The following is a 57,671-nucleotide window of genomic DNA, read 5'->3' on the forward strand; positions in this document are numbered from 1 at the left end:
CATTTCGTTTCTTGCGCTGCCAGCAAGCAGGCGAAATGCTGGACAACTCAGAAAAATTTCGAATTGGTTTGTTCATCATCGCGTCCAAAGAAAAATGAGATTTCACGATCGGTTCGGAAATTGGGGCCTTGATTCATGAGGGCGACTATGAATCAATGGTATTTCTGAAGAACATTTCAAACTTGCCTCTGGCGATCTCGCCAGTCATTGGGTCATTGCCTGGTCAAGTGATTGGTGTTGACGGCTGAAAACATTCCTGAGAAAGTTCGCACCAAAACAGTGCCAATATCGTCTGAGCGAATTTCCGCTGGAACTCAGCCTTGCTCGCAGTCGATACAAACACTGGCCCTCCTTCCGAGGGATGCCATTTTTTAAAATCGTGACCAACCGAGTTGGATCGTCTTCGCATGACATCGTTTTGCAGCCTCGCCATCCGCAATCTGATTTGGCTGGCCGCCTTGGCCATGCCGCTTCAGCAATTGCCGGCGGCGGCGTGCGGATGCGGTGGTGCGAGTGGCGTTCCAATGGTTTCGGGATGCGACTGCTCACAAGTGCAAGTGGAACAGGGAACCTGTTGTTGTGCCCGTTCGCGGAGCAAAACGCCCCACGCATGCTGTTCGGCTTCCCCTGCGGATATCCAGACTGATTCGTCCTGCTGTCAGCCGAATCATCACCTCCATACCGGTGACTCCTGCGGAGCTCAGTGCCGCTGTGGTGACGCAACCTCTTCTCCGCCGTTTCCGCCGATCACGGAAAATGAAACCGTCCAGCGGCTGCTTGAAGGATTATTCGCTGGCATTTCCGACGCACTCGTCGAACCGGTGAGCATACCCGGTCGATTCGATACTGCTCGACTGTCCTCGCCTCACGCAACCGGGGCGTGCTGCGTCTCTCTCTGCCGGCTGCTGCTATAGGCCGGCCCCACTCCTTCTCATCAGCCGTTCCAAGACCTGCGACGCGGCGTGGTTCAGGTCGTCTGTGCCGCTGACGGTGCGTCACGGATGATCTCAGTTGAAGAGCATGTTTGGCTTCTTCTCACGACGTATCATCTTGGCGATTGGATCTCTGTTGCTGCTGAGCTGAGCCTGCGGGAAATCGCTGGGACGGGATCGAAAACGCATCCGAGTTCCCCTGCGTCTTCGCACAAGTCTCCGTCTGGATGGCGAGTTCGCGCGCTGACCTTGATCGGTCTGTGCTCAAGACTTCTGCATTCGTTTCCATTCCTCCGATTTGGTGAGGTTGTCATGACTCCTGTTGAAAAGTCTGCTACGCCGCACAGCGAGACAAGAACGCCCCATACTGCCGCTGATCGGCGATCCCGTGACAGCCGGCGATGGTGGGTTCAATTGTTCGTGCAGCCGCTGTTGATGCTTGTTGTCGGAGGGCTCCTGTTCGCCGGGTTGGGCGTTGCCCAGCGGATGGGCTGGATCTCTGGCGGTGGCGGCCACGATCACCAGCACGTCGCGAACACGAATCAGGCCGTCAGTTACATCTGTCCGATGATGTGTACGCCGCCTCAATCGGAACCGGGACGCTGCCCCGTGTGTGCCATGGAGCTTGTTCCGGCGGCAGCCGGCAGCGGGTCCGGCGGTTCCACGTCCATCGAGATCGATCCGGTGGCTCGCCGGATTGCCAACATTCAAACGGTCGCAGTCAAGTCGGCTCCACTGACGCGAACCATTCGGGCGGTCGGCGAACTGACCTACAACGAAGGCTCGCTCAAAACGATCTCGGCCTATGTCGATGGACGCCTCGACAAACTGTATGCCGACTACACGGGCGTTGTAGTCAACAAGGATGATCAACTGGCGTTGGTCTATTCGCCCAAGTTGTACTCTGGGCAAATCGAGTTACTGCTAGCCAAGAAAGCCACGCAGGAGAACCGGGCGATTTCCTCGTCTCGTTTTCAGTTGTCCGACGACAGTCTCTACGACACCGCTCGAGAACGGCTGATCGAACTCGGGATGACGAAGAACCAGATCGAGCAGCTCGAACGAAGCGGTGAAGCCAATAGCCGAATGCGCCTGCTGGCTTCAATCAGTGGCACGGTGATCGAGAAATTGGCGGTGGAGGGGCAATATGTCAAAGAAGGCCAAGCGATTTATCAATTGGCCGATTTGTCGACGGTCTGGCTGATGCTCGAACTGTTCCCCGAGGATGCGGCGGTTGTTCGCCATGGTCAGTTGGTGCAGACCGTCGTGCAATCGCTGCCGAACCGTACATTCACCGGCGAAGTGGCATTTATCGATCCGCAAGTCGATCCCAAAACTCGTACCGTCAGCGTTCGAGTCGTGATCGAGAACGACAAAGGGCTGCTTCGCGTGGGTGATTTTGCGAAGGCCACGATCAACGTGCCGATGGGGAGTGGGACAGGCGAACGGATCGCTTCCGACGATGCCTTGGTCGTCCCTCGCAGTGCGGTGCTGATGGCCGGGGCGAACAGTGTCGTCTATGTGGAAACCGAAGCCGGCCGATTCGAGATTCGCCGCGTCACGCTCGGTCCGCAAAGTGAGGATCAAATTGTGATTCTTCAGGGCGTAAGCGCGGGCGAGAAAATCGCCACTCGGGGCAATTTTCTGATCGACTCACAAATGCAACTCGCTGGCAATCCGTCACTGATCGATCCCACCAAAGCGGTGCCGAGCGTGATTCCTTCAGCCGTAGATTCTGAGACAGTCATCGCCGCTTTGAAGAAGCTCTCGGCGGATGATCGGCGGTTGGCCGAAGACCAGCGAATCTGCCCGGTCACCAAGCAACGTCTGGGTGCAATGGGCACTCCTCAGAAGGTGAATGTTGCTGGCCAGCCGGTGTGGATTTGCTGTGAAGGGTGTCGTCAGCCGTTGCTTGATGAACCGGAAGAACACCTGCAAAAACTGAATGAACCCTCTCCGCTCGACGAGGAACAAGACCTCGATTTCCCTGCGGTCCCACCCATTGAAGCCATTCAACTGATCGAACCCGTTCTGGTCGAACCCCGCGTGGCGAACGGTCGGAAGGAGTCAGCAAAATGATCCATAAGTTTCTCGAATTCTGCATTCGTGAACGGCTGCTGGTGCTGTTGGCATCGGTCGGCTTGATCGGCTACGGCTGGTACTCGACCCAAGAAGTGCCGCTGGATGCCATTCCCAATGTCGGCGAGAACCAAGTCATCGTGCTCACCGAATGGATGGGCCGTTCGCCGAAGGACATGGAAGACCAAGTGACCTATCCGCTCTCGATCGCGTTGCAAGCGGTGCCGGGGTCGAAGAACGTGCGTGGCAAAAGCATGTTCGGTTTTAGTTTTGTGCAGGTGACTTTCGACGACGATGTGGATTTCTACTGGGCGCGGTCGCGGGTGGCCGAACAACTCACGACTGTGGCGGGTTCGCTGCCTGAAGGGGTCACGCCGACGCTCGCTCCCGATGCCACCGCACTGGGGCAGATTTACTATTACGTGCTGAAACCGCCGGACGGCATGGACCTTGCCGAGTTGCGGTCGAAGCAGGACTTTTTCATCAAGTACGCCCTGCAATCCGTCGACGGCGTGGCGGAAGTGGCCTCGATCGGCGGTTATATTCGGCAATATCAGATCGAGATCGATCCCGACAAACTCCGCTACCACAACATTCCGCTCAATACCGTGGTCGCCGCGGTGAAGGCTTCGAATATCGACGTGGGTGCCAAGACCGTCGAGAGCGGTGGGATGGAATACATCGTCCGTGGCAAAGGTTTCATCGGGGCCGGTCAAACCGAAGCGGAAACGATCGATCAAATCCGCGAGACCGTCGTACTCACACGGGACGGCGTGCCGATTCGCATTCGGGATCTCGCCCAGGTGCAGACCGGCCCGGCCTTCCGGCGTGGAGCACTCGACCACAACGGTTCCGAAGCGGTGGGCGGCGTGGTCGTAATGCGCTACGGCGAAAACCCGCGTGATGTGATCGAACGTGTCAAAGCCAAGATCGCGGCCCTTGAATCGGAACTGGGCGGCATCGAGATCCACGGCGTCTACGACCGCACGATTCTCATTGATGAAACCGTGGCCACACTGACCGATGCGTTATTTCACGAAACGCTGATCACGATTGCCGTGATGGTGCTGTTTTTGCTGCACGTCCGCGCCAGCTTGGTGATTGCGATCACGCTGCCGATGGCCGTGTTGATGTCGTTCATTGCCATGAACGTCTTCGGGGTGGATGCGAACATTATGTCGCTGGCGGGGATTGCGATTGCGATTGGCACAATGGTCGATATGGGCATCATCGTGCTAGAAAACGTCTACGGCAGCCTCGCCGAATGGGAAGCAGCCGGTGCTCCCAGAGGAGCGGAGCGGCGGTTACAAGTCATTCGGAATTCGGCGGCGGAGGTGGTGCCGGCGGTGATGACAGCCGTGACGACCACGATCGTCAGCTTTCTCCCCGTGTTCTTTCTGACCGGTCGCGATCACCGATTGTTCGCACCGCTGGCGTGGACCAAGACATTCGCGTTGGCCTCGAGTTTGATCGTTGCCGTAGTCGTGGTGCCGATGCTTTGCCGGGTGTTCTTGAAGACGTCGACACGGCGGTGGTGGACGAGTCTCACAGCGGGATTCGGGTTCGCCACCCTCAGTGGCTGCCTGTGTTATTTTGTGTGGGGTTCGCACCTCGAACATTGGCTGCCGCTGAGTTTGCCGCTCACGACGGCCATTGCGGGGCTGATCGGTTTCGCGGTCGGTTGGTGGATGAGTCGCGAACGCATTCTGCCGATGGAGAACAACCCCGTCAGCCGCTTTGTCCTTTGGCTGTACGCCGGACGGTTGCGATTGGCTCTGCGGCGGAAGGTGCTAATGCTTTCGTTTCCAGCGATGATTTTGGTGATCGGACTCGGGGCGTGGATCGGTCTGCCGACGGTCCTGAAGCCTGTGGAAAAAGTCGCCAGCATTTTCGGAGCCGATCTGAACGAAGTCCCCGGCTACGTCGATCTCAAGCACACCTTCACCGGACTGAAAACGGATGACTGGATCGCCCTCGATGAAGGCAGTTGGTTCTATATGCCGAGCTTATACCCGGCGGCGAGTTTCTCGCAGGCGATGCAGGTCCTGCAAACACAAGACGCGATGATCAAGGAGATTCCCGAAGTTCAAGACGTGCTCGGCAAAATCGGCCGCGTGGAATCGGCTCTCGATCCGGCACCGGCAGCGATGATTGAAACGTACGTGATGCTCAAACCTCGCGACCAATGGCGAGACGGTATAACCGAACGCAAAATCTGGGACGAAATCAATGCCGTCGCCACCCTGCCCGGCGTCACGCCAGCTTCGCCACTGCAACCGATTGAAGGCCGCGTGGTCATGCTGCAAGCGGGCATCAAAGCTTCGATGGCGGTTCGAATTTATGGCGATGACTTGGCCGGGCTGGCCAAAGCCTCGCTCGCGGTCGCCGAGCACCTCAAAGGCTTGCATCACGTCAACGCCGGGACCGTCAATCCCGATATCGTGATGGGCAAGCCGTATTACGAATTCGAAGTCGATCGCCAGGAAGCCGCCCGCTACGGAATGACGACGATGATGGTCAACGAGATCGTCTCGGCAGGTCTCGGGGGCGTGGATGTCACAACGACCGTGGAAGGTCGAGAGCGGTATCCCATCCAGATTCGCTACGAACGTAGCGTCCGCGAGAAAGTCGACGAACTCGGCCAGGTGTCCGTGGTCACTCACTCCGGGGACGTGGTGCCGTTGGAGCGACTGGCGAAAGTCACCACCACCTGGGGACCGGGAGCCATCAACAGTGAAGACGCCCGGCTGGTGGCCCATGTCGCGTTCTCACCATCCGGGGCGGCGGGCGACTTGGAAACCGTCGAGGCGGTGATGGCTTCGCTGCGGTCGGCTCGCGAAACCGGTTCCCTGCAATTTCCCGAAGGCAATTTCGAACTCCAGCCGGTCGGATCGTTTCAGAATCAGATCGAAGCCAATCAGCGGCTGATGTGGATCGTACCGATGGTGATCCTGATCAACCTCCTGTTGCACTATTTGCACTTCCGCAACCTGCCGATTTCCCTAGTCGTGTTTTCGGGCATTCCTGTTGCGGCTGCGGGGGGGATGATCGCGGTTGCGGTCATGGGCGTGGAGATGAATACCGCGATGTGGGTTGGCTTCATTGCGTTGTTCGGGTTGGCTGCCGACGACGGTATCGTCATGGCGACGTACATGCGGGAAACGCTTAGTCGGCACACGATTCGCAGTGTCGAAGACATCCGCCAAGCCATTTACGAAGCCGGATTGAAACGCATCCGTCCCTGCACCATGACGACCATCACCACACTCGTAGCGTTGTTGCCCGTGTTGACTTCAGTCGGTCGCGGTTCGGATGTCGCGCGGGCGATGGCGTTGCCGGTCTTCGGCGGAATGCTGATCGAGCCCTTCACCACGTTCATCGTGCCGACCCTCTACTGCGCTTACGTCGAATTCAAAATGCGAGCCGGCTTGCAGGATGACTATTGGAATGAAACGGATGAAGCCGAACCAGTTCAGCCAGAGAGACCGCTGGCGGTTTCGCCGAGTTGATCGAGATTCCTACGAAATACAATTCGACCACACACGGCGGGCATCGCGGAGTGCGATGTCCTATTTTGAAGCTGTCCAAAAACCAAAGGAGTTGGACAATGAAGAACGCATGGATGACAGGACTGATTGTTTTAGTGGCCGCCACCGGTTCCTTCGCCCACGCGGAAGATGCCACCGAACGGGAACAAGTCCGCCGTGATCGGCTACATGCCGCCGTGCAAGACATTTGCCCGGTCACCGGTCAGAAGTTAGGGACGCATGGCGAGCCGATCAAAGTCAAAATCGGCAAGGAAGAGATCTTTTTGTGCTGCCGGGGCTGCCTCAAGAAGCAGGTTGACCGCAAGCATTGGGCCACAATCCACGCCAACTTCGCCAAAGCTCAAGGCATTTGCCCGATCATGAAGAAGGAACTGCCCAAGCAGCCGAAGTGGACCGTTGTGGACGGACAAATCGTCTACGTCTGCTGCCCACCGTGCACCCAGAAAATCGAAGCCGATTCGGAAACCTATCTGAAAAAAATCGACGAACTCTATACGGCTTCACTGCGAGCGAAATCGAACCGCCGTTAGTTTCCCTTTACACCAGCATGGTTCTCATGGCCCGGTCTCTTTTAGAGAGGCTGGGCTTTCGTATGGTGAGACTGCGTTCTCGCCGTTTCGACGCTGCGAAGCCGGAGGGCGTTGGTGATCACCGAGACGGAACTCAGGCTCATGGCGGCGGCGGCGAGCATCGGGCTGAGCAACCAACCGCCCAGCGGGTACAACACGCCGGCGGCAATCGGGACGCCGAGGGCGTTGTAGACGAAGGCGAAAAACAGATTCTGTTTGATGTTCCGCATCACGGCTTGGCTGAGGTGAATCGACCGGACAATGCCACCTAGATCCCCTTTGACCAATGTGACCCCCGCACTCTCCATCGCCACATCCGTCCCGGTGCCCATCGCGATGCCGATATCCACGGCGGCGAGAGCGGGAGCATCGTTGATGCCGTCGCCAGCCATCGCCACGATCCGGCCCTGTTGTTTTAATTGTTCGACGCGGGCATGTTTGTCCTCGGGACTGACTCCAGCTTCGAATTCGTCGATGCCCAATTCCTGGGCGACGGTGCGAGCGGTCGCTTCGTGATCGCCGGTGAGCATCAGGATCTTGAGGCCCAGGGCATGCAGGTCGCGAACGGCAGCGGGCGTGCTCTCTTTGATCGGATCGGCCACAGCCAGCAGCCCCAAGACCTTCCCATCGGCGGCAGCGAACAGAACCGTCTTCCCGGCCGTTCGCCAATGGTTTGCTTGCTCGGTGAGTTCATCGATTCCCGAAATCTTGTGCTCACGGAGCAAGTCGGATTTGCCGATCAGGATTTTTCGGCCATCCACCACGCCTTGAACTCCGCCGCCGGTGATCGACTGAAATTCCTGGACCTCGCTCCCGGTGAGGTCCCGACTTTTTGCCGCTTCGACCACAGCACGGGCGAGCGGATGTTCGCTTTGACTTTCCACGGCGGCGGTGAGTCGCAGGAGATCGTCTTCAGAAACTCCGCCAGCCGGTTGGAGATCGGTCAGTTTCGGACGGCCTTCGGTGAGGGTGCCGGTTTTGTCGACGATCAGCGTATCGGCTTTCCGCAGTGTCTCCAAAGCGGCGGCGTCCTTGAAGAGCACTCCTTCCCGAGCGGCTCGCCCGACGCCGACCATAATCGACATCGGCGTGGCGAGTCCCAACGCACACGGACAGGCCACAATCAGCACCGCCACGGAATTGACCAAGGCGAAGGTGAACGCCGGAGCGGGACCGACAGCCCACCAGACAATGAACGTCACGATCGCCACGCCAACGACGAACGGCACGAAGTACGCCGCCGCCGTGTCGGCTACGCGTTGGATCGGGGCCCGGCTGCGTTGAGCGTCGGCCACCATTTGAATGATCCGCGAGAGCACCGTTTCGCCGCCGACTTGTTCGGCTCGCATGAGGAAAGAACCAGTCTGATTCACCGTTCCCCCGATCACCCGCTCGCCGCTGGATTTTTCAACCGGCATCGGTTCGCCGGTGATCATCGATTCGTCGACACAGCTGTTGCCGTCCGTAATCACGCCGTCTACCGGGACTTTTTCACCCGGACGAACCCGCAGCAGGGCACCAGACGGCACATCGTCAAGCGGCACTTCCTTTTCCTCGCCGTCAGTGACAACGCGTGCGACCGGGGGAGCGAGATTCATCAATTCCCGCAGCGCTCCGCCGGTGCGTTGGCGGGCACGCAGTTCCATCACTTGTCCCAACAGGACGAGCACGACGATCATCGCCGCCGCTTCGAAATAAATGCCGATGAGGCCGGTGTGCTCTTCCTGAAACGACGCGGGAAACAAGTGCGGAAAAACAACCGCTACCACGCTGTAGACATACGCCGCCGCCACACCGAGCGCGATCAGCGTAAACATATTCAGATGCCGATTGAGAATGGATTTCCAACCGCGTACAAAAAACGGCCAACCGCACCACCAAACGACTGGCGTCGCCAAGCCGAGTTGCAGCCATTGCGAGAGCCGCGGAGAAATCACGTCATCCAACGGCACGTCGAGCATCGGCAGCATCGCCAATAAGACGATTGGCACCCCCAACACCAAACCGATCCAGAACCGCCGCGTCATGCTGCGTAGTTCGGGATCGTCTTCATCTTCCGCCCCTCGCACGGATACCGTTTTCGGTTCCAAAGCCATCCCGCAGATTGGGCAGTCGCCTGGTTTGTCACGTTCGATTTCCGGGTGCATCGGACATGTGAAAATCGTTTGCGATGACGCCGCCGGTGGGCCACTCCGCTCCAAAGCCATACCGCACTTCGGACAATCACCGGGGTGATTCTGCTCGACATCGGGATGCATCGGGCAGGTGTATTGACCGGACGCAGAGGGTTTCCGAGGCTGATCTAGTTGGACAATGGGTTCCGTCGGATGGTGGCAGCAAGCGTGAGTCTCTTGCGGACGATTCGCTGCCGAAAAAGCTTCGGGATCTTGCGAGAATTTCGTCCGACAGTGTTCCGAACAGAAATAAACGGGATGCCCATCGTGCCTCGTCGACAGCGCCGTTCGCGGGTCCACGGTCATGCTGCAGACCGGATCGATCGCGGTGGCCGCCTCGGTGGGAAGATTGGTGTTCGTCATCATGCACCGCCGTTTTCTGAAAGTCATTCAAACAACCGAGCCGAACTGTCAGAGCCCAGTCCGACTCGGTTTCATTCTCAACAGTTCCTTGGAACGCACTGAGTTCTCAAGCGGCCATTTGGCCACACGATTCACTGCATTTCCGGCAAATCGAAACGCATTCGTCCATGCCGCCGACCTTTTCGCAACTCTCGGCACACGCCCGACAGATTTCGGAGCAGGCACGGCAGACGGATTGATGCAATTGTGAGCCACGAGTCATGAAGTCGGCACTGGCCTGGCAGATTTGCACGCAATCGAGCATCCGTCGGACATGCTCGGCCGCCACATGCTCGCCGCCTTGCTCCAAACAGTGCCGGGAGAGCATTTCTAGGCAAACCCCGTGACACTCCCGGCAGGTGTCCACGCACTGTTTCATTTCGGTTGTCATCATCGCCATCAGTCGTCCTCCATCAGTTCCTGTGGTTGTGGAAAGTCCGGGGGATCCAGCAAGAGGCTTCGGATTCAGCGGCCGCGAATGCCCGCGTATTTCGAGAAGACTTTCATGATCTCCGCAATCTTCTCTCGGCGAACCGAATCGTCTTCCGCGCGAAAAGCGTCGGTGACGCAGGTGTCGATGTGGCTTTCCAGCACGATATGCCCCACTTTGCCGAGGGCAGCCATCACGGCGGAAATCTGCATCAACACATCGACGCAGTAGGCATCGTTTTCGATCATGCGGCCGACCCCGGCCACCTGACCTTCCGCCCGCCGCAATCGCTTGGCCAAGTCATCTTTGGCAGCTTCACTGAGCATCTTACACCCCTCTCATGATACCCAACACGGGGTATCGTATACAACTCACCGAACTCATTTTATGGGAAGATTCCGGAAGACGCTTTCCGGGTTATTCGGTTTTATCCATGGGGAAAAACATTGGCAAGCGTGTGCGGTTATGACACACCCTGAGACATCGAGCCAGAAGATGAACTAAGACGAGAAAATTGAGTTGCCATACCAGGTAGGGGTCTCTAGGCTATACCGCAGTCGCCACACGTCTCACGCAATGGAAAACGGGGAGCGAAGCCTATGTTGACTGCCCAGGATTGGAAAACTCTGCCGATTCGTTGTTGCGGCCTGATGTCTGTGTTCATATTCGCGATGATGGCCACCGCGGGCGAGCCGGTCACATTACCCCAGCCGGAGCCTGGGGAGGCACCGCAGCAACCGCAAGTGGCGGTGGCCGGACCGCAGGACATTTACATCGCTTTTGGAGCGGGAAAGTGCGTGTACTGCGTCGCTTCGCAAGACGGCGGGAAACGGTTTGGCAAGCCGGTGCGGGTCGCCACGTTATCTTCATTGATGCTCGGCAGCCGACGAGGCCCGCGGGTTGCCGTCGCTGGAGAATCTGTCGCGATCACGGCCATCGGAGAGCGTGGGGAACTGTTGGCATGGCGATCGAATGATCACGGCCAGACATGGCACGGACCGGTGACGATCAATGATGTCCCGAAGGCGGCGCGGGAAGGTCTGCATGCTTTGGCCGCCGGTCCCAATGGCGAACTGTATTGCGTGTGGTTGGATCTGCGAAACGACTCGTCCGAGGTGTTCGGATCCCGCTCTGACGATGGCGGTCGGACCTGGAGCAAAAACCAATTGATTTACCGTTCTCCGGACGGCAACGTCTGCGAATGCTGCCATCCCAGCGTGACCTTCGATGCCCAGGGGAATCTCTATGTGATGTGGCGGAACTGGCTCGACGGCAATCGCGATCTGTTCCTGAGCACCTCGAAAGATGACGGCCGCACCTTCTCCGAACCGCGGCGATTGGGGCAAGGACATTGGAAGATCGATCATTGCCCGATGGACGGCGGCGCGGTGGCCGTCGGGAAGCGGGGAGAGGTGGCCACCGTTTGCCGACGAGAGAAAGACATCGTCGCCACGTTACCCGACCAAAAAAAGGAAGTCCGATTAGGCCGCGGCGAACAACCTTGGATTGCTGCCAACGCACAAGGAGCCTGGATCACTTGGATTTCCCGCGACGGCGGTGACTTGTCTCTCCAACGACCGAATCAAAAGCGGCCTGAAATCATCGCTCGACATGCCAACGATCCTGTGGTGAGCGCTCCACTCAAGGGGCATGGCCCCGTCGTGCTGGTGTGGGAAGAAGGCCAACGACAGCAGAAACGGATTCGGGTTCAGGTCGTTTCCGCGAAATGAATTTTAGAGGTTTCTGTTTGCTCAAACCCCGGCCGTGCTAACCGAAAATTGTGAGATTTTTCGCGTGCGTCCTGAAAGCTCTATCGCAGGTTATGCCATCATTGGTAACGGTCAGACGGCGGCCCTGGTGGATCGCCGGGGATCGATCGATTGGTGTTGCTGGCCTCGATTCGACAGCCCCGCCGTTTTTTGCCGACTGCTCGATGCCGAACGCGGCAGCTTCTTTCAAATTGCACCGCCTCAGCCGTTCGAAGTCACACGCACATACGTGGGTGAGACGAATATCCTGATGACGACGTTTTCCACCGCCACCGGTCAGGTGCGGAACCAGGATTTCATGCCAGCCCCCGATGACGAGGATAGACAGTCCATTCCGCATCGGATTTTGCGAAAAATTCAAGGTCTGCGGGGATCGGTCGAGTTGGAAGTGACCTTCCGCCCGAGCTTCAATTTTGCCCAAGCGAACGCTGAATTCTTCTGTGATTCCCGAGGGGCCAGAGCCATCTCCGAGCAGGGAGCGTTGAGCCTTGTTTGCCCGATTCCACTGCAGAAACAGGCGGAGGCTCTGGTCGGTCGCAGGGTCATTGAGGCTGGCGACGAACTTTGGATCGCCCTTACGCATTGTCCCCCGAACGACGCCGAAGCTCATCTCGATTTCACCGTTGACGAGGCCGAGTCCGAATACCATCGAACCCAAGACTATTGGCAGCGTTGGCTGTCGAAATGTATTTACGATGGACCGGATCAGCAACTTGTACGACGGAGTTTGTTAGCGCTCAAACTGTTGTTCTTTCATCCCTCTGGGGGATTGGTGGCCGCTCCGACGACGTCGTTGCCGGAGGACATTGGCGGGGTTCGCAACTGGGATTACCGCTACACCTGGCTGCGGGATTCTGGTTTGATGCTCGATGTGTTGCAACAACTTGGCTACCACGACGAATCTCTGCAATTCATTGACTGGTTAGAGCGGCTGCACACAAATGAGCAGACAAATCTGAAGATCATGTACACAGTCGATGGAACCGCGGCCCCTTCGGAGCGGGAACTCGATCACCTGGCTGGCTATCGGGGTTCACGTCCGGTGCGGGTGGGGAATGCCGCTACCGATCAGATCCAACTTGATGTATATGGGCATGTGATCGATGCGGTCGTGTTGTGCATCGAGCGGATGCCGCGTCCGGTGCGGCCGGAACTTTGGGAATTACTCTCCGCTTGGGCCGATCAGGCGGCAACGCATTGGCTGCAACCCGATCGAGGACCATGGGAAGTGCGGGGGGAGCCGCAACATTTCCTCTATTCCAAGTTGTACTGTTGGGTCGCGTTGGATCGTGCTGTTCGGTTGGCGGAGGACAACGAGCTAGCCGGGCCATTGGATCGGTGGCGAAACGAACGCGACGCGATTCGGCAAGCCATCCTCGCTCAGGGTTATCACAAAGAACTTCAAACCTTCACCCAAACGCTGGATGGTGCGACAGTGGACTCCAGTGTGCTGACATTACCCTTGAACAATTTCTTGTCGGCGAGCGATCCGCGGATGCTCTCGACCATCCAGTGCGTGCAGTCGCGGCTGATGGATGGCGGATTGCTGTCTCGCTATTCCGAAGATAGCTTGCCGGGTACGGAAGGAGCCTTCGTCCTGTGCTGTTTTTGGCTGGTCAGCAATCTGGCCTTGGCCGATTGCGTCGAAGGTGCCCGGCAATTGTTCGACCATGTGTGTGGGTTTGCCAACGATGTCGGTTTGTTGGCAGAAGAAATCGATCCCGCCACCGGGGAGTTGCTTGGCAACTTTCCGCAGGGCTTTGCCCACCTCGGTCTGATTCGCGCCGCCTTGCATTTAGCTGAGGCTGAACGGAGAAACTCAATCTGATTCATCATTTCGTTCAGGAAGAGATTACACGATGTCTGATTCTCACGAACACGAAAACCATGATCTTGGTATGGGGGGACGCGGTGTGACTCGTCCCATGGCGGAACAGCAGGCCAAGCAGCATCATGAGGAAATGCACTCGGATGGCGGTCATGAGATGAGTCACGAAGATCGTTTGATGATGCTCAACATGCATCACAAGCAAACTCTGTGGATCTATTGGACGCTGCCGCTGATCGGCATTTGGACGGCGTTGGCCCCGTTCACCTTTGGCTATCTCAACGAGAGTCTGTGGGTCGATCCCAGCGGCGGTCGTGGCGTGTGGTTCTCCGATGCCACCCACACAGAGCTCAGAGCCCAATTGATGACCTGGAGCGATGTCGTCACCGGTTTGCTGCTAGTCGTCTTTGGTTGGCGATCCCTGACACCCAACCGGCCCAAAAGTTTGTGGACGTGTTGTTTTCTTGGCATCTGGCTAACATTCGCCCCGATTCTGCTTTGGGCACCGACGGCCGCCTCCTATCTCAACGACACCATCATTGGCATGCTATTGATCGCCTTGACGATCCTGATTCCCGGCATGCCGAATATGATCATGTATATGCAAATGGGACCGCCCACACCGCCGGGGTGGAGTTACAACCCCTCTAGTTGGCCGCAGCGGTGGATCATGATTGTGGCGGGCTTTGTGGGCTTCGTGGTCTCGCGTTACTTGGCGATGTTTCAGTTGGGCTATATGGATTGGATCTGGGATCCTTTCTTTGGATTCGAAGCCGGCACGAAGCAGGTGCTCAATTCGAAAATGAGTCATAGTTTACCGATCAGCGACGCCGGTCTAGGTGCTGTCTCCTACACCTTCGAATTTTTGATGGGCTATATGGGCAGTCCGGCGCGGTGGCGAACGATGCCCTGGATGGTGGCGTTCTTTGGGATCCTCGTCATTCCGTTGGGGCTGACACACATTGTACTAGTGGTCTCGCAACCAATGGTTGTGCACGATTGGTGTTTCTTTTGCCTGATGGCCGCATTGATCATGTTGCCGATGATTCCCTTGGAAGTCGATGAAGTCGTGGCGATGGGTCAGCATATGATCGAAGCCAAACGCCGTGGCGATCGTGGTGGTTCGCTGTGGGAGATTTTCTGGAAAGGTGGCTCGGCGGAAGGCTGCACCGCTGATGAACGCTCCCCGGAATTGATGGCTCTCCCCGAAAAACCTGGGGCAGTCTTCCTGTCGTCCATTTGGGGCATGAGTTTCCCGTGGACACTCACTGCTGCTAGCCTCATCGGTGTGGGACTGATGTTCTTGCCGACGCTCTTTGGTGTGGACATCAAAACTGGAGATGCTGATGTCGGTCACTTCGGCGGAGCGTTGATCGTCACCGTCTCGGTGGTCTGTATGGGCGAGGTGCTGCGACTCGGGCGATATCTGAATGTGCTATTGGCGTTGGTGGTCGGTGGGTTACCCTGGATCCTCGACGGCGGCTCCACCGGTTACGCCATTGCCGCGACCGTTGCGGCGGCGTTGGTACTCGTCCTGTCCTTACCCCGTGGCCCGAAAACCGAACAATACGGCTTGTGGGACAAGTATGTTCGCTGACGGTCAACACAACTCGTCTCACGAAATTTGTGGCCGCACACGTTGGTAATGTTCGACGATCTGGAGAACCTCTTCCAGATCGTGCGCACCAACAACTGTGACAAACCGCTTGCCCAAAGGGACAGTGAATGCCAAATGAGAATCGAACTGTACGATGCGGCACGTCATACCGGCACATTCGGCGGATAAAGCCGGCCGATTTCCGAACCAAATCGGCTGGTCCGCTTCGTGTTCGAAGAGTGCCAATTGGCGGCCGTCTGAGTCGGTATAGGTTGCCTGGAGACATTCGCAACAGGGCATGTCCAGCAGATATGCGGCATCCAGTTCATAGCCCGGCGGCGGACCCGCAGCGGCAATGGGCCGGTAAGGCAACCGTGTGGCAGCCTGTTCCATCGTCACAGCCTCGCCCCGGTAATGCGTTACCAGAACCTGCTGTGCCTCCCGGGGCTGCTCGGCAAAAAGCGTGAGGTACCGATCGAAATTGACAGCCAAGTGCTTGCTATGGTCGTGAGTTTCTTCCGGACTGAAAAACCAAATGACAGTCACGACAACAATCGCCACCAAACTTCCGGCGATGGCGAGCAAGCGGCGGCGGCGAGAAACTCCCGCAGGTTTGACGACTTGGTGAGCCACGGGTTGTGGTGGCTGGCTCGTCAATTTGTCTTCGATGGCCGACCACGATGGCGGGGGGCCGGGATCTGAGAGTGAACCCGCCAAGTCGGAGAGTGTTTGATAGCCCGCCAATTCCTCTCGGCAGACGCTGCAATCGACCAGATGTTGTCGGAGCCGTTCGGCGGTCTCCGTGGAGAGTTCGCGGTCGTGATAGGCGGAAAGTCGGTCGCGAGCCGTTTCGCAGTTCATATCAAGGCTCCCATCCGAGTACGATGAGACTGGTCTTCAACTGCGTCCGTGCACGATTGAGCCGCGAGGCGACGGTGCCTTCGGGGATTTCGAGTGTTTCCGCCAGTTCGGTATAGCTCAACTGTTCAACTTCCTTGAGCAGGAAAATCGTCCGCAGCTCAGGCTCCAGTTGACTCAACGCATGCTCCAGCAATTCATGCTGCTCTCCCCGAACGGCTTCGTTGATTGAGGAATCCGCCGGTTCCTCGATGAGCTTGCCATCCACTTTCCGTTTGCGGCGGCGGAGATGTTGCAGACATTCGTTGACAGCCAAACGATACAGCCAAGTCCGAAATCGCGACCGGCCCGCGAATTGATCGATTTTTTGAAAAAGTCTGAGAAAAATCTGCTGGGTCAGATCATCGGCCTCTTGGGCACCGACCAGTCGATAAGCTAGCCGATACACGGGTTTCTGATAAAACTCATAAAGTTGCCGCAATGATTCTCGATCGCCATTCCCGCAGGCAGCCAGCAACTCGGCGGCTGGCTCGACCGGCTTTTCGTCTTCACAAGATTGGATGCCGCGGGAGGGCGATTTCTTCACGTTTTTCATGGTTCTGAGCGGAAGATTAGCAAACTTTCGAGAATTTCGCGAAGAACTCGGCCGCTGCCCGCATCTAATGGGCAGGAGAAAATCATGTTCCGCTGCCTGTTGACTATTATCGTACTCATTGTGAGCACGCCGCAGCCGTGTTGCGGAGGGTGTTCGCAGTCGGTGTCAACAACTGCCAGCTCGCAAATTACGACCGACACTCGGGCGTGTCCCTACTGCAGCGGTTCCCGGAAATCCGGCGGTGACTCGCAAAAATCTGGACCCTGCTCCTGCGCACGTTCCGATATTCGTGATCTCTTCTCCAATTCGAGTGGCGGCGAACTTCTCCCGGCTGTGCCCACGGCGATCATGAACTCCAATTCGCCCGGCTTGGTCTCGTTGCGATCACAGTTCACGCTTGTCCGCAGCCGTCAGTGGACGGATTTTGGGCCACCGCTGCGAGTGATTCTGCAGCGTTTTTTGCTGTAGACAACTCCCTCTCTACGATGATGTCCATCTGTCGGCGACTCTCTGGATGGACTCGCCCGGCATTTTCCTAGATGTGATTCCGCTGCGCACGCGTATGCGCGGACTGCTCGTTCGTTTTCTTTTCCAAGGATAACTCTGATGTTGCGTCTATCGGTTTTGTTGTCTGCTGTCGTCCTCTCCCTTCTACTCTTCGCGGCCCTCGGATGTGGACCGTCATCTGAGAACCCCGAATCCCAACCGGCCAACGCCAATTCTCAATCTGATGACGATCACGCCAAGCATGGTGATCAGCATGAGAAGATCACAGCCAATCTCGCCAAGCTCTCACCGGAAGAGCAAAAGTCCGCCGAAGCTCAAAAACTCTGTCCGGTGACTGAGGAACCGCTGGGTTCGATGGGCACGCCGATCAAGGTCGAAGTGAAAGATCAAACCGTCTGGGTCTGTTGTTCCGCATGCGTCGATCAAGTCAAGGAGAATCCCGAGAAGTTCCTCGCCAAGTTGGAGAAGTGATTCCCTCACTCGGTGATCCCTCACTCGGTGAACCGCCGGAAATCGGGCTTCCGGCGGCGTTTTGTTTCTCTTGCGAAAATGGGACGCATGCGATTGTTGATCGTCCATCCCGAGCAGGCGACGGCTGTGACTTTGGCGGAACGTTTGGCGGCCTTGCAACACACGGTGCAAAGCGTGGCTACGCCGGAAGTCGCCTTGGACGTGGCCGCTCGCAGGGAATTCGACGTGATTCTGCTGTCACTCGATTTACCGAGTGGAGCCGTGGAGTTGCTACAAATGCTACGCGACATCCATCCCACCTGCGAAGTGGTTGTGCTGACCCGTCAAACGTCATCTCAATCGGCCATTGCCGTTTTGCATCGGGGAGCCTTCGGGGTGGTGCGGGAACCGTATCATTGGGAAGAACTCGAAGCGGTTCTGATGAAGGCCGCCGCGTTCGCTCGGCTGTCTCGCGAAAATGCCGATCTGCGAGCCCAACTGGGTCACAATCCCCCCACGGACAACTTGGCCGAACGAGAGCGGCGCCATGTGGCGGCGGTGCTTCGACGGGAGCAAGGCAGCAAAGTTCGGGCAGCGGAGGCGTTGGGAATCAGCCGACGTAGTCTGTACCGTTTGATTGACAAACATGGATTGAGGCAACCCCACGACACTTCGGAAGCGGAATCCTGATGTCAGGACGATTGGCCTTCACCCGGAAAGAAGTCGATCAAATCGACGTCCGGCTGTGGCTTCTTTGGCAAATCCTTGTCGTCAGCAGATCCGTCTTTCGGTTCGGGAGCGGGAGCGGGTGCCGCTTCGATGGGAGGTCCCGTCGTGAACTCCGGCAGGGTCGCCAATTGACAACCCACAGCTCGCTCTATCGAGGCGAACGTCTGACCAAGATTGGCGCGCAGGCGGGCGAGTTGAATTTGGAACCGCAGTAGTTCGTTGTAGTTGTCGATGATCTGCAGGAAATCGACTTTGCCGACCCGGTAATCTGCCACCGACACTCGCAATGTTTGCTCAGCTCGGGGAATGATGCTTTCGCTGAACAATTCGATTTGCTGCTGGTGAGCGTCGGCTTGGGCAATCAGGCGGCGAATTTGCCGAAACGTTTCATCGCGTTCAGCATCGTAACGACGAGCGTCTTCCAAAACCCGATATTCCGCCTCCCGAACGCCGGCCCGAAGTTTATCTTGCCAAATCGGCAGGGACAGCCCGACCGTGACTTGGTAGTTGTCGTTTCCGTTCGCGTTCCGAGCGATGGCATTGTCGGTGGTAACCGCTTGCCACCCCAGGCCGACGTTGAAGTCAGGATAATATTGCAAGCAGGCTAATTCTCGTTTTCGCTGGTCACGCACGATTGCATGTAATCGTGCCTGCAATTCCGGGCGACATTGCACAGCGGCCTCATACAGAGAGTCGATCTGCTTGGGCACATCGTCTAATGCGATTTCCTTTTCCGCCATCGGTTCGGCATCTGGCGAGGTGTGCAGCAGTTCCGCCAAGTCGGCCTGCGAGACGTCCAAGGCCCGGTTCAGTTGAATCAACTGGTCTTGAATGCGATCCAACTCCAACTGAGCGCGCAACACATCCTGCTGGCTGCCCCCGGTGCGGTAACGAGCTTCGGCAAATTGGAGCAGATCCTCTAGCAGTTCTCGACTGGACTCGGTAATCTCAATCGCCTGCTGATTGGCGAACAATTCGTAATACGTCAATTTTACCTGCTCAATGACACGGAGTTGCGTTTGAGCGACTTGCGTCAGAGCAATTTTGGTTTCCTGTTCCTCAACCTCGCCACGAACTCGGAGCTTGCTTAACCAGGGAAACTTTTGACTCAGCGAGAGTGTGTTCGGCAACCGCCCGCCTGCGGTTTGCAAGGAATGGTCTTCCAGCGGATAAAAGGTATCGGAGAGCATCGGATCATCAAGAGCGGTCACCTGAGGAATCCGCTCGGACTGGGCCGCCACGCGATGTGTCGCGGCCAGCAACTCGGGGTTCCGTTCCAGAGCGGTCAGCACGTAGAAGTCGACCGGATGGCTTCCATTCAAATCGTCCTCAACGGGCAACGTCACGGGACCATCGAGTTGAGGAAAACACGCCGCTAATCCCGCTTGGTAGGCCACTTGGGAATAGTCGGCCGATGGTGGAGGTGCGGTGGCACAGCCGGTGCCCAGACTCATGAGGAAAAGTCCCAACGGCAGATGGTGTTTTCGAGTCCAAGTTCGCATTCTTCCGAGTTCCCTTTCCGGCTGATTCTCCACGCTCCAGCATTGGAGATTGCGGAAATCGCGGCCTCTGCCAATGGAATCGGATGTAACGATTCGAGGGCTTGAGACGAATTGGCGATCGACTATGAAGCCACGGCAGGAAGTCTCTTCCGCGTCCTATTCCTTGCCAGAATTCGACTTAAAGAACTCAGAGTGTGCGGATTCGGCACACGAAAGAGGAAAAGGAAGAAGAACCCAGGGGACCTGATTGGATTCAGACGCTCGACTCACTGAGCTTTGAACAGCCGATCTCGGATTCCGGCGCGAATTTTGATTTCCTTGACCAAGCAATACAGCACGGGGACGACGAACATTGTCAAGATCGCAATCAACATACCGCCAAAGCTGGGAATGGCCATCGGCACCATGATGTCCGAGCCGCGTCCGGTGGAGGTCAGCACCGGAATCAAAGCGAGGATTGTGGTCGCCGTGGTCATCAAACACGGCCGCACCCTTCGTAAACCGGCTTCAACTGTTGCGGCCCGTGCGTCCTCGATCGTATCGATTTGAGCCGATCGAAAACTCTGATCTAAATAAGTGGCAATCACCACGCCGTCGTCGGAGGCAATGCCAAACAACGCCAAAAATCCCACCCAGACCGCCACACTGAGATTGATGGGATGAATCTGAAATAGACTTCGCATGCTGGTTCCGAGAACCTCGAAATCCAGAAACCATGGCTGTCCATACAACCATAGCATCAAGAATCCACCGGCCCAAGCAACGACGATCCCACTGAAGACCAGCGAGGTCGTGATTGTGTCTTTGAACTGAAAATAAAGAATCAAAAAAATCAAAAACAACGCCAACGGCAACACCACCATCAGTGTTCTTTGGGAACGGACTTGGTTCTGATAATTACCGGCAAATTCATAACTGACACCCGGTGGCAACACCAATGTCCCGGCTTCGATCTGTTCCTGCAGGTACGCCTGTGCCTGTTCCACGACATCGACTTCGGCGTTGCCCGGCTTCATATCAAAGAGCACATAGGCGACCAGGAACGTATCTTCACTTTTGATCGCCTGGGGTCCACGAACGTAGCGGATTTCGGCAAGTTGCTCCAACGGAATTTGTGCCCCATCAGGCGCGGCGACCAAGATGCGGCCCAGGTTTTCGATGTCGTCCCGCAGTTCCCGAAGGTAACGCACGCGCACTGGATACCGCTCCCGGCCTTCGACAGTGGTTGTGATTCGGCGGCCGCCGATGGCCACTTCAATCACATCCTGCACTTGCCCGATCTGCAACCCGTAGCGAGCAATCGCGGGACGGTCGATTTCGATTTCGATGTACGGTTTCCCCACCACCCGGTCGGCAATTACCGCGGAAGCTTCCACACTGGGCACGTTTTTGAGTAGCCGCTCGAAATCCAAAGCGACTTTTTCGATCGTTTTCAGATCCGGTCCCTTGATTTTGATGCCCATCGGAGCCCGCATGCCACTCTGAAGCATCACCAGCCGTGCGGCAATTGGCTGCAATCGCGGAGCCGAAGTCGTTCCGGGAATCTCTGCGGCTTGTGTGATTTCCCTCCAGATATCGTCAGGAGTGCGGATGTGCTCCCGCCATTGCCGAAACGGTCGGCCGGATTCATCGGCAATCAGTTCTCCCTGCTCATCCCGCAGAAAGGTCGCCGTTTCTTCGTCAAAACGGAACTTGAGCCGATGGCCGTCCGCATCGGTTTTGTATTCCGGTTGGTAACTGACAATCGTTTCGATCATCGAGACCGGAGCGGGATCCAACGGCGTATCCGCCCGGCCGATTTTCCCCACCACCGACTCCACTTCGGGAATGGCGGCAATCCGCTGGTCTTGAATCGAGATCACCTCCTGGGCTTCGCCGATGGAGGCATGCGGCATGGTGGTGGGCATGTACAGAAACGAGCCTTCATCCAGCGGCGGCATGAACTCTTCACCCAGACCGGGAAACAATTCCCCACCCCGCTGAAACAGCGAGGCGTTGCGAATTTGTTCCCGATCCATCCCCAGTCGATCGCTGACCGCAAGGACCGGCCCCACAACTTTCTCAAAGCCCAACCAGACCATGCCCCCGGCAACGACAATCGAAAACGGCAGCATCAGAAACAGAAACTTGTGATCCAACGCCCACCGCAGAATCGGCCGGTACAGGAAACGCTGAAAGATCAGAAAGAAACCGAGCAGCCCCCCGATCAGCGTGCCCACGAACAGCAGGTTGTTGAGCAAACCTGACTGTGGGCCGAGCGGCAACCAATGCGTCGCCAGAGTATAACCGACCAACAACAAAGCCACGCCATTGGTCAGCCAGGGGCCGATCCGTCGGATGCCATCCGGCAAACGGCTTTCGAGCAGTTGCCAATTGCCGATGAGAATCAGAATCGCCCCCGCCCACCACGGCAGCCAAAACAGAGCCGCGATGCCGATGAGAATCAGGGCTCCCAAACCGATCTGTTTCAACCGGCTGGCGGTGCCGGTTCGACCGAAGAGGATATGGGCCGCCGGCGGAATGATGGTCAACGCCACCAACACCGAAGCTAAAAGTGCGAAGGTTTTCGTGAATGCCAATGGGCGGAACAGTTTGCCTTCGGCGGCGGACATCGTGAACACTGGCAGGAAGCTAATGACCGTGGTCGCCACCGCCGTCAACACCGCACCGGCGACTTCGCTCGAAGCCCGAAAGACGATTTCCAGGCGACTTTCCTTCGGATCGGCTTCGTCGAGATGTTTGAGGATGTTCTCGTTGAGAATGATCCCCATATCCACCATCGTGCCGATCGCGATGGCAATCCCCGATAAGGCCACCACGTTGGCATCCACACCGAAAGTTCGCATGGCGATAAAGCACATCAAGACCGCCAACGGCAGCAGCGTACTGATCAAGACCGAGCTGCGGAGATTCAACAGCATCACAATGACGACGATGATCGTGACCAGGATTTCCTCGGTCAGAGCCGTATTGAGCGTGCCCAATGTTTCGTAGATCAACCCGGTACGGTCGTAAAACGGGACCACTGTGACTTGGCTGGTCGTGATACCCGGCGGCCATTCGTCCGGATGAGTTCGCATCCACGACACCCACGCATCTTGGCTGAGTTCACCGTCATGATAAGCGGCGAACCCCTGACGCTCGGCAAACGCTTCGAGTTTTTCACGAGTCGTCTTCTGGTAGTCGGCAATGGCTTTCGTCGGCAAACCCGGTTCGAGTCGTTTGAGCGCGGATTTCACATTCTCGATGGCCGCCAACGGGTTGTAACCGTAGCGAGCCACCACGACGCCGCCGACGGCTTCAGCTCCTTCCTTGTCCAGCAAACCACGCCGCAACGCTGGGCCCAATGTCACCGTGCCGATATTGCGGAGATAGATCGGCACATTGTCATTGACCTTGACGACGGTCTGCTCCAAATCCTCCACTGTTTCAATGAATCCCAAGCCGCGAATGACGTACTCGGTTTTGTTGAGCTCGATCGTCCTGGCCCCGACATCCAAGTTCGACTGCCGGACGGCGTTGTAGACATCCGACAGACTCACATTCGCCGCCCGCATGGCATCGGGATCGACATCGATTTGGTACTCTTGCACAAACCCGCCGACCGACGCGACTTCGGCCACCCCTTCCGCCGCCTGCAATGCGTAGCGAACATACCAGTCTTGAATGGTTCGCAATTCATGGAGATCCCAACCGCCGACGGGTTCACCATGAGGGTCACGGCCCTCCAATGTATACCAGTAGACCTGTCCCAGAGCCGTGGCATCGGGGCCCAAGGCGGGCTGCACATCGGTTGGCAGTGTTCCCGCCGGCAAGCTGGCCAGTTTCTCCAGCACACGGCTGCGGGACCAATAGAATTCGATGTCCTCATCGAAGATGATGTAGATCGAGGAGAAACCGAAGAACGAATAGGTGCGGATCGTCTTGACGCCGGGGATTCCTAGCAGTGAGACCGTCAGTGGATAGCTGATCTGGTCTTCCACATCCTGCGGACTTCGCCCCATCCATTCGGTAAATACAATCTGCTGATTCTCGCCGATATCGGGAATCGCATCGGTTGGCACTGGCGACCGCGGCAGCGAACCGACATCCCAGTTGAACGGTGCCACCAACACGCCCCACCCGATGATTGCCAGCACGACCAGCACGACCACCAGCTTGTTTTCCAGACAAAAGCGAATCAATCGGTCCAGCATTGAGCTTCCCAAGTCGAGCGGCGAAAGGTTTGAGCCAGCGAGTTTAAGCAGAAAGAGAACGCGATGTTGCCGACCTACTGACTGGCATTCTCCTCACCGCTGGCGATCTTTTGGATTTTGTCATGGCATTTGAGCATCGTGGCACCAAAGTACGGGTTGAGCGGTTGCTGATCGGCTTGCAACCAACTCGCGCCGGTGTTGCCGAAGGCCATCGGGCAATGGAGCTTGTAAACGGGGCCGGACTCACCCAATCCAAAGCGGTTTACAAGTAACTCCATTTCGGAAGTCAGTGGTTGAAACTGGCCCCGCAACGCTCTCAAATTGTCGACCGACTGCATCTCAGCGAGAATCTTCTGAAGGTTGGATTCTTCGTGAGCCCAAACCGACTTGGGCTTTTCCGCTAAGTCACTTGAGCCGGTTGTTTTTACCGCTGCGGCCAATCGATCCACAGCCGCTTCGGCTTGCGAGAGATCATCACCAGCCAAGGATTTTTGGACAGCAAGATAAGCACTCCAAATATTGCGAAGATCGACGAGGAACGGCTCGGGCACATCCAGTCGGTAAGGCTCTTCCCCCTCGTGACCGAAAGGCCATTGCGATCGGACACGGTTCATCGTCTGCCTCAGACTCTGTGCGATTCGCCGCGCTTCATCCAGTTGTTTGACGCTCTGGCCTTCGACCACATCATTCCGCAAAAGCATCTGAAGTTCGTTCCATTGCAGCGGCGGTTGATCCGGCAACAGTTCACCGTCCACCTGGTCGAGGGCTTGCTGCATTTCCTCGAAGGCGGTTTGGATTTGCTGCAAGTTCTGAGCATCCAGGGCCTGCGTGACTTCTCGCGCGGCCGCATCGAGTTTCCGCAACCGCGCGTGAAAAGCCGGTGGGATGGACGCCGCCATTTCGCCCTCAGCCTGTTCCATGCTTCCGCCGCCGGTGGGCGTCATCATGCTAGGTTTGGCTTGAATTTGCAGAGCCGAATCGATCTTGAAGGTGCCGTTCGTGACCACCAAATCGCCCTCCTGCAATCCCGTAGCGACTTGGTAAAAATTGCCCGCTCGTGGCCCGAGTACAATCTCGCGACCCACATACGTCGGCTTTTTCTCTTTGGGCATTTCGACATACACGACCGCCCGCGTTCCCGTCCGCAGCACCGCCGACTTGGGAACTATCAATGGGGCGTTCCGCGAAAGTTCATCGTCGGGCACATAACCCAGCGACTCGGCCCGCACCAGCGGCATGCCGCAGATGTCGCAGGTGCCCGGTTCGTCTTTGACAATCTCCGGGTGCATGGGGCTGATCCACTTGCCCGCCAAATCGTCATCAATGACCCGCCCGCCCGCGGCGACTTGCGCTTTTACCGTGGCTTGCACGAACATATCCGGCTTAAGTTGGCCGGTGAGATTCGGCACATTCACGCGGACTTTGACCGTACGGGTTTTATCGTTGAGCACGGGATCGATGAAGGCAATCCGACCGGTGAACTCTTCGCCGGGATACGCTTCCGTCTGGAACGCGACCTCCTGCCCGTACCGCAGCCAGGGCAGATCAGACTCATACGCATCTAATAAAACCCAGACCTGCGAGAGATCGGCGACGGCGTAAATCCGCTCACCGACCTGCACATAGTCGCCCTCGTTGCGGTTCTTGTGGATCACGATCCCGCTCAATGGCGAGTAAATCGTCAAGTGATCGCTCGGCTTTTCGCTCTTTTGGATGCTGCCGATTTGCTCTTTCGTCAAGCCCCACAAACGCAGCTTTTCACGCGCCGATTCGACCAAGTCCACCCCGCCGAGATCCGAAAAGAATTTGCTGCCGGTCTCGCCCCGTTCACGTCGCGACTTCGCCGCCTCGATCAGTTCTTGCTGGGCTTGATACAATTCCGGACTGTAGATCGAAGCCAGATGATCGCCTTCCTGAACTTGCACGCCTGTGTAGTCGACGAACAGCCGATCCAACCGTCCCGGTACGCGGGCGGCGATGTACTTCATGCGGGTTTCGTCATAAGCGACTTTGCCAACCATCCGCACGCGGGCCGTCACATATCGTCGCTCGACCAGCGTCGTCTGAATGTTCATCAACGCTTTGGCGGCCGGGCTGAATGAGATCTGGCGAAGGCTCAGCGTCGCGCCTTCGGAGGTGACGGGAATGAGGTCCATCGCACAAATCGGGCACTTCCCCGGTTTGGGGGAGCGAATCTGCGGATGCATCGAACACGTCCACGTCGTCGCCGCCGATGCGTCAGTTCCCGCACCGACCGCATGGTCATGAGTCGCGGAATCCGGGCCGGACGGCGAATCGAAGAACGTCTTCGTCACAATGATTCCCACGACGAACGCTCCGAGCATCGCCAGGACCCTCAACCACCCTTCACGAGAGGTCAACCGCTCGCGAAAGTGTCTCCATTTTGATTGGGCCGGGGTCACTTCAGCACCTCGTAATTGGGAACAGTCAACGAAAGGAGAAGCCGCTGAGGGGCTCGCTATCCAGTTTACGAGGGTCGGACAGAGAATGTTGGCTGATTTTCGAGAACCAAGTGCCCCGCCCAGGTCGGTGATTCCTCGTTCTTTGAAAACCCTATTGTCTCAGGTATCGTCGACTTTCGGTACACTCTGCGAATGCCATGATGAGCGGGGAGTTCGAAAATTTAGGGCTCGTGTGCGAATTCGCCCGAGATGTGCGGCTTAGCCGATTTTTTGACTCGATAGCACGACGCTCGCATATTGCGAATCCGGAATCAATACAGCTCATCACACTCAGTTGGTCGTAATCCGTTACAAACCCAAAGCTGGGCGATTATGGCATCTAACGAGCGAATCCGCCCTTGATTTGGGATGTGGCTGTTGCCCCAACTTGTCTTCTCGGTTCTTAGAGGACCAACGTGGCTCCGCGTCTACCAGCTCCTTCATGTCTCTGCCACGTTTGAGAATCAGATATCGGTTTTCGACGAGTAGCCGTAGGCCATGACAAGAAAGGTAACCAGCTGCATATTCACCGATCCAAGGAACTCCCTTGAAGGCAATTGGAATCCGATTTGCACAGCTTGCGAAAGCTGGAGTCAGTAAACTCCCCCAGCCAGCACAGAATTGAGCAGCACCAACAGTCAAACGTCTTGTACACCATGACACAAAAAGTTAACTTTCGTGATGGGCGGCTGCTTGTTCAAGGCATCACTTCAACACAACTACATGTTTCGTCTAGCTTGACTTGCCAAAGGATTTTCCCATGAAATCGCAACCTCGATTCTTCGTTGGCCTATCCGGAACTCTTTTTGCCCTGGCACTTTTGTTGGCTCCGCAGTCTACGAATGCAGGCTTCGGATTATACATCGGTGGTGGCCACGGTGGCTATTACTCCGGCTATAGCGGATCCTACCCGAGTTATGGATATCGAGGACGAAGTTACTATTCCTACCCCTCCTATGGCCGAAGCTACTATGGTGGGCATGGCTATGGACATGGCAGTTACTACCGGGGTGGCCACAATTATTCAGGCTACTACGGCGGGCACGGTTATGGGCATGGCGGATATTCCGGTCACGGCTATGGCGGTCATGGCTATTACGGGGGACATGGCTATGGCAGTCACCATTATGGCCACGGCGGTCACCACTCAAACCATGGACATCATTAGACCCAGCACTCAAAGCAGGAAGCGGGACACTAGTCACCGCTACGCTGCCTGGACGGCAGTGGCGGACTTTTCTCGTTCAATTCCCTCAGTCGTCGTTGTTTTCACCACGCACGTTCCATCCCGACGTGTAGAGAGAATGATATGACGCAGCAGCGACCTTCCAGGCCGATTACAAAGCAGATCGTGGCATTACTTTTCCACAATAATATTCGCCAAGATTCTCGCTATTGCGAGTCCTGAGTTGGAGCGTCTTTGTCTTCCTTGCCGGATGGGTCGGCTGTCGACTTATTCGAATCCGTCGATGTGGGGTACGTTGCCAAATAGGGCCGCCCGCATTGCGGCTGCACGCAGTGGCAAGGATAAAGTTCCAACATCGAACCGCCCCGGAAATGAGCCCGCAGCCAAGTTCGCCACCAATGCTTCCGATAGGAACCGCACTCGCAGTGATACCTTGCCGGATGAAAACACCCGTCGCTGCCGCAAGGACACACATCAAATCCTGGGTATCCGTAAGGAACGTATCCGATTCCAAAACAGGGTTGAGTCGGCTGGACTGTCACAGGCGGTGATTTCTGCTCGGCAGTGAAGGCGGTGCTCGACGTGGCCATGCCCAGGATGAAGATGATCGGGATGCGGCTGAGTTTCATTCGAGTGTTTCCTTCCGGAGATTGATCTGCGTCGCTGAACCAGCAAAGCCCAGTCGCTGGACATTGCCTTTTGTATCGGTTCGACGAAGTCCGTCGCTCCGCCGCACTTGGAATGATGTCAGACGGCCATCAGGAGAAATTTCGGAATAATCGGTACAGCTTCTCCGTTATGGCTAAGTTCGCGCCCATAGCCGCGATACCGCAACCGAGTCGTTTGTTGGAACAAGAATATTGCTCTGGCCTCTGGCCACCATGCTGACTAGACTCCGTTCGCCGTTTCGGCTTGGATGCTATCGGCGAGTTTCAGAGATTTTCACTTCATCTGCAGAAGTCGTCTCGACTAGATTCAGATCTCGTCCGGTTTCCAACCGATCAGAAAACAAGACTCCGCCTTAATCTTCCTCGCTGGCTCCGTTTCATGCTTCCTTCCTCGACAGCCTCCCGAATTACCTCCGCTGGGCTGGTCATCGTGTTGCTGTTCAACGCGTTGTCCGTCTCGGGACGGACGGTGTGTGGCTGTCGTCAGAGGGCTGCCGTCTCGAATGACTGCGGTCGATCTCTGTGGTCTAGCAAGCAGTCAGACTTTGGTTGGCGAGGCTTGCATAATGGGGCCTGCTGTGGCTGTCACGAAATCCCTCAGGCTGTCCAAGAGAGGGGCCAGGAGTGGGCAACGCTATGGGTGCCCTGCTCATGCCGATGCGACCAGCCCTTTCCGGCCATGCCGACAGCCGTGGTCCAACGCGTCGTCACGACAGAGGATTCGTTAGGCTGGACTCAAACCCTCCCTCTGGTCCAAGGGCTGCTAGATCCGGCTCCCTCGACGAACACTCTGCCGGGTGAATTTTCCGCCCGTGGATTTCAGCTTCCGATTCGAATTCGGTGCTGCGTTTGGCTGACATAAACCTATTCTCCGCACCTGAACGTGTGCGTTGAGAAATAAATGGTTTCAGGTCATTGCGTGGCGATTTCCACGTTTGCCTGGCCACCAGTTGGGTTTCTTATTTCTTAAGATCTGGGATCGGGCATCCGAACGAGACGGATACCGATTCTGCCAGGTCCCAAGACTTGCAGTCAATCGAGGAGTCTCATTGTGCGTCTAGTCCATGTTAGTACCGACTCGGAAATTTCCTGTCCATCCCAAACTCTATCTGGTTGGCGATCTCTGTTCACCATCCCTCCACGACGAATACTGCTTGTCGATTCGTCCGACTTGCTAGTGGACTCAGAGCCATCAGATTGTGCCGAGCGTGGTTGGCAACTCGTGCGCGCCGTTAATGCGTTGGAAGCTTACCAAGAAGCTACCCGGCAGCCGATTGATTTGGCGATCATTGCCATTGATCTGCCGGATGAAAGCGGTTGGCTTGTCGCCGCTAAACTGAAACTTCGAACTCATCCGCCGCAAATTTGGTTGGTTGGAAACGAGTTCGACCGGCAAGCCGCCGAACTTGCTAGCGAAATTGGAGCCGATCAGTATCGGACTCGGCAAGAACTGCCAGTCTGTCTGGCAGAGGTTTTCTCAAAGCGACAATAAGATCTTATCTCCTATACATTTGCGGCATCGTCCCACTGCGATCTCGACACAGTCATAAGAACTGTTGGGGATGACAGTTCCGGCTGTCCATGTCAATTGCATAGTCCCATCTTTCAAGAACATGTCGCTGATCCTTAAGAACCAAACAAAAAACCGTTCGGCACAAGATTTGCGCCATAACATTTTCCACCTCTAACAATAGGAAATGTCATGGCTGATTCCACAATGCCACCTGAATTCTATGAAGCAATCAAGCCGTATCTGCCGCCCGAAAAACCGGTGGGGCCACAAGGCGGTGCTCCGATGACACCCAACGAAACGGTCATGAATGTGATCTATTTCGTGCTCACAACCGGCATCTCCTGGTGCCACGTGCCCCCGCAGATGGGATGCTGCGGCGAGACCGCCCGCACGCGGCTGAAGCTGTGGCAGAAACTCAATGTCTGGCCGAAGATTCATCAGCATTTCGTGGGCGAACTGGAGCGACTCGGGCGGTTGGACGCCGAGGCCATCATCATTGATTCCAGCCACGTTCCCGCGCCCGGCGGAGGCGAATCGACCGGCCCCAGTCCGGTCAATCGTGGCAAGAAAGGCACGAAATACTCGGTATTGACGGACAAAAACGGGGCTCCGTTGGTGATTCGGCACAACTCCGCTGGCACCAGCGACCATGCCCAGATTGTGCCCACGATTCTTGATCTTGAGGAACAAGGCTTCGATTTGAACGACTCGGATTCTGATCCCGGGAAGGCGTATGCCGATGCGGGCTATGACTCCGAGCCGACTCGAGACCGATTGCGATATTTGGGAATCGAGCCGCACATCCGCCGCAAAGGCACCGAGCATGGTAGCCACTTAGGTCGTGTGCGTTGGGTGGTCGAACGCACGATCGGCTGGATCAAAAAGCTCCGACGATTGCAGACACGTTATGATCGCCACGACACCATCTTGGATGCCTGGGAATCACTAGCGGCCAGTGGAATCTGCTACCGACTAGCAACCGCCGACTAAATCAAAGTCCCTGCAGTTTGGTTTTTATTTAGGTAGTTTTTTGTTTGGTTCTAAGGGAATGCCATTCCGCCGCGTCAGTCTCCAAGTGTGCCAGCACAGCACGTCGGTGTGCGGTTTCTGACGAGGCGGAATCGATTTCTCCGAATCCTGCCGACCTGATGTTTTCTTAAAGCGGTAGAAACAAAGAAAAGCGAGGATCGCGCGAAGAAATTCGACTCCCCGGTCATCGAACCTTCCAGCAAGTCCATTGGCTCGAAAGGGAGACGTTCATGTTGGGGACAATTTGTCGAGTTGGTCATCGTTTCGCGACAAAGGGGCCTGTCGAAACAATACGGTGGATACGAACTGATCTGGACGAGCTTTTTCGAGAACGATGGTTAGTTATTCGCACTGCGGCTGAGGCACCCGAAGCCGACTGGTCTTCTGAAGAGTGTCAGCGATATGAGCCAATGTGTTACCAGTGTATTGAAACCGCACTGAATGAAATCGATATCGATTCTTACCGTTTGAAGGGGATGCGTTCACTCGTTTATCAAACTCGGACGGGTGCAAGTGAGAGTGGGACGTCTTGAAAAAGAAGCCAATCCTTTAATTTTTCCAGACGACTGTACTCGACCTGCATCCCCGTGCTCGTCTGAGGAGACGAATGAACGATGTCCGACTTCTCCCACAATCGTGACGACGCTTCCGAGTATTACCAAGAGCAAATTCGGATGCAGTTCTCCGCGTTGAAATCATTGACCCGTTACGACGAACTCATCGCCCAGAGTCTTCGGTTGCCCAATGGCCGTGGCTATTTGGCCACTGTCAGTCAACTGCACGCCGACGATCGATCGACGATTGAATTACTCACCGCCATCCGTTCGCGAGTGACAACCTTTCCCAGCCAATTCGTGGTCACGTCTGCTCGGACACGAAAGTGGCTGCGGACACTGTTGCTCGATGTCCCCGATCGAATTTTGTTTTTCGTGCTCAGCCGGTCCGGGGCCATTGTGGGCCACATGGGATTTGCTCATTGCGACAACGACGAGCGGCGGATGGAAGTGGACAATGTCGTGCGGGCGAATGGCACTGAAGCGCCAGGACTGATGTCCGTCGCCTTGGATCGGCTTTGCATGTGGGCGGAGGAATGCTTCACACCTCGTGAGATTTATCTCCGAGTGCTCGAAGACAACCAGCACGCGGTGCGGTTCTACGAACGGCGGGGGTTTCGAGCATTTCAGCGGCAACCCCTCCGACGGGTGGAATCGATCGACGAAGTGAACTTTGTTCCCCGCGCTCCCGATGACACCGATCCGCCCGACCGCATCTACCTATTTATGCGGCGAAAATAAGAACCATCAATCCTCAGCGAAAATCCGATCTGAGACGTCATTCAACGTCAAAGCTGAGGTCAATCGCTATTCCCCTGAAGCATTGAGGCCGACGAGATGATGACGTGGCAACAACAGCAGGCAATCAAGCGATGGTTCTGGAAACGCCGAACTCTATCCGATCGGCTTCGCATCGTACTCTGGCGAGTTCGACAGGATGGCCCGAAGGCGTTCCGATCGGGATTGCTCGGCCCACCATTCGGTCGCCAAGATCAACCCGCACCTCGCCTTCTTGAGGATCCGCAATTTGCATTTCTCAAGACCTTGCATACGTCTTTGGAAACGCCACGGTTGCAGCTCACACCTATGGAGACTTCGGACCTCGACGATCTCATCAATTTGTTTCCTACAAATCCAGGCGAGAACCCCACAAAACCTCGCTACTGGACAACGGAGTCTATTCTGACGCGGGAATTATTGAACGCCTTTCAAACTTGGGTCGTTCGTCTCCAAACAAACGGTGAATGCATCGGCCATTGTGGTTTGACGGAATTCACGATCGAGGGCGTAATCGAGCCAGAAATTGGCTATCGCATCGGTGAACTGTATCAGGGACAAGGTTTTGCCACCGAAGCGGCTGCCGCAGTGCGTGATCTTTTGTTTGCTCATGGCGTGGATCACGCGATTTCGGCCATCGCTGCTGATAACACCGCCTCGCAACGCGTTGCACAGAAAAATGGGATGCGTTGGGAGAAGCGGGCACAATGGCAAGGGCGTCCTGTCGAGATTTATGGAATCTCACGCGAGAGTTCGAGAGCAACGGAACCGAAGGCACTTGGTGACGCGTCTCCTGATCGGTCCACCGAAAACGACTGAAGATTGTTGGTAATTGGCTCAGTAGAATTGTGGGCCACATTGAGCCGAGAACGTTTCCCCTGAACGAGCAGAACCGCCCCTCCGTGTGCGATTCCGTCAATCTCTCGATTTGCCTTGGTGAGCCTGTCGGAGAACGCAGGAGGTTGTGCATGTTCGTGGTGGCGGCTCTCACAAGGGGCCGCGATCGGAGCCGAGGAGTCGTCTCGTCTGGCACTGGGTTTGCGATCCTTCGCGAATTCATCTCCTCAATATCGTGTAGCCTGGAAAACACGGCTCACGGCAATTCGAACATGTCAAAGCGAAAGGATTTTCATGAAGACCTTACAATCGATGACGCTTGCTGCCACCACCATCGGTTTGACTTCGCTCTCTTGGGCCCATGACGGGCATGACCACGGCCCCCGTCGAACGCCGGCTAGACAATCGGCTTCCGGTTTCTATGATGATCACGAGAACCGTGTGGCGTACCCCAATGAGCCGTATCGCATGGAGAGTTTCGCTCCCTCGTCGCGGACGTGTCCCCAAGGAGGAAGCTGCTGCGGGGCCGGTCATGAAGAGACCCCGGAACGCATCATACCGTCCACCGCTGCCGGATATACATCTGGGGTATCCCTGTCTAGGACGGATTCCCCGACTGTCGCTCAACTCGAACGGCTGCTCAATCGATTGCAAAACGATCTCCGTGATGAAAGCCGGGATCTGCGAGGCCAAAGCATCCTGTTGGATGACAATGCCAACTTGACTCGAGAAACGCGGCATTTCAGTCAATCGGTGGATAACGGTGCCGAGGTTGGTCATCTGCGTGCCGATGCTGCGAACGTCAAGAAAGCATTGATTCAGCTCGACGTCGACATGGAACGACAAGGCCGCTTCCCCCAATCAGAGAACACACTACGCAACTTTGCGAAACTGTTTGTGACGTTAGAAAGTGAGCTGGGATTACGGGGACGAACGCCTGCTCGGAATTCCGCGTCGCCTTTGCCACCAACCGATGCTCCTTTTAACCCCAGCCAGACACGTTCCTACAATTCGCAAGGACCATCGGAACCACGTTGGAACGCTTCGCCTCGTCTTTCGAAATCAACCATCCCGGAAGACATGAAAGGCATCGCGTTGCTTTCCCCTTCGGATCAAGCGACGGCCTTGGCTCAAGACACCTGCCCGGTGACCAAGCAGAAGCTCGGTTCAATGGGCAAGCCGATTCGCGTGAGTGTTGCTGGCCGAAGCCTCTGGGTTTGCTGTGCAGGCTGTATCAATGCAGTTCAATCGAACCCGGAGAAGTATCTTCGCAATTGATGATCGTCGTTCTTCCAATCCATGACTTGAGGATCCACGGGAAAGATTTTCAGGTGGATCCTTAAGCTTGTTGGAGGGCGGTTATGATGGGAATGCGGGCAGCTTGCCAGGCCGGGATGCAACCGGCGAGCAATCCAACGAGCAGCGAAACGGCCACGCCAGTCAGGCCCAATTGCCACGAAGGCCGGAAGGCAATCGTCACCCCTTCGGCTCCCACCGCCAGACCACTCCCCGATAATAGACTCAATGCGATTCCGGTCCCAAGCAGCCCACCCAGAAAGCACATGACCATACTCTCTGCGATCACCAGCCGAAACACCCGGGCCGGTCGTACTCCCAGCGTCTGGAGCACGGCGTGTTCTTTGATGCGGTCCTGCACCGACATCACCGTCGTCGTCGCTACCAGAGACAGAACGAGGCCCACACAGGCATAGCCTAACCAATGGGCGAAGCCGATCAGATCGACTAAATCCGACAAGGTACTGGCTTGGAACGCGCCTTTGCGGCGGGTTGTGGTCGCCACGGGACCGGCCCTGAGGGCTTCATCGATGGAGCGGGCCACTGCATCCGGGTCGGCGTCATCGGTCAAATGGACTTCATGCTGAGTGACTAGGCCCGCCGAATCGAGTCCCCGCGTATATTGCAGAAACTCCAAGTTCGTGTAAATCAAATTCTCTTCCGCTGGCACAGGGGACGCGAAGACTCCCGCCACCTTGACCGAGACCTCGCCGATCGAAAACTGCGAGCCGACCGCCAGATTCCGCCGCTTCGCCACATTGCGACCAATCAGTGCCGCATCGCGGCGGGACTCGAATTCGCTCCAACCGCCGGCCACGAGCTTCAAATCCCGAGCGGATTGGAGTTGCTGGGCGGGAGCGCCGTTGAACACCACCACGTCCAAACTGGCGCGGCAGTTGTTGGTCCAAACCTGCACCGGCATCACATCTTTCACACCGGGCAACTTGCGGATGCGGCGGGCATAATCTTCCGGGAGCCGGCTGCTGGTTGGGCAGAAGCGGTTCTCTTGAAAGACGATTAACGTCCGCTGCGCGTCGTCGTTTTCCGTCAGTCGCTCCAGCCCTTCCTGAACCGAACCCACAAAACAGAACACGAGCAACGCGACGGCCGCCCCGCTCACCGTCAGCAGGGTTCGCGCCCGGTGTCGCCATAGACTTTTGAAAACATAAGGTGCAAATCGAAACATCGTCGGACCAGACATCAAGGGGCAAACGGCCAGGACACCATCCACAAGACAAGCATGTAATCACCAACCAAAGATGCCGCATGGAAAATCTTTGGTTTCCTCGGTACCGATTTATTGAGTGGCGGCGTAACGGGATGTTTCGCCATTGGTTCGCAGTGACTCGTCGCGTACATCCAGAATTCGCCCGCGGTCGAGTCGCAACTGACGCGAGGCGATCCCCGCGGCATCTTCATCGTGCGTCACCATCAACAAGGTGATGTTCAACTCGCGATTGAGCCGCTTGAGGAGAATTTGGATCTGCTCGCTCGTTTCCACATCGAGGCTTCCGGTCGGTTCGTCACCGACGACCACAGACGGTCCCGCCACTATGGCCCGAGCAATGCCGACCCGCTGTTCCTGGCCCCCGGACAGTTGCCGTGGGTAGTGGTCGGCTCGGTCACTGAGGCCGACCGCCTCCAAGGCCAACTCCACCCGCTGTTGTCGTTCCCGACTCGAAAGCGGCAACAAAAGCACCGGCAATTCCACGTTTTCATACGCCGTCAGCACCGGAATCAAATTGTGAGTCTGAAAGATGTACCCCAGATGAGCCGCCCGCCAATCGGCGAGTTGGCTGCGGGACATCGCCGTGACTTCCGTGCCGCCCACCGTTACCGTGCCTGAATTGGGACGATCGATGCCCGCGATCAGATTGAGCAATGTACTTTTGCCAGTACCGCTCGGCCCCATTAGCGAAACCAACTCGCCTTCCTCGATATCGAGAGACACGTCATCCAAAGGTGTGATGACCTCGTCCCCTTTCTGGAAAGATTTGGTCAAATTCCGAATTTCCACAAGTGCCATGGTCGCGTTTCCTTTTGATAATCGTTGTGGGTCGGCAGAATTCCCTGAGCAAACGGCATGGAGCCGGAAAACAAATTCTCCCGCCCACTGGTCTTTCGGCGTTCAGTTTTGCCCGGTGCGGATACTGATGCGATCGCCGTCTTCCAGGCCGTCTCGACCGCTGGAAATCAGTTTGTCGGTGGGCGTCACGCCGTCAATCACTTCGACCAGTTCTTCCGAACCGGCCTTGCCGAGCCGAACGGACTTCCGTCGAGCGAGACCTTCCGCTCCAGCGATCCATACGAGGGATACTTCGCCTTCAGACTGCACCAATTGCCGCGGAATGAGCAATCGTTGCTGACTGTCGGACTCCTCACTGTCGGACTCGGGACGCTGTGGAGCAAGGAAGGTCGCCGTCACCAGCATCTCTGGCCGAATACCCAGTGGTGGGGATTCAATAGCGACTTTCACTTCGAGCGTGTTTTTTTGGATGTTGGCCCGTGAGGTCGGGTAGAGCACGGTACCGCGAATCGGTTCCGTGACTGAGGCGGTCTCGATTTCGACAGGTTGGCCGGGTTGGACATGGGATACATCTTCCAACCGGACATCGGCTCGCACTTGGAGCATGCCGGGGTCGTATAATGTGACGACGGTGCTCGCATCCTGATTGGATTGGGGAGACTGTCCCATGACCAAGGCTCCCGGCCCGGAGATTAGTTCGAGTACCCGCCCGGCCACGGGCGCCCGAACAACCATGCGGTCCAATTGTATTTCCGCCGCTTGAACGGCAAGTTCGGCTTGGCGAATCTGAACTTTTGCAGCTTGCACCTTGGCTTGGGCATCGGCCAACTCGCGTGTCTCATCCACAAGCAATTCGAGTTGTTTCGCTAAAGCCACCTTGCGGCGACGGAGCGTTTCTACCTGGCGTTTGAGTCGTGGCTGACGGTTCTTCAATTCCAAGTGATCCGCGTGGGCGGCGTGATAGGCGCTATCGGCCTGCTGAACAAGTCGATTGGCGACGGCGGCGCCAGCCGATTGTTTGCCCTCCATATCCTGCTGGGCGTATTCTTCGCGTGCCTGGGCGGCACGAATCAAGTAAGGGAGTTTCGCCAACTCCGTTTCCACTTGCGCCAGTTCTGATTCTGCTGCCGCCAACGCCGCTTCCAAATGCACCGGCATTTCCAGGCGGGAGCGGGCAGACATCAATTCCGCCTCGGCACTGGCTAAGGTTGTTTGACGCAATGCTAGTTCCGCTTGAGCCTGTTCCAATTCCAAACGAGCATCGAGATCCACCAGCCGGGCAATTGTTTCACCGGCCTCGACTGATTGCCCTTCCACTACCGACAGTTCCGTCACAGTTCCTGCCGCCAATGCTGGCACGCGAACCGTCGTGGGCCGAGGTTCGATCCAACCTGCCGCTTGAAACAAGGGAGTGCCCGATTGCTGGACTTCCGCCCGACTGACCACCACCGGCACGACCGTCACGGTCCGAGAAGGCAGGAATTGATCGCGGGCCGCCCAAGCAATCAACGCGACAAAGCCAAACAAGACGCTTCCAGGTAAGACATACCGTGAAACGATCGGGGGGCGACGCCGACGTGTCGAGGTCTCTGGCGAGCTTCGGTCCACGGCTAACTGCCGTAAGTCAAGTTGTGTGGACATGGTGAATTCGTTTGAAAGTGGAATGATGGGAACCAAGCCGCTAGCCCGAAACGGCGGGTCCGCAGGACGGACCACCGATTCGGACTTTGGGGGCAGCATCTCACTCCACGTAAACCTTCCGAGCCAGGACGGTCAGATTGCCGTTATCATCTCGTTTGGCCTGCCCTTGCACGACGACGGTATCTAATTCCTTGACCCCCAAAAGTTGCTTGGCGCTTTGGCCCACTGGTTGTCCGTCCTCTCCGACAAACTTGATGGTAGCGATATTGTCTTTGACTTGGTCTTGCGTGCAGCAGTAATCCCACGGCGTGGGGCAGCCCTCGTCGGCAGAACAATGCTCGACCTTCGGATCGACAATTGTGAACGCAGCCAAACTGCCCACGAATGGATCCGCCGAGCCCCCGATGCGCCCAATCAGCGTGACCTCGCCTTGATCTTTGACCTTCTCTCGAGCGGCACCGACGCCCCAAGCATCGGCGGGTTTTTCCGTCAGCAGATAAGTCGCATTGGGAGAGCTGTTCGCAGAGTCATCTTTCGCGTCGGCGTTCGATTCCGTGGAGTCGCTACACCCCATGAAAAGACATCCGCCAAGCAACAATGCTGAGAATGTATGTGCGATTTGTGTCATCTTTGATCTGTCCTGTTCTCGATAAAAAATGAATCAGTGAATTCTGGCGATATGAGACACTCATGCCGCCTTTAAACTTTCTGCCACCGGCGCTCGAAGCGCCTTGAGAGCCGGAGGAATCGCCCCGACAATGCCGAGCACGAGTCCCGTTCCACAACCGATCAGCAATGCGACACTGTCGACCCGCAACGCGAAGGCTCCCATCGTGAAGCGGACGGCCAACCCATTGAGCCAACCGACTGCAATCAATCCGGCCAGGAGCGACGCAGCGGCCGAGAGTAGCGCACCTTCCTGGACGAGACTCAGCAACACCGCCCATCGGCGGTAGCCGATCGCTTGCAGTGTGGCGAGTTCACGAATCCGCCCGGCGACAGCTCCATACATCATGTTCAGACCCGCAAAGATGCCCGCTCCCGCCACCAAACCTACAACCAGCCAAGCTAGCATTCGCACCGGCTGATAGTGTTTCTGCAACGAGGCGTAGTAATCGGTTTCGCCGATGCCTTGGAGTTCCAAGTCGGTCCGTTCCTTACAAAACAACTCAACTTCCGCGGGATTCGCTGTGGGCTGCAATAGCATTGCCGCCAAGCTGATATCCTGTCGTTTGAGAGCTTGCTGGAAGTCTGGCAAGCGGCACCACACTTCCGACTCCAATGCGGAACCGCCCGCGACAAACTGCCCGCTGACGGTCCAGGAACGTTTTTCGAATTCAATTTGCTGCCCGATGGCCAATTCTTCGACTGCGCATCCAAGTTTGGCCGGAGCCAACCGACCGACGATGATCTCTCCAGGACCGGGCCAATGTCCTTCCACAAGACGTACATTCCGGCGGACCAGCGGTGCCGTCGTTGTCACTCCACGAATGAGTCCCAGCCGCGTTTGATCCTCATCTCCAATCGTGACCCGGGTGCCCAGGTACAATTCCGGTGAGACAGTCGTAACGCCGGATTGCCGCTGCACGCCTTGCAGGCTGGCGGTTAGCAGTGCCGGTGTGCGGGCGGGTATCGACGAATTCTCGATGTTCTCCTCAGCATTCATCGAGTACACCAAGACGACATCCGGGTCACCGCTGGTAGCCAAGGATTTCTCCAACCCACGAATGAAACCGACCACCACAAACACCAGCAAAATCACAGTGGCGAGCGCTCCTAATGTCAACAGGGTTCGCGTCGGTCGCCGCAACAAATTGCGGACCCCGTACTCCCAGGGCAGTCGTCGTCTTTGAAACATGGAAGCGCTCCAGACTCGATGAAAATCCGGTGGCGGAAACCCTCAAGTGATTCCCGCCACCTTTCAAAACGTGTTTAATTCTTCGGCTTTGACGTAAAGGTTCCGCTTGGTCCAGACAGTTTCTTTGGCGTCTTTCCGATTTCGTCCAAGGCTTCCCAAAGGGCTCGCGGTGAAAGCACGCGACCCTGCTTGGGCAGCACGGCGACGCGATTCGTTTTTACGTCACAACGAATCTTCGCCACGTCCTCCATTGGCTCCAGTTTGGCAGTGATGCGTTTGACACATCCACCGCACATCTCGCCGACCGTGATCGTCGTCACAGCGGAATCGGCCGCTTGCGCGGTCGTCGTTTTCGTCATGCCTGGCAGAGAGGCCAAGCCCAACACCAAAGCCACGGTGGACACAACAGTCATTCGACGCAACATCATCGGACTCCTTTCGAAAGGGAGTGAAGCAGAGGGCAACACGCATCCATCACGCATTGCCGGAAACATGCACGGAGCGTGAGCGCAGCCAGGCCAACTTAAGGAACACAGTTTCCCACCCGAGGGGGCTATGATCTTAAGCACAAACTTCAGGCACCAAGGCTCCCGAGCGCGGCATTTTTTGCCGGAGCCGCGTTCTTGAACGCGACTTCACGAGCGCAAACGGGAACACGAAGCGACGCCAGTTAGCCGAATACCACGCAGCCGACGATTCATCGGCCGGTTCGGCTTAGAGCAGCAGCGACTGGACGGCGAAGCAGATCAGTCGTCCAGAAAGAGGGGGCATCGAGCGGAACCCATACCGCGTCGATGCCATGCTCGCAGTGCGGCGGAGAGCGGGAACCGTCTCATCGCCGATTACAAATATCCAACCAATTGACCCAACGCCGATCTTCAGAGCGTCATCGTTTGAAGCGACAACCGCCCCTTGGCAAAGGCATTGGCAACTACAATTGGCAGGACAGGGACGCGGAGAGACGGGTTCAGCATCCGCACGGTTTGTCGAGTGACTCTCTCCATCACACGTCACAGGCTGAACGCGATGGGCGCAACACGGGCATCCCGCCGAGCGAATTTCTCCGACCGATCCTGAAGATTCCGCCACCGTCCCTGCGACTGATCCCCCCGCCATACAGCGAAACGGGCAACCCAAAAGGGCGACAATAGTGGCGTGGATGCACAATGCTCGAAACATAGAGCTAGACTACGTTAGTTTTCCAGATGCTGCAACAGCAATCTCAATTCAGTCTCGACACTCGACAACGTCGGATGGACTCGAATGTTTGGTTACATCGACTAACGTCTCAGCTGACTGCAGGAATTTGGAGCGAGATGTCACACGTCATCAGCGTTCGAAAAACCGGGATTGCTCCGACGATTGCGGTTGAAAGGTTGGCGGAGGCGAGCCACTCGGTTCGTTACCGAAGAAGGGTGCCGATGGGTCGCTCGGTACGTTCGGGCGACGGTCGAAGCGATTGTCAATCCAGTTCTCGGATTCATGGTGAGAATGGCCGCAGGCACCTGTTGGACAACCGACCGGATTGGCCTCGGGGAATGAGGCCAAGGGTGGTGGCGGGAACTCATCGAAGCTCAAGCCGAGGCGTCGATCGCGCTCCCAAGAACATTCATAATTCGAGTTGCGTTCGAGTGTGTATGGCTGAGAGGGAGAGAATACTTCCTGCCGTGGGCAAACCCAACCATCGCGGGCTGAAGGGCATCGCCCGTGGAAATCTTGTCCCAGCGGACAGGGAGATCTCCGTTCGAAATCGCGGGGCGCCGGTTCAAATCCCTGAAACTCATCAGCCGGAGCGCGGCGGGGAACCGGGGATTTGTACGGCGTACGATCCTCCGGTCGTAAGGGGCGACTCTCCGGGAAGTTGTCGGCGGGGACATCGTAGCTAGGTCTTGGCTCGAAGCCGGAGTCCCCCCGTGAAGGTCGTTGCTCAGCGGGCCATGAAAAGTTTGGCATCGGTTCACGGGAGGGCGGACCACTTTCTAATGAACGCGATTCCGGAACAAACGTATCGCTGGGCGGAGCGGGAGGTGAACCGGTATCCTGAGGCGCATGACTGCGCGGCTCGGAACCGTGGTCGTGTCCTGCATGATCGTGTCCCTCATGGGCTTGGCTGATCGCGCCGCTGCCGACCACGACCGTTGTCGCGAGTATTGCATATCGAAGGCGCTTCATTGGCTGCTCCTGATTCTGAAAAGACAAGACTGTGGTGAACTTGATTGTTGCGGCGAGTCTCTTGAAAGCAATGAATATTACATTACCGGAACGATTTCTGTGAAACCCGCATGCTTCTCTGCAACCCCCATGCCAACGACATGAGGTCCATTCGCTCAACCCTAGAATGGACAACCAATGGCCAAGCCCGACATCGGGTTCTATATTTTCCCTGGACCTGCCAACGGAAAAGCCGGCGGGGCTGATGATCCCCGTCGGTCGAGATGTTCAAAACCTGGGTCTGTTTCTGCAAATCTCATCCTTGGCTGCACATGGCCTAACGCCGATGGTAGTAGTCACGGTGATAATGGTCGTCGTGACGGTCGTCATAGCGGTCGTAGCCACGGCGGGGATAGCGGTGGTGGTAGTCCTCGGATGGGCGACGATGCAGCGGGGCGTGGTCGAGTCCTGGCCGCAGGGTCTCATGCCGATGGCCGCGGCGGTAGTCGGGATCGAGTTCCGCCAAGTCGTCTTCGAGGTGGTGTAGAATCCCGTTCATCGCTTTGACAATGCGGCGGGTCTGCCGAACGGCTCCGTCGAAATGCTCGGCCCGCACACCGCGACGGGCGATTTTGGTGATCACGCCGTCAGCGTGATGCACTTGCTCGTCGAGTTCGATGACGTCTTCACGCAGATGCTTGATGCTTTTGCCTTCGTGGGCCAGATCGTGAATGTGTTTGGCCAACTCTTCGATCTCCTCGGCATGCCCGTCCATGTGCCTGAAATATACATGCCCTTCCAAATGCAGATGAACCTCATCGTGCAGGTCTTTGGCGTACTTCTCCAGACCGTCTGCCAGTTCATCGACATGCTCCCAACTTCCAGGACGTGCATGATCCGCTTCCGCCAGATCGCCCTCCCGGATGATTTGGCCTTGTGCCCAAGCGGTATTGGTCGCGTCGCCGCCGAGCCACACACCGGTCCCTAAAACAGCCATGCCAAGCATTGTTCGAAAGTTTTGCATTCTCGTCCTTTCTGAAGTATGTGGGTCCGTCTTGTCCTCTACGTTGAGATTGCCATTCCCTCGAAGCAGCGGACAGCGACCATGCGAAATGTTGCAACATCTACAAGAACGGTGTCGGATGAGTTGGCGTTCTTGCCATTCTTAGGGTGCGAAGGATGAGGTTCGTGTGAGCCGCATCGAACGGAGCAAACGCTCTTTCAGAACGAAGATTCAACCAATCCAAGGAGAGACATGATGGCTCGCAAAAGTATGATGTGGCTCGGAGCGGCATTACTGGCGACCGGTTTCGGATTCTTCAGCGCCGTTACGGCCTCGGCGAACTGGGGCCGGGATGCTGGCTACCGGTCCAGCCGCTTCGGCAACTCGAACTATGGCTATCAGAACTACGGCAACCGTGGCTACGGGTCTCAAAACTATGGCAACCATTCCCGCCGGGGTTACGTCCAACCCGGGTTCTCGAACCGCGGCTACGGTGGCAGCCATTACGACTACCATGACACCACGCATCTTGACTACCAACGCCCCACAGTGACCCCGCATCGTGGCCATCTGGATTATACGCCAGGCCACTACGACGTGCATCGCAGCGGACATTACGACCGCCACTAGACTCAAGTAAGTGCGAAGTCATCAATTCTCGTGCAGCCGTCAGAATTTCTGGCAGCTTTATTCGTGCCTGCAAATGGGGGCGGCGGAATATTCACATCGCCATTGCAAGAAATACAAAAAAATGTCGGGGTGGGTTCAGAAATTCCCATTCACAGGGTGTGACGGGGCCGGTGGCTTGGAAAAGTCATGGCAAGCTCGACGGCTTGTGAGCCTCATACTCCAAGGATTTCAGGGAGAGACCAAAATGCGACGCAAAATTTTTATCATGGCCTGCGCAGCGTTGACGCTCGGCGGGCTGAGCTTCGCCGCTCTGCCCACCGCGTCCGCTAGTTGGGGATTCGGATTCCGGTCGAGCAACTACGGCCACCGGGGGCATGGGCATCAGAACTACGGCTACGGGAATTACTCGCGACGCGGCTACTATGGCGGCTCGCAATATCGCAGTGGTTACGGACATGGCTATTCCCGTCGCTCCCCGAACTATGGCCATGGTTACCGTAGCTACTCGCGGTACGGTGGTTACGGTCATTCCCAGCGGGGATATAACAGTGGCTATCGGAGTCACCACGGCCACCACTAAACTCGACTTCAACTCGCAAATCGCTTGCAGCCGTCAGATTATCTGGCGGCTTTTTCGTTGCGCAACCTCCAAAGGCGATAGAACCCACAGAATCCCGCGAATCGTGTCAAGACGAATTTATGAATTGACCGATACGATCACAAATCCTGTTCGTATTTTCGTCGCGTGGGACTGACCGTGAGCCTTTTCCGTATTCTCGTATCCAGCTATGTCGCGTTGGCCGTGATTTGGCAAACGCTGATTCCTGGCTGCCCCCATTCGGTTCACGGGAAGTGCTCTACCCATCACGGCGTGCAGGCCTCGTCGCAGATTGCTTGTTCGTCCTTGAAGTGCGGCTGCCAGGGGAACGCTCCTGACGAACCACATGAACAGAAACACCCAAACCATCACTGTCCTTTCTGCTGTAGCACAGCAGACGCGATTTGCCCGGAACCGCTGCCCGTACGAATTTCTGGAATGGGCGAGCCGGCGTTTTTTCCGGAGACTTGTTTCCGTACGGCGAATCGTCAGGTGGAGGCAATCGCTTGCCGGACTCAATGTCCCGCGCGATGTACTTGGAACCTGCAGATGCTGGGACGACTGCTGCTCTAAAGACGAACTTATCCGAACGACCCCAATCTACTGTTCGTTCAATTGTCGCCGCAGTACTCTTTGTTCCAGCCTGATGGAGTGTTCCATGCCAAATCGATCCCGTTCGCGGCTCCTACTGGCCGCTTCGCTGTTGAGTTGTTCGTCCTGCGCCAACTTGGATCCAGCCGGACCGGAAGCCACGGCACCTTGGCTAAAAGCCTGTCGACCGGTCAGCCGCTCCGAGCAATCCGCAGCTGAGCGTTCCGGCATCCGCACGGTTTCCGCAGTCGGCGGGCCGCAATTTCTAGCCGTCGACGCCGACGAGTCCGCATCCGACGCGCCGGTTCCAGCTCAAGAACCGCCTGCGATAGCCAAAGATCCTAAGAATTCGACAACGGACGGCAAAACCGAGAATGCACCGGCACCGGAGGAATTGATTGAGAACGGTGGGATTTCCCTGGCCAAACTCGAAGAGATTGCGTTAGCGAACAATCCGACGCTACGGCAAGCGGGGCTGCTTGTTCGTCAGTCCGAAGGCAACTGGCTGCAGGTCGGGCTGTATCCAAATCCCGTGGTCGGTTATCAGGCGGAAGAGATCAACGATGACGGCACGGCAGGCAAGCAAGGGGTGTTCGCCAGCCAAACCATCGTGACAGCTGACAAACTGGAATTAAACCGGGCAGCGGCGAGTTGGGATATCGAGCAAGCCCGCTGGCAAGCCGATGCCCAGCGGTGGGCCGTAGTCAATAGTGTCCGCGTTCAATTTTATGCCGTGCTAGCCGCTCAGCGAACGGTGGAGGTCGCCGAAGACTTGGAGAAAATCGTTCAGCAGGGCGTGGAAACCGCGGTGGAACTTCGCAAAGCCGGTCAAGTTCCTGAAACCGACGTCTTGCAGGCCAATTTGGAACGCAACGCGGTCCAAATCATCTTGCGAACCGCCCGGCGACGCGAATCGGGCGCACGCCGAGAACTCGCCGCACTGCTGGGGTTGCCGGAACTCCTCTCCGCTCCTCTAGCGGGAACACTGGACAACGCGATGCCGGAACTCGACTACGAACTTGAATGGCAGAAACTCGCTGCCAACAGCCCGGCTCTGCAGTTCGCCCAAGCTCAAGTGGAGCAGGCCCGTGCTCAACTACGCCGGGAAGAAGTCCAGCCAATTCCCGATGTGCTCGTGCAAGCCAATGCACTGAACGATTTTGCGACCGACACCCCGGTTTACGGCTTGCAATTGGGAATCGCGTTGCCGGTCCACAACAAAAACCAGGGGAATATTGCGGCGGCTCACGCGGCATTGCATCAAGCCGCCGAGAACATTCAACGGCTGGAACTGACACTTCGGCAGCAATTGGCTCAGGCAATTCAGCAATACGAAGTAGCGCAAACGCAAGCCGAATTGTACCGTGACGAGATTCTGCCGACGGCGCAGGAGGCTTTGGATTTGACGACGCAGGGCTACCGTGCGGGTGAAGTGGGTTTTCTGCGGGTGCTCACGGTTCGCCGTACTTATGTCGAGAATCAGATCAACTACATCGCCACTCTACAAGACTTGAAGTCCGCTGCCGTGGACATCGAAGGACTGCTCATCAGCGGCGGCTTGAACTTGCCCGCTCAGGTGCTCGGCCAATTTGGCAGCGGCCGCGGTGGAGCGGGCGGAGCCGGTGGCGGCGGGGGCGGTACGCGACCGCTAACCGCCACTCCCAAGACGGAATAGGAGTTGCAATGAGCGGCCCTCCGGCTTTCCCATCTTTCCGACCGGACACAGAACGGCGACTGTCGGGTTGACGAGTGGTTTCGCCATGTTCAAGGGGTCGCCGGATGAGTTGGTCTTGACGAACTCCAATCAGATGAAGATACTTCGGAAACGGCGTCTTGAAGTCAACGGGAAGGAACTCCTTTCGATGTTTCGGTTGGTGATGACATTAGCGACACTCCTGGCAACAGGAGGGCATGCTGTGGTGGGGTGCTGTTGGCACCACGATCATGGCAGTCCATGTCGAGATGCGCACAGCGAACGAAACACGGCTCAAAAAACCTCGTCGAGTCAGCATGCCTGTCCGTGTTCGCACGGTTCCAATGAAAACGCCGGGCAGGCTGATCAGAATAGTGAACAGGTTTGCTGCCAGCCTGCGAATCCCTCTCCGTGCGGGGATCGGCATGATCACGGTCCTAGCGGCTGTGGTGAAGAGTCCTGTCAGTATGTTGCCCCCAGCCAGGTGAAAATTCCGACGCCAGTCGATGGCTTTGGTGGTTGGGATCTGAATCTGATTGTGACGCGTAGCGTTGAGGCCGGTTCTGGCAATCTGGCCCGATTTTCCTCGCGGGATCTCTCGCAATCCCTCCATTTGGGAAGTCTTTGCGTCCGTGATGTGACGCAAATTGCGTTGCTCTAGAACGAGCGGCCCCAATTCTTTTCGGTGGGAGAGTGACGGCTGAAGAAGCCGTTGGCTTGCATTGCTAGTGCCAACTTCTGGCACGCTTTGTACGACTGCTCGTCTCCCCCTCGCTCCGTGTTTGTTCAGCGCGACCTCGTGTTCGTTGCTGCGCGATTCTCTCGGTGTTCCAATTCTTTCAAGGAGTTCGGGATGAAACCTTATCTCACCCGGTTTTCGAAATTATCGTCCAAGTGGCTTTGGCCGGCGATTGGCGTGTTGGTCATCGTGGTCGGCTTGGCCACGCTTCCTCTGTGGCTGCCCGTTCTGAACGTCCTGGCTGACACCTTGGCTGGCCGCTCCGAGGTCGCAGCTGCGGAAGGTTCTGAAGATGATCATGCCGGTCACGATCACGCTGCTGATGCGCACGAGGGGCATGATCATGCCGGACATGACGAATCCCAGTCACTAGAGTTGTCTGCTCAAGCTCGCAAAAACATTGGCTTGAGAGTGGGTGAAGTGCGACTGACAAATTATGCCCGCTCCATCACAGTGCCGGCCCTGGTTACCGGACGACCGGGCAAGACGCATCAGAAGGTCGCCGCTCCGCTGACCGGTGTGGTCACTGGTGTGCATGTCGTTGAAGGTGAGGTGGTCAACTCAGGCGATCTATTATTCAATTTGCGGCTGACCCACGAGGATCTGGTTCAAGCCCAGACCGAGTTCTTGACTTCGCTAGGCCAACTCGATGTCGAAAAACGCGAGCTGAAGCGGCTGGAAAACATCAGTTCCGGTGTTGTGGCTCAAAAAGTCATCTTGGAACGACAATATGAAGTGGACAAGCTGGAAGCCGTCTTGAAAGCCCAACGGCATGCCCTGCACCTCCATGGACTCGCGGATGAGCAGGTCGATGATATCGTCCGTAATCGAAATTTGGTCCGTGAAATGCAGGTGCTGGTGCCGTACTTGCACGAGGATTCGTCGGTCCACGACAAAGGAGAAACTCCGCGACGTATCAGCACCATCAGTACGGCTGGCGCAACCTCGACGCCGACCGACGACCTCGACGGTCGTGAGTTCCCTCGTCGTCTCGGAATCAATACGGCAAGTGCGACCTCAACGTCGACCGATGGCCATGAAGTGCGGTCCCAGCGGTTCGTGGTTCGTGAACTTGGCGTCCAGACGGGTGAAGCCGTCCAAACCGGACAGACGTTGTGCATATTGACGGACTATAGCACGCTCTACGTGGAAGGCCGCGCCTTCGAGCAGGATGCCGCGGAAATCATTCAAGCCGCCAATGATGAGCGGCGGATCACTGCCTTCCCCGAGCAAGCCGGCCTGGGTAGTCCATCTGGGCTGGAAGAACTAGAAATTGTCTACGTCTCCAATGAAATTGAACGCGACTCCCGGGCACTGCATTTCTATGTAAACCTTCCTAACGAGATCGTGCGGGAGAGTCAGCGGGATAATCATCAATTCGTCACTTGGCGATTCAAGCCGGGACAACGTATGCAACTCCGCGTCCCCGTCGAGCAGTGGGAAAACGTGATGGTGTTGCCTGTCGATGCCGTAGCACAAGAAGGACCGGAGACATTCGTCTTCGTGGAAAACGGTGACCACTTTGACCGTCGACCAGTCCACATCAAGTACCGAGACCAGTATGACGCGGTGATTGACAACGATGGTTCTCTGTTTCCCGGCGAATCGGTGGCACAGAACGGAGCGCATCAGTTGCAAATGGCTATCAAGAACAAATCCGGCGGCGCGGTCGATCCGCATGCCGGACATAACCATTGACGTCAATCGCCGAGTCGCAAGGGCTCTCTGTTTTTTCGGTTTTCAATTCTTGCCGCGTGCCATTGTTGGTCCGGCTCTGTGCTCCTAGCTCTTAGTCATCTGCTTTACACATGCTCAACGCCATTATTCGATTCGCCTTACGTCAACGATTGCTGGTCATTGCCTTGGCCTTGTTCCTGCTGGGCTATGGCGGTTGGCAGACGATGAACATGACAATCGACGTTTTTCCGAATCTGAACCGGCCGCGAGTGGTGGTGATGACCGAAGCCCCCGGCATGGCTCCGGAAGAAGTCGAAACGCTGATTACCTTTCCCTTGGAGACGGCCCTCAACGGTGCCAACGGTGTGCAAGCTGTTCGAAGTTCCTCGGGTGTGGGCATCTCGGTCATCTATGTCGAGTTTGATTGGGGCACCGACATCTACACCGATCGCCAGATTGTCGCCGAACGTATTGCGTTGGCAGAGGAACGTATGCCGGAGGGCATCAAACCGACGCTGGCCCCGATTTCATCGATCATGGGGCAAATCGAAATGCTCGCCATGTGGAGCGACACGGGCGAGACCGCACCGATCGAACTGCGGACATTGGCAGACTGGGTCGTTCGGCAACGATTATTGACGATTCCCGGCGTCTCCCAAGTTTTCACGATGGGCGGCGGCCGAAAGCAATTTCAGGTGCTCGTCGATCCCGATAAATTGCTGCGTTACGGCGTGACATTGCATCATGTGAAACAGGCGCTTGTCGAGAGCAACCGAAACACCACCGGCGGCTACCTCGACGAACAAGGACCGAGCGAGTTTCTCGTTCGTGCCTTGGGACGCGTTCAGACGATCGAAGATTTGGAGAAGCTCGTCATCACGATCCGTGATGATCGACCCGTCGCGCTGAAACAAGTCGCAACCATCGTCGAGGGCGCCCAAGTCAAGCGAGGAGATAGTACCGCCTTTGTCCGTGAAGACAATGACGAGTTTACCGGCGGGCCGGCGGTTGTGTTAACCGTTAACAAGCAGCCGAATGCCGATACTCGCGAAGTCACCGATGCGATTAATGCCGCCATCGCCGATCTCAAGACATCGTTGCCGAAAGACGTGCGAATCGAAACCACCTATTCGCAACGGGCCTTTATCGATCGGGCGATTCACAATGTGGTGGAAGCCTTGGCAGATGGCGGCGTGTTGGTCGTCGTGCTGTTGTTTATCTTTCTGATGAACTTTCGCACGACATTCATCACGCTGACGGCGATTCCGCTGTCCCTCGTGATCACAGCCTTGATCTTCGCGTTCTTCGGACTTTCCATTAACACGATGACGTTGGGTGGGCTGGCCGTGGCAATTGGAGAGTTGGTCGATGATGCGATCGTAGACGTCGAAAACATCTTCAGGCGACTCGGTGAAAATCGGCACAAACCCGCGGGCGAGCAAAAAAATCCGCTGCTGGTCGTCTTTCAAGCCAGCGTGGAAATCCGCAATTCGATTGTCTTCGGCACGATGATCGTCGTGTTGGTGTTCGTGCCGCTGTTTGCGTTGCAAGGTATGGAAGGTCGGTTGTTCGTGCCGCTGGGCATGGCCTATATGGTGTCCCTGCTGGCCTCGCTAGCGGTGTCGCTGACGGTCACACCAGTTCTTTCGTACTTGCTTTTGGCACGCCGGGCCTTGTGGTTGTTTGTAGCGCCGCTGATGGCCCTATCCATCTCGGCGTCCATTTTCTATTGGGTCATCCCGCGACTTTCCGACATGGTGACAGTGCCAGAGATTTTCACCCATGGACCTCTGCAGTGGACCCTTATTTTTACTCTGCCGATTTGGCTGTTGATGATGTTCACCGACCGCGCCAGTCACGGCGAACAAGACGGTCTTGTGCTCCGCGTGCTCAAGGCGATGGCCGGTTGGGTGATTAGCCTGAGTACGCGGTTGGCCATTCCAATTTTGGCGGTTGCCGCCATGGGAGTCATCGTCGCAGGATTGGTCCTCACGCGGTTAGAGAACGATTTCCTTCCCCCATTTAACGAAGGCACTGTGCAGCTCAATGTGATTCTGCCGCCGGGAACATCATTACAAACCTCCAACGAGATCGCCGGAGAAGTCGAACTACAATTAATGAACATCAATGCCGTTCAGAGTTTCGCCCGCCGCACCGGCCGGGCTGAACTGGACGAGCATGCCGAGGGGGTGAATGTCAGCGAGTTTATCATCGAGCTCGATCCAGAAAGTGAACAATCCCGTGAAGATGTCTTGGAGGAAATACGGGCTGCCATGGACGAAGTTCCCGGCATTGTCACCAGTGCGGAACAGCCGATCGCTCACCTAATTTCGCACATGATTTCCGGTGTGAAGGCTCAAATCGGAATCAAACTCTACGGCGACGATTTGGATGTCCTTCGCTCAAAAGCGGAAGAGATGAAAGCGGTGATGTCTGGCGTCGAAGGAGTCACGGACTTGTTGGTCGAACCGCAAGTCGTGATTCCTCAACTTCGAGTGGAAGTCGACCGCGATAAGTTGCTGACTTACGGACTCACACCAGATGATGTCAGCGAATATGTCGAAACGGCTATGAACGGCGAAGTCGTCTCGGAAGTGCTCTTGGGACAACGAACATTCGATCTGCTCATTCGGTTTGATGAGCCCTTCCGTGAAAATCTGCATGCTTTGCGCCGGCTCTCCATCGAATTGCCTGGCGGCGGGACCGCTCCGCTTTCGGCGGTCGCCAAAGTCTACGAATCTGGCGGGCCAAACACGATTAATCGCGAGCAAGTCCGTCGCCGTATCGTCATTCAAGCCAACGTTTCCGACCGCGGCCTAGTCGAAGTCGTGCAGGACATCAAACGGCGTTTCCAAAACATCGAGCTGCCACCGGGATATTTTTTGGAGTACAGCGGGCAATTCGAAAGCCAGCAGTCGGCATCCCGAATGATTGCGATTTTGTTCGGCGTATCTCTACTGGGCGTGTTCCTCGTTCTGTATACGATGTTCGGCTCCATCAATTTTTCCCTGCAAGTCATGGCGGCACTTCCGATGGCCTTCATCGGATCGGTCGCCGCGTTGGTCATCACGCAGCAGACGCTGACCGTCGCCGCAATGGTCGGCTTTATTTCGCTCGGCGGGATCGCCAGCCGCAACGGCATCCTGCTGCTCAACCACTACTTGCACTTAGTGCGATATGAAGGCGAAGGCTGGACACGGCAGATGATCACCCGCGCCGGGCAAGAGCGGTTAGCTCCAGTGTTGATGACCGCTTTGACTTCCGGCATCGGCCTGTTGCCGCTGGCGATGGCCGCTGGCGAAGCCGGCAAAGAAGTGTTGTATCCGGTGGCGACGGTCGTAATCGGCGGATTGGTCAGCAGCACAATTCTAGAATTCTTCGTCCGGCCGGCATTGTTTTGGATGGTCGGACGCGGAGCGGGCGAACGGTTGATCCGCAATACGCGTGGAGAAGTCCCGCTCGTCGAGGAAGACCACCTCGAGAACGTCGCAGTTCACGAATCATCTGCGGCGGAGGAAGTCAATACGCCCAACGTGAACTATTCCTGACGCGGGTCGGGATATGTGTCGCGGTTGGAACCGCGTCACCAATTTTGTAGTCCCTCAAAAGGAGGAATGTGCAATGCACGGACTGAAGCGACGGATGCTGATGGTGTTTGGCCTAGCCTTGGCCATTCTGGGAACATTCGCGGCCCAACCGGCCTTAGCGGCTGAGAAGGAAGCAGTGGCCTACCGGTTGGAGAAGTGGAAGACGATCGAGTTCGAGGACATGAAGAAGGCCAAGACGCACTACACCACCATCAAGAAGCTTGGCTGTGAGGTTAAGCAGGAGGATCACAACGGACACGTTGACGTGTCCTACCGCTGCCCAAAATGGCGGGAACTTTCTCTGGACAGCCATACCGCCGCCCATAAGTGGGAAAAATGGCTCAAGGCCAGTGGTTTCGAAACCAAACACAGCCATTAGGCCCGACTGACAATGACCGCGCCCGCGGTGTTATCCGCAGGCGCGGTCTGATTTCACACTCATCTCAAGTCTCAAAACTCTGAAAAAAAGCAAAACCTTCATGAATTTCATCAAGACGTTCACCCTACTCTTCGCCGCTTCAACGATGCTGATCACAGGCTGTAGCCAGCCCAAGGAAGATCAAAGCGAATCGATCGAAATGAGTGATCTACCACCCGACACCGTGGAAATGGAAGACGGCCACCCGTCCGAAGGCCCACACCACGGCGGATTGATTGAACTGGGCAAGGAAGAGTATCACGCCGAGCTTGTCCACGACGAAGACGCGGAACAAGTCACGATCTATGTGCTCGACGGTTCCGCCAAGACGGCCGTGCCGATCGAAGCCAAAGAGGTCACCATCAACGTCCAGCATGACGGCCAACCGGAGCAATTCCAACTCGCCGCTCAACCGGACCAAGGCGATCCCGAAGGAAAATCGTCGCGGTTCATCTCCGATAATGCGGAACTCATTGAGCATCTGGACGAGGAAGGAGCGACAGCGCGGCTCGTCCTCAAAATCAACGGTAAGTCCTACAACGGGCAAATTAGTCACAGTCACGACCACGCCGGACACAAACACTGATCGTTAGAGTTCCGGTCGTAAGCCCCTAGCTAATCAGGCATCGTAAGTTGCTACGAAATCGTTCGTGGCAACTCACGATAAGGTTGCGCGCCGATAGCGTCAATGCACAAAGGCCAGAGTGCTTACGCGTTACGTTGTTTCAATCCCAGAGAAAGGAATAAAAGTCTTATGCCCGAATCCGCCGTCTTCGATTGGAATCTGGATTATTTGAGTCACCAGACACCCTGGGACACGGGCCAGCCGGCGCCTGAACTGCGGCAGGCCATCGAATCGGGGCAGATCCGGCCGGGACGTGCTTTTGAGCTCGGTTGTGGTCGTGGTACCGACGCCATGTATTTGGCCTACAACGGCTTCTCGGTTACCGCAGTCGACTATTCCAGTGTGGCATTGGCCCATGCTCGTGTCTTGGCGGCAGAGGCTAACATCCCGGTGGAATTCCTGGAAGCCGACATTTGCCATTTCGCTCATCCCATCAAGCCGGTCGACTTTGTGTTGGACTGCGGTTGCTACGAGCATTTGCGTCAAACGGATCAACACCGGGCCGAATACATGGCCACCCTGCGTCGTATCACTCAGGTCGGGTCGCAGTATCTTCTGCTGATGCGTCGGCCAGATCCGAAGGGTCATTCCGGCACTGGAAATTCCATCCAGGACGTGTTGGCCGAGTTCGGGGACGATTTCGAATGGGACAAAGCCGCCTCCGCGGACCTCGACCGATCCTCGGAAAGCCTGGACCATTGGTCGTTGCTGCTGATTCGTGGCTCGAAGTGATGACAGCTTGAAGTGAGTGAGATACGACATGGCATTTCCTGACCGAATTCCGAGTTGTGAATTCACTAGCTATTCGAATGGCAAGGAGGCCAATCCGATGAGCTCACGATCCGTACGCATGCAAGTTTTATTGATCGTCAATCTGACGCTGGGCAGTTTGCTCGCAATTCTGTTGGTGTGGGACTATCGACGCGAAATGTCCGATGCGGTACAGGACAAGCAAATCGGTTTACAAGACGAGGCGATTGCCGTCCATCAGGCTGTCATGCATCTCTTGCGAGGTCACGGAGTCGATGACGTGCAGCAGTATGTGAATACCGTGTGTTTCGCCATGCGGGATAGCCATTCGCCAGGCCATCATATCGTGGTGGAATTCGATCATCAGACTGTGCAGGCACATCGGGCCGAATCGCAGGAACTCGCGGAGACACTGCGCGCGGGAATCCAGTTCCCTGATAGTGAGGAAGTAGCAGCGAACCGCACGGACCAATGCGTGGGGGCTTTGCGAGTTGGCACCCAAAACCCGGATCACCGAGTGACATTTCAGGGCAAACAACTCGTCGTGGCTGGTCAGACGGGCGACGGAATTACAGTTTACATCTCTGAATATCTCACGAATATCCGGCGAGCGATTCGTCAGGAAGTGCTGTGGCAATCGGCAATTCTCGCGGCATTGGCTGTACTGGCAGCAGGGATCGTCAATGTCATGCTGCTCAAGCTGGTCGCCCGACCACTCCAATCTCTGGCGGCAGTCGTTACGCAAATCGCGAAGGGAACATTTGATACCCGCGTGGCTCAGTTGGGAAGTGCAGAACTCGACGAATTGGCGATTGCCGTCAATTCAATGAGCAACGCGTTGGCCGAGAGTGAACAGCACCGGCGGGCTCAAATGGAAAAAGCTCGCCTGATCCAGGAGCATCTGCTGCCCCAGGATTTGGCAGTTCCCGGCCTGACAGCAAGCATTCTGTTCAGCCCTGCCGAAGAAGTTGCCGGTGATTACTACGATCTATTTGCTTTGTCCGACGGCACATGGCTGATTTGTATTGCCGATGTCGTGGGGCACGGGGTGCCCGCCGCCATGGGGGCTGCGATGTTCAAGATGCTGCTCGCAAGCGCCGCCGAACGTCATATGGCACCGGGAGATATTCTGAGTTATGTCAACGGCCGGTTCTTGGCAGCGTCCTTGTCTGGATACTTTGTCTCGGTCTTCTTGGCCCGTTGGCATCCCGAATCGATGCAACTGGATTATGCAAATGCAGGCCACGAACCGGGTCTGCTGTCGAGTGGCGGCCGCACGATCTCTCTGTCTGCGACGGGTTTGTTCGTTGGGGTTGGAGAGGGATTGGAGTGGACCACTGAAACGAGGCATTTAGCCCCTTGCGATCGTCTTTTAATTATGACGGATGGCGTCGTTGAGACGGGGGACGCGCAGCACAATTTGTTCGGCCGTCATCGTGTGGCCCAAATGTTCACGGATTCTCAGGACGAGACAATCGCCCAGACCGTAGAGCACATCCAAGCCGCTTTGGCAGTTCATCAGGGAAAGGCCAAGACGGGGGACGACACCACCCTATTGGTCATCGAGTTCGATCCAACTGTTGCGACGACAGAAGAGCCATTGCCCCAAATCGCCCGTTGCGTGAGTTCGAACAACATTCGGGAACTTCCCCATGTTGGCTGAGGTCTAAAAACAAGATCATCGAAAAACTCATTACTCTCCAAGGAATCGGCTTCATGTCCACAGTAACGTCTGTCAAGAATTCAGCATCCCGCCAGTACCTCCTGCTAGGGTTGGGGGGCTTGGTCATCCTTTGCCTGGGGGCGGCGGGCATGTACTTTCTGGGCCCCCTGCTGGGCGTTTCGTCGACTACCACCGCCGCAGCTGAACAGGAAGATCATGACGAAGACGGGCATCCAGGAGAAGAAGGACGTGCCGAAGGCGAAACGGCGGACCGTGTGGTGTTTCCTAAAGTCCAATGGAAGACGGCTGACTTGAAAATCGCCGATGTGGAAAAAACCGACCTGCCGACATTCAAATGGGTCACCGGCAAGCTGACCGTCAATCGGGACCAAGCCGCAGAGATTTATCCTTTGGTCGAAGGCCGCGTGCATCAAGTTCAGGTCCGGTTCGGCGAGACGGTCGAGACGGGCCAAACACTGGCGATCGTCGACAGCCGCGAAGTTGGTCAAGCCAAGCTTGAATTATACCGGGACCGCCGCGACCAGCGATTCGCGGAGGTCAACCGCGAATGGGCGAAAACCATCAACACCAATGTCCAAAAGCTGATTTCCGCACTAGAAGATGAAGTCTCACTGGACAACGTACAAACGCAGTTTCAGGACGAACAGATCGGTCAATATCGGTCGGAATTGATGACGGCCTATGCCGATCTCTACAAAGCGCGGAAGGACTATGAGCGGTTGAAGCCACTTGAGGAAAAAGGAATCTCGGCTGGAAAAGACGTGTTGGCCGCCGAGGCGGCATTCAAAACCGCCAAGGCCAAAATGGAAGCCTTGTTGGAACAAATTAAGTTCACGGCTTACCGGGAGGAACTTCAAGCAAAACAGGAATTCGAAAAGGCCGAGACGGAAAGCGGCGTGAGCCGATCACTTTTGTATATTCTCGGATACCAAGCGGCAGATCTGGACAACCTCGATCCATTGGCCGAAGGCGAAGAGATTTCTCATTATCCTGTCAAAGCCCCTTTCGCTGGCACGATCATCGAAAAGGACGTCGTCATTGATGAACGGGTCGGCCCAGATACGAAAATGTTCGAATTGGCGGACCTGTCGACCCTCTGGGTGCAAGCGGACATTTATCAAAAGGATTTGCCGCTGCTCGATGAACTCCAAGACACGCTGAATTTCCGCACGACATCTTACGACCATGTGCATGAGGCGGACATCTTCTATAAAGGCGACGTTCTTAGTGGCGAGTCGCGGACGGTTCGACTATTGGCAACCGTCGAGAATCCTAACGGACATCTCAAACCCGGCATGTTCGCCCAGGTTCAACTGCCGGGAAAAGTGCTGTCCGACGTGCTCGTTGCGCCGGTTTCGGCCATTCAGCGGCAGGATGACGACGAGTTCGTGTTCGTCCATCAGAAGGGAGAGACTTTTAAGCGTCAAAACATTGTCACCGGCACGCAAAGCGAGAACATGGTCGTCATTGAGCAAGGACTACAGCCGGGAGACCAGATCGTTGTCAGCGGCGG

Annotated in this window: 42 protein-coding genes (1 of these 42 cut by a window edge); 25 read left to right on the forward strand and 17 right to left on the reverse strand. The window is 56.4% G+C overall.

The genetic code is table 11. The features are described from left to right. The first annotated feature begins 1,244 nt into the window (after positions 1-1,244). The 3 genes from AC5DDB_RS19920 (at position 1,245) to AC5DDB_RS19930 (ending at position 7,089) form a co-directional block, all read left to right on the forward strand. Positions 1,245-3,011: an efflux RND transporter periplasmic adaptor subunit gene (locus AC5DDB_RS19920; RefSeq protein ID WP_491741515.1), complete on the forward strand. Its 1,767-nt coding sequence runs from the start codon at positions 1,245-1,247 to the stop codon at positions 3,009-3,011. Then, entirely contained in the window at positions 3,008-6,520 is a 3,513-nt protein-coding gene (locus AC5DDB_RS19925) for an efflux RND transporter permease subunit (protein ID WP_491741516.1), read from the forward strand. Before AC5DDB_RS19920 ends, AC5DDB_RS19925 begins: the two co-directional genes overlap by 4 nt. A gap of 98 nt (positions 6,521-6,618) precedes the next feature. Beyond that, complete coding sequence (locus AC5DDB_RS19930; protein ID WP_491741517.1) at positions 6,619-7,089, forward strand: hypothetical protein; 471 nt, start codon at positions 6,619-6,621, stop codon at positions 7,087-7,089. Between the two features lie 41 nt (positions 7,090-7,130). On the opposite strand, the gene AC5DDB_RS19935 is transcribed toward AC5DDB_RS19930, so the two are convergent. The 3 genes from AC5DDB_RS19935 to AC5DDB_RS19945 all read right to left on the reverse strand — a co-directional run bounded on the left by AC5DDB_RS19935 (position 7,131) and on the right by AC5DDB_RS19945 (position 10,460). Further along, positions 7,131-9,668 (reverse strand): heavy metal translocating P-type ATPase, encoded by a 2,538-nt coding sequence (locus tag AC5DDB_RS19935; RefSeq protein ID WP_491741518.1) that lies wholly within the window; start codon positions 9,666-9,668, stop codon positions 7,131-7,133. 103 nt (positions 9,669-9,771) lie between these two features. After that, complete coding sequence (locus AC5DDB_RS19940; protein WP_491741519.1) at positions 9,772-10,104, reverse strand: four-helix bundle copper-binding protein; 333 nt, start codon at positions 10,102-10,104, stop codon at positions 9,772-9,774. A gap of 65 nt (positions 10,105-10,169) precedes the next feature. Next, entirely contained in the window at positions 10,170-10,460 is a 291-nt protein-coding gene (locus tag AC5DDB_RS19945) for a metal-sensitive transcriptional regulator (RefSeq protein ID WP_491741520.1), read from the reverse strand. Positions 10,461-10,733: 273 nt separating this feature from the next. Between AC5DDB_RS19945 and AC5DDB_RS19950 the strand changes: the two genes are divergently transcribed. From AC5DDB_RS19950 to AC5DDB_RS19960, 3 genes are all read left to right on the forward strand, one after another. Continuing rightward, positions 10,734-11,864 (forward strand): sialidase family protein, encoded by a 1,131-nt coding sequence (locus tag AC5DDB_RS19950; RefSeq protein WP_491741521.1) that lies wholly within the window; start codon positions 10,734-10,736, stop codon positions 11,862-11,864. A 64-nt stretch (positions 11,865-11,928) separates the two neighbouring features. Further along, positions 11,929-13,731 carry a glycoside hydrolase family 15 protein gene (locus tag AC5DDB_RS19955; RefSeq protein WP_491741522.1) on the forward strand — a complete coding sequence of 601 codons (1,803 nt, stop codon included), beginning with the start codon at positions 11,929-11,931 and terminating at the stop codon, positions 13,729-13,731. Positions 13,732-13,762: 31 nt separating this feature from the next. Continuing rightward, positions 13,763-15,328 carry a vitamin K epoxide reductase family protein gene (locus AC5DDB_RS19960; RefSeq protein WP_491741523.1) on the forward strand — a complete coding sequence of 522 codons (1,566 nt, stop codon included), beginning with the start codon at positions 13,763-13,765 and terminating at the stop codon, positions 15,326-15,328. 18 nt (positions 15,329-15,346) lie between these two features. Here AC5DDB_RS19960 and AC5DDB_RS19965 read toward each other — a convergent pair whose 3' ends face one another. Together AC5DDB_RS19965 and AC5DDB_RS19970 are read right to left on the reverse strand one after the other, a co-directional pair. Further along, complete coding sequence (locus AC5DDB_RS19965) at positions 15,347-16,189, reverse strand: anti-sigma factor family protein (RefSeq protein ID WP_491741524.1); 843 nt, start codon at positions 16,187-16,189, stop codon at positions 15,347-15,349. A 1-nt stretch (position 16,190) separates the two neighbouring features. Beyond that, complete coding sequence (locus AC5DDB_RS19970) at positions 16,191-16,772, reverse strand: RNA polymerase sigma factor (RefSeq protein ID WP_491741525.1); 582 nt, start codon at positions 16,770-16,772, stop codon at positions 16,191-16,193. A 615-nt stretch (positions 16,773-17,387) separates the two neighbouring features. On the opposite strand from AC5DDB_RS19970, the gene AC5DDB_RS19975 reads away from it, so the two are divergent. Both AC5DDB_RS19975 and AC5DDB_RS19980 read left to right on the forward strand, forming a co-directional pair. Then, positions 17,388-17,759, forward strand: coding sequence for a hypothetical protein (locus AC5DDB_RS19975; RefSeq protein WP_491741526.1), 372 nt, complete (start codon positions 17,388-17,390; stop codon positions 17,757-17,759). 87 nt (positions 17,760-17,846) lie between these two features. After that, positions 17,847-18,428, forward strand: a complete 582-nt coding sequence (locus AC5DDB_RS19980; protein WP_491741527.1) for a helix-turn-helix domain-containing protein — start codon at positions 17,847-17,849, stop codon at positions 18,426-18,428. Positions 18,429-18,430: 2 nt separating this feature from the next. On the opposite strand, the gene AC5DDB_RS19985 is transcribed toward AC5DDB_RS19980, so the two are convergent. From AC5DDB_RS19985 to AC5DDB_RS19995, 3 genes are all read right to left on the reverse strand, one after another. Then, entirely contained in the window at positions 18,431-19,969 is a 1,539-nt protein-coding gene (locus AC5DDB_RS19985; RefSeq protein WP_491741528.1) for a TolC family protein, read from the reverse strand. A 266-nt stretch (positions 19,970-20,235) separates the two neighbouring features. Further along, a complete protein-coding gene (locus AC5DDB_RS19990; protein WP_491741529.1) occupies positions 20,236-24,165 on the reverse strand; it encodes an efflux RND transporter permease subunit in 3,930 nt (1,309 codons plus the stop codon). 74 nt (positions 24,166-24,239) lie between these two features. Further along, a complete protein-coding gene (locus AC5DDB_RS19995) occupies positions 24,240-26,492 on the reverse strand; it encodes a heavy metal-binding domain-containing protein (protein ID WP_491741530.1) in 2,253 nt (750 codons plus the stop codon). Between the two features lie 895 nt (positions 26,493-27,387). Here AC5DDB_RS19995 and AC5DDB_RS20000 point away from each other — a divergent pair. Beyond that, positions 27,388-27,795, forward strand: a complete 408-nt coding sequence (locus AC5DDB_RS20000; RefSeq protein WP_491741531.1) for a hypothetical protein — start codon at positions 27,388-27,390, stop codon at positions 27,793-27,795. A 224-nt stretch (positions 27,796-28,019) separates the two neighbouring features. Here the strand turns inward: AC5DDB_RS20000 and AC5DDB_RS20005 are convergent, their stop codons facing one another. Then, the gene (locus AC5DDB_RS20005; protein WP_491741532.1) at positions 28,020-28,442 is read right to left on the reverse strand and encodes a hypothetical protein; all 423 of its coding nucleotides are present in this window, start codon (positions 28,440-28,442) and stop codon (positions 28,020-28,022) included. Positions 28,443-29,703: 1,261 nt separating this feature from the next. On the opposite strand from AC5DDB_RS20005, the gene AC5DDB_RS20010 reads away from it, so the two are divergent. The 5 genes from AC5DDB_RS20010 (at position 29,704) to AC5DDB_RS20030 (ending at position 34,469) form a co-directional block, all read left to right on the forward strand. Continuing rightward, entirely contained in the window at positions 29,704-29,973 is a 270-nt protein-coding gene (locus AC5DDB_RS20010; protein ID WP_491741533.1) for a response regulator, read from the forward strand. Positions 29,974-30,183: 210 nt separating this feature from the next. Continuing rightward, the gene (locus tag AC5DDB_RS20015; protein WP_491741534.1) at positions 30,184-30,984 is read left to right on the forward strand and encodes an IS5 family transposase; all 801 of its coding nucleotides are present in this window, start codon (positions 30,184-30,186) and stop codon (positions 30,982-30,984) included. Positions 30,985-31,637: 653 nt separating this feature from the next. Then, complete coding sequence (locus AC5DDB_RS20020; RefSeq protein ID WP_491741535.1) at positions 31,638-32,318, forward strand: GNAT family N-acetyltransferase; 681 nt, start codon at positions 31,638-31,640, stop codon at positions 32,316-32,318. A 96-nt stretch (positions 32,319-32,414) separates the two neighbouring features. Beyond that, positions 32,415-33,173 carry a GNAT family N-acetyltransferase gene (locus tag AC5DDB_RS20025; RefSeq protein ID WP_491741536.1) on the forward strand — a complete coding sequence of 253 codons (759 nt, stop codon included), beginning with the start codon at positions 32,415-32,417 and terminating at the stop codon, positions 33,171-33,173. Positions 33,174-33,485: 312 nt separating this feature from the next. Continuing rightward, complete coding sequence (locus AC5DDB_RS20030) at positions 33,486-34,469, forward strand: hypothetical protein (protein ID WP_491741537.1); 984 nt, start codon at positions 33,486-33,488, stop codon at positions 34,467-34,469. A 61-nt stretch (positions 34,470-34,530) separates the two neighbouring features. On the opposite strand, the gene AC5DDB_RS20035 is transcribed toward AC5DDB_RS20030, so the two are convergent. The 8 genes from AC5DDB_RS20035 to AC5DDB_RS20070 form a co-directional block, all read right to left on the reverse strand. After that, the gene (locus AC5DDB_RS20035) at positions 34,531-35,673 is read right to left on the reverse strand and encodes an ABC transporter permease (RefSeq protein WP_491741538.1); all 1,143 of its coding nucleotides are present in this window, start codon (positions 35,671-35,673) and stop codon (positions 34,531-34,533) included. A 111-nt stretch (positions 35,674-35,784) separates the two neighbouring features. Beyond that, positions 35,785-36,513 (reverse strand): ABC transporter ATP-binding protein, encoded by a 729-nt coding sequence (locus AC5DDB_RS20040; protein ID WP_491741539.1) that lies wholly within the window; start codon positions 36,511-36,513, stop codon positions 35,785-35,787. A gap of 102 nt (positions 36,514-36,615) precedes the next feature. Next, positions 36,616-38,154: an efflux RND transporter periplasmic adaptor subunit gene (locus AC5DDB_RS20045; RefSeq protein ID WP_491741540.1), complete on the reverse strand. Its 1,539-nt coding sequence runs from the start codon at positions 38,152-38,154 to the stop codon at positions 36,616-36,618. Positions 38,155-38,254: 100 nt separating this feature from the next. Continuing rightward, positions 38,255-38,782: a hypothetical protein gene (locus AC5DDB_RS20050; RefSeq protein WP_491741541.1), complete on the reverse strand. Its 528-nt coding sequence runs from the start codon at positions 38,780-38,782 to the stop codon at positions 38,255-38,257. Between the two features lie 60 nt (positions 38,783-38,842). Then, entirely contained in the window at positions 38,843-40,012 is a 1,170-nt protein-coding gene (locus AC5DDB_RS20055; RefSeq protein WP_491741542.1) for an ABC transporter permease, read from the reverse strand. A gap of 74 nt (positions 40,013-40,086) precedes the next feature. Beyond that, positions 40,087-40,440 (reverse strand): heavy-metal-associated domain-containing protein, encoded by a 354-nt coding sequence (locus tag AC5DDB_RS20060; protein ID WP_491741543.1) that lies wholly within the window; start codon positions 40,438-40,440, stop codon positions 40,087-40,089. A gap of 901 nt (positions 40,441-41,341) precedes the next feature. Continuing rightward, positions 41,342-42,184, reverse strand: a complete 843-nt coding sequence (locus AC5DDB_RS20065; RefSeq protein WP_491741544.1) for a hypothetical protein — start codon at positions 42,182-42,184, stop codon at positions 41,342-41,344. Positions 42,185-42,500: 316 nt separating this feature from the next. Further along, entirely contained in the window at positions 42,501-43,187 is a 687-nt protein-coding gene (locus tag AC5DDB_RS20070; protein WP_491741545.1) for a hypothetical protein, read from the reverse strand. 231 nt (positions 43,188-43,418) lie between these two features. On the opposite strand from AC5DDB_RS20070, the gene AC5DDB_RS20075 reads away from it, so the two are divergent. The 11 genes from AC5DDB_RS20075 to AC5DDB_RS20125 all read left to right on the forward strand — a co-directional run. Further along, complete coding sequence (locus tag AC5DDB_RS20075) at positions 43,419-43,796, forward strand: hypothetical protein (RefSeq protein ID WP_491741546.1); 378 nt, start codon at positions 43,419-43,421, stop codon at positions 43,794-43,796. 244 nt (positions 43,797-44,040) lie between these two features. After that, entirely contained in the window at positions 44,041-44,376 is a 336-nt protein-coding gene (locus tag AC5DDB_RS20080) for a hypothetical protein (RefSeq protein ID WP_491741547.1), read from the forward strand. 676 nt (positions 44,377-45,052) lie between these two features. Continuing rightward, positions 45,053-46,660 carry a TolC family protein gene (locus AC5DDB_RS20085; protein WP_491741548.1) on the forward strand — a complete coding sequence of 536 codons (1,608 nt, stop codon included), beginning with the start codon at positions 45,053-45,055 and terminating at the stop codon, positions 46,658-46,660. A gap of 85 nt (positions 46,661-46,745) precedes the next feature. Beyond that, entirely contained in the window at positions 46,746-47,339 is a 594-nt protein-coding gene (locus AC5DDB_RS20090; protein WP_491741549.1) for a hypothetical protein, read from the forward strand. Between the two features lie 192 nt (positions 47,340-47,531). Next, on the forward strand, positions 47,532-49,115 hold the full coding sequence (locus AC5DDB_RS20095) for an efflux RND transporter periplasmic adaptor subunit (RefSeq protein WP_491741550.1): 1,584 nt from the start codon (positions 47,532-47,534) through the stop codon (positions 49,113-49,115). A 110-nt stretch (positions 49,116-49,225) separates the two neighbouring features. Further along, positions 49,226-52,642, forward strand: a complete 3,417-nt coding sequence (locus AC5DDB_RS20100) for an efflux RND transporter permease subunit (protein ID WP_491741551.1) — start codon at positions 49,226-49,228, stop codon at positions 52,640-52,642. Positions 52,643-52,715: 73 nt separating this feature from the next. Next, entirely contained in the window at positions 52,716-53,060 is a 345-nt protein-coding gene (locus tag AC5DDB_RS20105; protein ID WP_491741552.1) for a hypothetical protein, read from the forward strand. Positions 53,061-53,160: 100 nt separating this feature from the next. Next, positions 53,161-53,685 (forward strand): hypothetical protein, encoded by a 525-nt coding sequence (locus tag AC5DDB_RS20110; protein WP_491741553.1) that lies wholly within the window; start codon positions 53,161-53,163, stop codon positions 53,683-53,685. 168 nt (positions 53,686-53,853) lie between these two features. Then, entirely contained in the window at positions 53,854-54,456 is a 603-nt protein-coding gene (locus tag AC5DDB_RS20115) for a class I SAM-dependent methyltransferase (RefSeq protein ID WP_491741554.1), read from the forward strand. 97 nt (positions 54,457-54,553) lie between these two features. After that, positions 54,554-56,137 (forward strand): PP2C family protein-serine/threonine phosphatase, encoded by a 1,584-nt coding sequence (locus AC5DDB_RS20120; RefSeq protein ID WP_491741555.1) that lies wholly within the window; start codon positions 54,554-54,556, stop codon positions 56,135-56,137. Positions 56,138-56,190: 53 nt separating this feature from the next. Then, positions 56,191-57,671, forward strand: partial view of an efflux RND transporter periplasmic adaptor subunit gene (locus AC5DDB_RS20125; RefSeq protein ID WP_491741556.1) — the 5' portion only. It continues 58 nt past the right edge of the window; only the first 1,481 of its 1,539 coding nucleotides appear in the window; the start codon lies at positions 56,191-56,193; its stop codon lies off the right edge, out of view.

This window comes from Thalassoroseus sp., from assembly GCF_984380535.1.

What these genes read in the sequence shown, in the direction of transcription:
- AC5DDB_RS19930 (WP_491741517.1), top strand. Translation starts at nt 6,619, where the DNA reads ATGAAGAACGCATGGATGACAGGACTGATTGTTTTAGTGGCCGCCACC.
- AC5DDB_RS19980 (WP_491741527.1), top strand. Translation starts at nt 17,847, where the DNA reads ATGCGATTGTTGATCGTCCATCCCGAGCAGGCGACGGCTGTGACTTTG.
- AC5DDB_RS20095 (WP_491741550.1), top strand. Translation starts at nt 47,532, where the DNA reads ATGAAACCTTATCTCACCCGGTTTTCGAAATTATCGTCCAAGTGGCTT.
- AC5DDB_RS20110 (WP_491741553.1), top strand. Translation starts at nt 53,161, where the DNA reads ATGAATTTCATCAAGACGTTCACCCTACTCTTCGCCGCTTCAACGATG.
- AC5DDB_RS20055 (WP_491741542.1), bottom strand. Translation starts at nt 40,012, where the DNA reads ATGTTTCAAAGACGACGACTGCCCTGGGAGTACGGGGTCCGCAATTTG.
- AC5DDB_RS19935 (WP_491741518.1), bottom strand. Translation starts at nt 9,668, where the DNA reads ATGATGACGAACACCAATCTTCCCACCGAGGCGGCCACCGCGATCGAT.
- AC5DDB_RS19940 (WP_491741519.1), bottom strand. Translation starts at nt 10,104, where the DNA reads ATGGCGATGATGACAACCGAAATGAAACAGTGCGTGGACACCTGCCGG.
- AC5DDB_RS20100 (WP_491741551.1), top strand. Translation starts at nt 49,226, where the DNA reads ATGCTCAACGCCATTATTCGATTCGCCTTACGTCAACGATTGCTGGTC.
- AC5DDB_RS19985 (WP_491741528.1), bottom strand. Translation starts at nt 19,969, where the DNA reads ATGCGAACTTGGACTCGAAAACACCATCTGCCGTTGGGACTTTTCCTC.
- AC5DDB_RS20020 (WP_491741535.1), top strand. Translation starts at nt 31,638, where the DNA reads ATGTCCGACTTCTCCCACAATCGTGACGACGCTTCCGAGTATTACCAA.
- AC5DDB_RS20000 (WP_491741531.1), top strand. Translation starts at nt 27,388, where the DNA reads ATGAAATCGCAACCTCGATTCTTCGTTGGCCTATCCGGAACTCTTTTT.
- AC5DDB_RS19960 (WP_491741523.1), top strand. Translation starts at nt 13,763, where the DNA reads ATGTCTGATTCTCACGAACACGAAAACCATGATCTTGGTATGGGGGGA.
- AC5DDB_RS19945 (WP_491741520.1), bottom strand. Translation starts at nt 10,460, where the DNA reads ATGCTCAGTGAAGCTGCCAAAGATGACTTGGCCAAGCGATTGCGGCGG.
- AC5DDB_RS20065 (WP_491741544.1), bottom strand. Translation starts at nt 42,184, where the DNA reads ATGAAGCGCCTTCGATATGCAATACTCGCGACAACGGTCGTGGTCGGC.
- AC5DDB_RS19920 (WP_491741515.1), top strand. Translation starts at nt 1,245, where the DNA reads ATGACTCCTGTTGAAAAGTCTGCTACGCCGCACAGCGAGACAAGAACG.
- AC5DDB_RS20005 (WP_491741532.1), bottom strand. Translation starts at nt 28,442, where the DNA reads ATGAAACTCAGCCGCATCCCGATCATCTTCATCCTGGGCATGGCCACG.
- AC5DDB_RS20040 (WP_491741539.1), bottom strand. Translation starts at nt 36,513, where the DNA reads ATGGCACTTGTGGAAATTCGGAATTTGACCAAATCTTTCCAGAAAGGG.
- AC5DDB_RS20045 (WP_491741540.1), bottom strand. Translation starts at nt 38,154, where the DNA reads ATGTCCACACAACTTGACTTACGGCAGTTAGCCGTGGACCGAAGCTCG.
- AC5DDB_RS20085 (WP_491741548.1), top strand. Translation starts at nt 45,053, where the DNA reads ATGCCAAATCGATCCCGTTCGCGGCTCCTACTGGCCGCTTCGCTGTTG.
- AC5DDB_RS20080 (WP_491741547.1), top strand. Translation starts at nt 44,041, where the DNA reads ATGCGACGCAAAATTTTTATCATGGCCTGCGCAGCGTTGACGCTCGGC.
- AC5DDB_RS19950 (WP_491741521.1), top strand. Translation starts at nt 10,734, where the DNA reads ATGTTGACTGCCCAGGATTGGAAAACTCTGCCGATTCGTTGTTGCGGC.
- AC5DDB_RS20105 (WP_491741552.1), top strand. Translation starts at nt 52,716, where the DNA reads ATGCACGGACTGAAGCGACGGATGCTGATGGTGTTTGGCCTAGCCTTG.
- AC5DDB_RS20015 (WP_491741534.1), top strand. Translation starts at nt 30,184, where the DNA reads ATGGCTGATTCCACAATGCCACCTGAATTCTATGAAGCAATCAAGCCG.
- AC5DDB_RS20025 (WP_491741536.1), top strand. Translation starts at nt 32,415, where the DNA reads ATGATGACGTGGCAACAACAGCAGGCAATCAAGCGATGGTTCTGGAAA.
- AC5DDB_RS20075 (WP_491741546.1), top strand. Translation starts at nt 43,419, where the DNA reads ATGATGGCTCGCAAAAGTATGATGTGGCTCGGAGCGGCATTACTGGCG.
- AC5DDB_RS19965 (WP_491741524.1), bottom strand. Translation starts at nt 16,189, where the DNA reads ATGAACTGCGAAACGGCTCGCGACCGACTTTCCGCCTATCACGACCGC.
- AC5DDB_RS20070 (WP_491741545.1), bottom strand. Translation starts at nt 43,187, where the DNA reads ATGCAAAACTTTCGAACAATGCTTGGCATGGCTGTTTTAGGGACCGGT.
- AC5DDB_RS20120 (WP_491741555.1), top strand. Translation starts at nt 54,554, where the DNA reads ATGAGCTCACGATCCGTACGCATGCAAGTTTTATTGATCGTCAATCTG.
- AC5DDB_RS20030 (WP_491741537.1), top strand. Translation starts at nt 33,486, where the DNA reads ATGAAGACCTTACAATCGATGACGCTTGCTGCCACCACCATCGGTTTG.
- AC5DDB_RS19975 (WP_491741526.1), top strand. Translation starts at nt 17,388, where the DNA reads ATGTTGCGTCTATCGGTTTTGTTGTCTGCTGTCGTCCTCTCCCTTCTA.
- AC5DDB_RS19925 (WP_491741516.1), top strand. Translation starts at nt 3,008, where the DNA reads ATGATCCATAAGTTTCTCGAATTCTGCATTCGTGAACGGCTGCTGGTG.
- AC5DDB_RS20060 (WP_491741543.1), bottom strand. Translation starts at nt 40,440, where the DNA reads ATGATGTTGCGTCGAATGACTGTTGTGTCCACCGTGGCTTTGGTGTTG.
- AC5DDB_RS20090 (WP_491741549.1), top strand. Translation starts at nt 46,746, where the DNA reads ATGTTCAAGGGGTCGCCGGATGAGTTGGTCTTGACGAACTCCAATCAG.
- AC5DDB_RS20050 (WP_491741541.1), bottom strand. Translation starts at nt 38,782, where the DNA reads ATGACACAAATCGCACATACATTCTCAGCATTGTTGCTTGGCGGATGT.
- AC5DDB_RS20035 (WP_491741538.1), bottom strand. Translation starts at nt 35,673, where the DNA reads ATGTTTCGATTTGCACCTTATGTTTTCAAAAGTCTATGGCGACACCGG.
- AC5DDB_RS20115 (WP_491741554.1), top strand. Translation starts at nt 53,854, where the DNA reads ATGCCCGAATCCGCCGTCTTCGATTGGAATCTGGATTATTTGAGTCAC.
- AC5DDB_RS19990 (WP_491741529.1), bottom strand. Translation starts at nt 24,165, where the DNA reads ATGCTGGACCGATTGATTCGCTTTTGTCTGGAAAACAAGCTGGTGGTC.